45 protein-coding genes, 1 tRNA gene and 2 pseudogenes (2 of these 48 only partly in view) are annotated in these 57,671 nt (G+C 57.4%); 26 read left to right on the top strand and 22 right to left on the bottom strand.

Going from position 1 to position 57,671, the window contains the following annotated elements; translation table 11 throughout:
- Window positions 1-1,332: the 3' portion of an isopeptide-forming domain-containing fimbrial protein gene (locus tag OZX71_RS08295; RefSeq protein WP_277159982.1), read on the top strand. It extends 588 nt beyond the left edge of the window; the window shows 1,332 of its 1,920 coding nt (coding positions 589-1,920); its start codon lies off the left edge, out of view; the stop codon is at window positions 1,330-1,332.
- Window positions 1,333-1,617: 285 nt separating this feature from the next.
- Here the strand turns inward: OZX71_RS08295 and OZX71_RS08290 are convergent, their stop codons facing one another.
- Both OZX71_RS08290 and OZX71_RS08285 read right to left on the bottom strand, forming a co-directional pair.
- On the bottom strand, window positions 1,618-3,390 hold the full coding sequence (locus OZX71_RS08290; protein ID WP_277159981.1) for an MFS transporter: 1,773 nt from the start codon (window positions 3,388-3,390) through the stop codon (window positions 1,618-1,620).
- Window positions 3,391-3,525: 135 nt separating this feature from the next.
- Window positions 3,526-4,539 (bottom strand): hypothetical protein, encoded by a 1,014-nt coding sequence (locus OZX71_RS08285; RefSeq protein ID WP_277159980.1) that lies wholly within the window; start codon window positions 4,537-4,539, stop codon window positions 3,526-3,528.
- A 204-nt stretch (window positions 4,540-4,743) separates the two neighbouring features.
- On the opposite strand from OZX71_RS08285, the gene metG reads away from it, so the two are divergent.
- On the top strand, window positions 4,744-6,621 hold the full coding sequence (metG, locus tag OZX71_RS08280) for a methionine--tRNA ligase (RefSeq protein ID WP_277159979.1): 1,878 nt from the start codon (window positions 4,744-4,746) through the stop codon (window positions 6,619-6,621).
- A 512-nt stretch (window positions 6,622-7,133) separates the two neighbouring features.
- On the opposite strand, the gene OZX71_RS08275 is transcribed toward metG, so the two are convergent.
- The gene (locus tag OZX71_RS08275) at window positions 7,134-8,681 is read right to left on the bottom strand and encodes a C1 family peptidase (RefSeq protein WP_277160696.1); all 1,548 of its coding nucleotides are present in this window, start codon (window positions 8,679-8,681) and stop codon (window positions 7,134-7,136) included.
- Between the two features lie 339 nt (window positions 8,682-9,020).
- Between OZX71_RS08275 and OZX71_RS08270 the strand changes: the two genes are divergently transcribed.
- Together OZX71_RS08270 and OZX71_RS08265 are read left to right on the top strand one after the other, a co-directional pair.
- Window positions 9,021-9,959, top strand: a complete 939-nt coding sequence (locus OZX71_RS08270) for an aldo/keto reductase (RefSeq protein ID WP_277159978.1) — start codon at window positions 9,021-9,023, stop codon at window positions 9,957-9,959.
- 323 nt (window positions 9,960-10,282) lie between these two features.
- A complete protein-coding gene (locus OZX71_RS08265) occupies window positions 10,283-10,549 on the top strand; it encodes a hypothetical protein (protein WP_277159977.1) in 267 nt (88 codons plus the stop codon).
- Window positions 10,550-10,721: 172 nt separating this feature from the next.
- Here OZX71_RS08265 and OZX71_RS08260 read toward each other — a convergent pair whose 3' ends face one another.
- On the bottom strand, window positions 10,722-11,513 hold the full coding sequence (locus tag OZX71_RS08260) for a nitroreductase family protein (RefSeq protein ID WP_277159976.1): 792 nt from the start codon (window positions 11,511-11,513) through the stop codon (window positions 10,722-10,724).
- 80 nt (window positions 11,514-11,593) lie between these two features.
- Window positions 11,594-12,274, bottom strand: a complete 681-nt coding sequence (locus OZX71_RS08255) for a DUF4235 domain-containing protein (RefSeq protein ID WP_277159975.1) — start codon at window positions 12,272-12,274, stop codon at window positions 11,594-11,596.
- 110 nt (window positions 12,275-12,384) lie between these two features.
- Between OZX71_RS08255 and OZX71_RS08250 the strand changes: the two genes are divergently transcribed.
- Complete coding sequence (locus tag OZX71_RS08250; protein WP_277159974.1) at window positions 12,385-13,083, top strand: histidine phosphatase family protein; 699 nt, start codon at window positions 12,385-12,387, stop codon at window positions 13,081-13,083.
- 101 nt (window positions 13,084-13,184) lie between these two features.
- Here OZX71_RS08250 and OZX71_RS08245 read toward each other — a convergent pair whose 3' ends face one another.
- Window positions 13,185-14,960, bottom strand: a complete 1,776-nt coding sequence (locus OZX71_RS08245) for a glycoside hydrolase family 13 protein (RefSeq protein ID WP_277159973.1) — start codon at window positions 14,958-14,960, stop codon at window positions 13,185-13,187.
- Window positions 14,961-15,167: 207 nt separating this feature from the next.
- Window positions 15,168-16,367 (bottom strand): LacI family DNA-binding transcriptional regulator, encoded by a 1,200-nt coding sequence (locus OZX71_RS08240; RefSeq protein WP_277159972.1) that lies wholly within the window; start codon window positions 16,365-16,367, stop codon window positions 15,168-15,170.
- A 163-nt stretch (window positions 16,368-16,530) separates the two neighbouring features.
- On the opposite strand from OZX71_RS08240, the gene OZX71_RS08235 reads away from it, so the two are divergent.
- The 4 genes from OZX71_RS08235 (at window position 16,531) to OZX71_RS08220 (ending at window position 20,903) form a co-directional block, all read left to right on the top strand.
- A complete protein-coding gene (locus OZX71_RS08235) occupies window positions 16,531-17,823 on the top strand; it encodes an extracellular solute-binding protein (RefSeq protein ID WP_277146059.1) in 1,293 nt (430 codons plus the stop codon).
- 50 nt (window positions 17,824-17,873) lie between these two features.
- Window positions 17,874-18,755 (top strand): sugar ABC transporter permease, encoded by an 882-nt coding sequence (locus tag OZX71_RS08230; protein ID WP_277146060.1) that lies wholly within the window; start codon window positions 17,874-17,876, stop codon window positions 18,753-18,755.
- 101 nt (window positions 18,756-18,856) lie between these two features.
- Window positions 18,857-19,645, top strand: coding sequence for a carbohydrate ABC transporter permease (locus OZX71_RS08225; RefSeq protein WP_277146061.1), 789 nt, complete (start codon window positions 18,857-18,859; stop codon window positions 19,643-19,645).
- Between the two features lie 169 nt (window positions 19,646-19,814).
- Window positions 19,815-20,903, top strand: a complete 1,089-nt coding sequence (locus OZX71_RS08220; RefSeq protein ID WP_277159971.1) for a glycoside hydrolase family 172 protein — start codon at window positions 19,815-19,817, stop codon at window positions 20,901-20,903.
- Between the two features lie 62 nt (window positions 20,904-20,965).
- Here OZX71_RS08220 and OZX71_RS08215 read toward each other — a convergent pair whose 3' ends face one another.
- Window positions 20,966-21,985, bottom strand: a complete 1,020-nt coding sequence (locus OZX71_RS08215) for a LacI family DNA-binding transcriptional regulator (protein WP_277159970.1) — start codon at window positions 21,983-21,985, stop codon at window positions 20,966-20,968.
- Window positions 21,986-22,401: 416 nt separating this feature from the next.
- Between OZX71_RS08215 and OZX71_RS08210 the strand changes: the two genes are divergently transcribed.
- Both OZX71_RS08210 and OZX71_RS08205 read left to right on the top strand, forming a co-directional pair.
- On the top strand, window positions 22,402-23,439 hold the full coding sequence (locus OZX71_RS08210; protein ID WP_277159969.1) for an NAD(P)-dependent alcohol dehydrogenase: 1,038 nt from the start codon (window positions 22,402-22,404) through the stop codon (window positions 23,437-23,439).
- 53 nt (window positions 23,440-23,492) lie between these two features.
- Window positions 23,493-24,098: a YesL family protein gene (locus tag OZX71_RS08205; RefSeq protein ID WP_277146065.1), complete on the top strand. Its 606-nt coding sequence runs from the start codon at window positions 23,493-23,495 to the stop codon at window positions 24,096-24,098.
- Between the two features lie 109 nt (window positions 24,099-24,207).
- Here the strand turns inward: OZX71_RS08205 and OZX71_RS08200 are convergent, their stop codons facing one another.
- Window positions 24,208-25,044 (bottom strand): carbohydrate ABC transporter permease, encoded by an 837-nt coding sequence (locus tag OZX71_RS08200; RefSeq protein ID WP_277146066.1) that lies wholly within the window; start codon window positions 25,042-25,044, stop codon window positions 24,208-24,210.
- Window positions 25,041-25,895 (bottom strand): sugar ABC transporter permease, encoded by an 855-nt coding sequence (locus tag OZX71_RS08195; protein ID WP_277147515.1) that lies wholly within the window; start codon window positions 25,893-25,895, stop codon window positions 25,041-25,043. The genes OZX71_RS08200 and OZX71_RS08195 overlap by 4 nt, the downstream gene beginning before the upstream one ends.
- Before the next feature lie 445 nt (window positions 25,896-26,340).
- Between OZX71_RS08195 and OZX71_RS08190 the strand changes: the two genes are divergently transcribed.
- Window positions 26,341-27,963 (top strand): alpha-amylase family glycosyl hydrolase, encoded by a 1,623-nt coding sequence (locus tag OZX71_RS08190; RefSeq protein WP_277159968.1) that lies wholly within the window; start codon window positions 26,341-26,343, stop codon window positions 27,961-27,963.
- Between the two features lie 85 nt (window positions 27,964-28,048).
- Here the strand turns inward: OZX71_RS08190 and OZX71_RS08185 are convergent, their stop codons facing one another.
- Window positions 28,049-29,092, bottom strand: coding sequence for a LacI family DNA-binding transcriptional regulator (locus tag OZX71_RS08185; RefSeq protein WP_277146068.1), 1,044 nt, complete (start codon window positions 29,090-29,092; stop codon window positions 28,049-28,051).
- A 308-nt stretch (window positions 29,093-29,400) separates the two neighbouring features.
- On the opposite strand from OZX71_RS08185, the gene OZX71_RS08180 reads away from it, so the two are divergent.
- Complete coding sequence (locus OZX71_RS08180) at window positions 29,401-30,738, top strand: ABC transporter substrate-binding protein (protein ID WP_277146069.1); 1,338 nt, start codon at window positions 29,401-29,403, stop codon at window positions 30,736-30,738.
- Window positions 30,739-30,923: 185 nt separating this feature from the next.
- On the opposite strand, the gene OZX71_RS08175 is transcribed toward OZX71_RS08180, so the two are convergent.
- Complete coding sequence (locus tag OZX71_RS08175) at window positions 30,924-31,757, bottom strand: alpha/beta hydrolase (RefSeq protein ID WP_277146070.1); 834 nt, start codon at window positions 31,755-31,757, stop codon at window positions 30,924-30,926.
- Window positions 31,758-32,200: 443 nt separating this feature from the next.
- On the opposite strand from OZX71_RS08175, the gene OZX71_RS08170 reads away from it, so the two are divergent.
- The 3 genes from OZX71_RS08170 to OZX71_RS08160 all read left to right on the top strand — a co-directional run bounded on the left by OZX71_RS08170 (window position 32,201) and on the right by OZX71_RS08160 (window position 35,386).
- Window positions 32,201-33,070 (top strand): tyrosine-protein phosphatase, encoded by an 870-nt coding sequence (locus OZX71_RS08170; protein ID WP_277159967.1) that lies wholly within the window; start codon window positions 32,201-32,203, stop codon window positions 33,068-33,070.
- Window positions 33,071-33,367: 297 nt separating this feature from the next.
- Complete coding sequence (gene gndA, locus OZX71_RS08165) at window positions 33,368-34,828, top strand: NADP-dependent phosphogluconate dehydrogenase (RefSeq protein WP_277159966.1); 1,461 nt, start codon at window positions 33,368-33,370, stop codon at window positions 34,826-34,828.
- A gap of 99 nt (window positions 34,829-34,927) precedes the next feature.
- The gene (locus tag OZX71_RS08160) at window positions 34,928-35,386 is read left to right on the top strand and encodes a hypothetical protein (protein WP_277159965.1); all 459 of its coding nucleotides are present in this window, start codon (window positions 34,928-34,930) and stop codon (window positions 35,384-35,386) included.
- Here OZX71_RS08160 and OZX71_RS08155 read toward each other — a convergent pair.
- The 3 genes from OZX71_RS08155 to zwf all read right to left on the bottom strand — a co-directional run bounded on the left by OZX71_RS08155 (window position 35,355) and on the right by zwf (window position 39,194).
- Entirely contained in the window at window positions 35,355-36,359 is a 1,005-nt protein-coding gene (locus OZX71_RS08155) for a 6-phosphogluconolactonase (RefSeq protein ID WP_277159964.1), read from the bottom strand. The genes OZX71_RS08160 and OZX71_RS08155 overlap by 32 nt on opposite strands.
- Window positions 36,360-36,684: 325 nt before the next feature.
- Complete coding sequence (locus OZX71_RS08150; protein ID WP_277159963.1) at window positions 36,685-37,659, bottom strand: glucose-6-phosphate dehydrogenase assembly protein OpcA; 975 nt, start codon at window positions 37,657-37,659, stop codon at window positions 36,685-36,687.
- Window positions 37,656-39,194, bottom strand: coding sequence for a glucose-6-phosphate dehydrogenase (gene zwf / locus OZX71_RS08145; RefSeq protein WP_277146075.1), 1,539 nt, complete (start codon window positions 39,192-39,194; stop codon window positions 37,656-37,658). The genes OZX71_RS08150 and zwf overlap by 4 nt, the downstream gene beginning before the upstream one ends.
- A 637-nt stretch (window positions 39,195-39,831) precedes the next feature.
- Here zwf and OZX71_RS08140 point away from each other — a divergent pair.
- Both OZX71_RS08140 and OZX71_RS08135 read left to right on the top strand, forming a co-directional pair.
- Entirely contained in the window at window positions 39,832-40,323 is a 492-nt protein-coding gene (locus tag OZX71_RS08140; RefSeq protein WP_277146076.1) for a LytTR family DNA-binding domain-containing protein, read from the top strand.
- Between the two features lie 3 nt (window positions 40,324-40,326).
- Entirely contained in the window at window positions 40,327-40,929 is a 603-nt protein-coding gene (locus OZX71_RS08135) for a DUF3021 domain-containing protein (RefSeq protein WP_277146077.1), read from the top strand.
- Window positions 40,930-41,736: 807 nt separating this feature from the next.
- Here the strand turns inward: OZX71_RS08135 and OZX71_RS08130 are convergent.
- From OZX71_RS08130 to OZX71_RS08105, 6 genes are all read right to left on the bottom strand, one after another.
- Window positions 41,737-43,524 (bottom strand): leucine-rich repeat domain-containing protein, encoded by a 1,788-nt coding sequence (locus tag OZX71_RS08130; RefSeq protein ID WP_277159962.1) that lies wholly within the window; start codon window positions 43,522-43,524, stop codon window positions 41,737-41,739.
- Between the two features lie 402 nt (window positions 43,525-43,926).
- Window positions 43,927-45,129, bottom strand: a complete 1,203-nt coding sequence (locus OZX71_RS08125; RefSeq protein WP_277159961.1) for an ATP-binding protein — start codon at window positions 45,127-45,129, stop codon at window positions 43,927-43,929.
- Between the two features lie 350 nt (window positions 45,130-45,479).
- The gene (nrdF, locus tag OZX71_RS08120) at window positions 45,480-46,499 is read right to left on the bottom strand and encodes a class 1b ribonucleoside-diphosphate reductase subunit beta (protein ID WP_277160695.1); all 1,020 of its coding nucleotides are present in this window, start codon (window positions 46,497-46,499) and stop codon (window positions 45,480-45,482) included.
- A 531-nt stretch (window positions 46,500-47,030) separates the two neighbouring features.
- Complete coding sequence (locus OZX71_RS08115) at window positions 47,031-48,581, bottom strand: GH32 C-terminal domain-containing protein (RefSeq protein WP_277159960.1); 1,551 nt, start codon at window positions 48,579-48,581, stop codon at window positions 47,031-47,033.
- Window positions 48,582-48,808: 227 nt separating this feature from the next.
- Window positions 48,809-50,167 carry an MFS transporter gene (locus OZX71_RS08110; protein ID WP_277146081.1) on the bottom strand — a complete coding sequence of 453 codons (1,359 nt, stop codon included), beginning with the start codon at window positions 50,165-50,167 and terminating at the stop codon, window positions 48,809-48,811.
- Between the two features lie 229 nt (window positions 50,168-50,396).
- Window positions 50,397-51,458, bottom strand: coding sequence for a LacI family DNA-binding transcriptional regulator (locus tag OZX71_RS08105; RefSeq protein WP_277159959.1), 1,062 nt, complete (start codon window positions 51,456-51,458; stop codon window positions 50,397-50,399).
- A 181-nt stretch (window positions 51,459-51,639) separates the two neighbouring features.
- Here OZX71_RS08105 and OZX71_RS08100 point away from each other — a divergent pair.
- The 6 genes and pseudogenes from OZX71_RS08100 to OZX71_RS08075 form a co-directional block, all read left to right on the top strand.
- Window positions 51,640-52,284, top strand: a pseudogene (locus OZX71_RS08100) (HNH endonuclease family protein); the annotation flags it as partial.
- A gap of 319 nt (window positions 52,285-52,603) precedes the next feature.
- Window positions 52,604-53,653, top strand: a complete 1,050-nt coding sequence (locus OZX71_RS08095) for an NAD(P)-dependent alcohol dehydrogenase (protein ID WP_277159958.1) — start codon at window positions 52,604-52,606, stop codon at window positions 53,651-53,653.
- 243 nt (window positions 53,654-53,896) lie between these two features.
- Window positions 53,897-54,010: pseudogene (locus OZX71_RS08090) on the top strand (type II toxin-antitoxin system RelB/DinJ family antitoxin); the annotation flags it as partial.
- Window positions 54,011-54,156: 146 nt separating this feature from the next.
- Window positions 54,157-54,501: a DUF1516 family protein gene (locus OZX71_RS08085; RefSeq protein ID WP_277146085.1), complete on the top strand. Its 345-nt coding sequence runs from the start codon at window positions 54,157-54,159 to the stop codon at window positions 54,499-54,501.
- Window positions 54,502-54,721: 220 nt separating this feature from the next.
- Window positions 54,722-55,099: a DUF1516 family protein gene (locus OZX71_RS08080; protein ID WP_277159957.1), complete on the top strand. Its 378-nt coding sequence runs from the start codon at window positions 54,722-54,724 to the stop codon at window positions 55,097-55,099.
- Window positions 55,100-55,195: 96 nt separating this feature from the next.
- Window positions 55,196-55,268: transfer RNA gene (locus OZX71_RS08075), tRNA-Lys, on the top strand.
- A gap of 83 nt (window positions 55,269-55,351) precedes the next feature.
- Here the strand turns inward: OZX71_RS08075 and OZX71_RS08070 are convergent.
- The gene (locus OZX71_RS08070) at window positions 55,352-55,681 is read right to left on the bottom strand and encodes a metalloregulator ArsR/SmtB family transcription factor (protein ID WP_277159956.1); all 330 of its coding nucleotides are present in this window, start codon (window positions 55,679-55,681) and stop codon (window positions 55,352-55,354) included.
- Between the two features lie 77 nt (window positions 55,682-55,758).
- On the opposite strand from OZX71_RS08070, the gene OZX71_RS08065 reads away from it, so the two are divergent.
- Together OZX71_RS08065 and OZX71_RS08060 are read left to right on the top strand one after the other, a co-directional pair.
- Entirely contained in the window at window positions 55,759-56,106 is a 348-nt protein-coding gene (locus OZX71_RS08065) for a carboxymuconolactone decarboxylase family protein (RefSeq protein ID WP_277159955.1), read from the top strand.
- A gap of 141 nt (window positions 56,107-56,247) precedes the next feature.
- Window positions 56,248-57,671, top strand: partial view of a C69 family dipeptidase gene (locus tag OZX71_RS08060; RefSeq protein ID WP_277159954.1) — the 5' portion only. It continues 619 nt past the right edge of the window; only the first 1,424 of its 2,043 coding nucleotides appear in the window; it begins with the start codon at window positions 56,248-56,250; its stop codon lies off the right edge, out of view.

Raw genomic sequence — 57,671 nt, 5'->3', positions numbered from 1 at the left:
TACATCGTCGAGGACGTGACTTCCGACTTCTCGTCGGCAGCCGTCGGCAAGTCGCGCAAGGCTTCCATCCCGATGCTGGTGAGCACCGGGATTACCACCAAGAGCGGCAATGATACGACCGTTTACAACAAGCTGGGTTCAAAGCCTCTGAACGAAGTCAACATGAAGAGCGATACACCGACGGTCAAGAAGGAGCTTGTCGGCAACGACAACGATCCGTCAATCGGTGGTATTCTGCACTACCAGCTCACCAGCTCGGTGCCGCTGACCACCGGTTTCGACCACTATATCTTCACCATGATCGATCAGCCGGCGCAGACTGGCCTGACCTATCAGAACGACGCCAAGGTCACCGTCGGCGGCACACCTCTGATCAAGGATACGGACTACACGGTTGACGCCACGAAAACGTACCCCGACGGCAGCACCAAGTATGTGGTCTTCGATCTTTCCAAGTCCATTCTCAACCAGACGTATAAGGATGCTATCGTCATCACCTATACGATGAAGGTCAACGACCATGCGAACGGCGGCGCTCTGAAGAACGGCGTGACGCTCGGCTATTCCAACAACGTCAACAAGCAGCCTTCCGGCGACGGCGCGCAGACCGGGGAAAACGGCGACGGCAAGGGCGAGGTCACCGACTGCTCCACTTCCAGCGTTACTCCCTGCACCAACGGCTCCATCACCAACGAAGGCGGCGACACCAGCGACACCAGCGCCACCATCTACTTCCGCCACTTCGACCTGATCAACCTGAAGAAGGCCGACAGCACCGGCCTGGCGGGCGCGAAGTTCAAGGTGACCGACAAGTCCACCGGCAACGTCGTGAAGTTCAACAAGGTGGGCAACGGCTCTTATAAGAAGGCCGCCGACCAAAGCTCTACGAACGCGGTCTCCGAGCTTGAGGTCTTCGATGCCGCCGCTCCGGTCACCCACTCCGGCGACGAGCCGGCAAGTGATGGCCAGCTGCGCGTCGACGGTCTGAAGGAGGGCGACTACACCGTCACCGAGACGGCTGCGGCCCCCGGTTTCTCGGGCACGTTCCTGCCGTCCACGGATGTGACGCTGAAGGGCAACGCCACCACGCCGGCCACGGATGCCTACACCAACACCAAGGACGCCGTGTTCGGCCTGATCGACGCGCATGAGACGTTGACCGACGTGGCGATGAATACCACGGGCGGCGCGATTCTGGTCAAGAACGTGAACTCGGTCTCGCAACTGCCGTTGACCGGCGGTGCTGGCGTGGTGCTGGCGCTGCTCGTGGTCGTGGCGCTGGCCGGTGCGACCAGCCTGCTGATCGTGACCCGCCGCAAGTTGAGCGAGTGAGCGCGGCTCGCGCGTTGGCCATTGGTCGGCGTCGCGGTAGGTCGCCGGCCGGCGTCGCGGTAGGTCGTCGCCTTTTGCAAAAGGGGATTGACGGCCGGCCGTGATCGCCGGTTGAAGGCCGCGAATTCTGTGTGTGCCCGAGAGGCTTTATCGGCTTCTCGGGCACCTTTATATATGGACTATATATATGGACTATGTATGAACTACATATATGGACTCGCGTTTGTCTGTTTTGGTATGTTTTATACGTTATTGCACGTTTTATGCATTTTTATACGTATGGATTCAGCTTTGGCCGTCGCCGTCGGGCTTATCGTCGGATTGCTTTGAATCTGCTTCGGATTCTGTGTGAACGACCGGCTTGATGTTTTCCGGGCGCTGGGGGAGCGTCTGGCCGACCGGGATTTCGACGGTGATCATCGGCATCGGCATGGTCGAGGTGTCGATTTTCGGGTTCTGTTCCTGAGTGAGGACGAGTTCGCGCGCCTCTTCCTCGCTGCCAACCGTCGGCATGGAACCGGGCAGCGGCGAAGCCGACGTCTCGCGCATTACGATGCAGGCGATGCCGCTGAAAATCGCGAAGAACATGATATAGAAACCGGGCATATCGTGGTTGCCGGTGAGCGTAATCAGCGCCTGTGAGACCAACGGCGTGGTGCCGCCAAAGAGGGAGACCGCGAAATTGTAGGAAAGTCCCATGCCGGAGAAGCGCGATTCGGTGGGGAACAGCGCCGGCAGCGTGCTCGCGGAGACGCCGGCGTAGAAGGCCACGGGGATGGCGATCATCGCCAGCGCGCCCTGGATGGCCCAGAACGTGCCGTGGTGCAGCAGCTGGAAGGCCGGGTAGACCAGCACGAACGTGGAGATCACGGCGATGGCGTAGATGGGCTTGCGGCCGATGATATCGGAAAGATGGCCGATCAGCGGCAGGCACAGCGCCATGATGACGAGCACCGGCACGGTCGCGGCGGCGGCCATGGTCGGTGTGGTGCCGACTTCCTCGCGCAGATAGGTCGGCATGTAGCTGGTGAGCACGTAGCCGGCGGTGTTGGTGGCCGCGACGATGGCCACGGCAATGAGTAGACGGCGCCAGTGGCGCTTGATGACGTACAGCATCGTGCCCGGGCGGTCCCAGCGCGATTCCTGCCTCCACGCGGCTTCTCGGGCTTCGTGCGAAAGCTGGGCCTGTTCCGCTTCCTGACGCTCCTGATGCGCCGCGAACTGCGGGGTTTCGGGGATGTGGGTACGCAGGGCCATCGCGATGATGCCCAGCGGGATGGTGAGCAGATAGGGCACGCGCCAGCCGCCGTTGACCATGGCGTCCGCGCCCCAGCCGTGTTCGGCCACGACGGTGGTGATGGCCACCATACCCGCGCCGAACGCCGAGCCGATATAGGAGCCCATGTCGAGCCAGGCGCTGTAGAAACCGCGCTTGCGATCGGGCGAGAATTCGGAGATATAGGTGGTCGCCCCGGAATATTCGCCGCCGGTCGAGAAGCCCTGCACCATCTGCAGCGCGTAAAGCGGTACGATGGCCCAGGCCCCGATCTGATGGCTGGTAGGCAGGATGCCGATCAGCGCGGTGGAGACCACCATCATGCCCATCGTCAGGAACAGCACCTTCTGCCGGCCCACGCGGTCGCCGAGCGGTCCCAGGACGATGCCTCCGAGCGGCCGGACGAGGAAGCTCACCGCGAAGCCCAGCAGCATCACGATCAGGCTCATGCTCTTCGGCAGCCCGCTGGTGAAAACGCTCGCCATCGTCACCGCGAGATAGCCGTAGATGCCGAAATCGTACCATTCCATGAAGTTGCCGACCACGGTGCCGGCGATGGCCTGTTTCAGCGTCTTTTCCTCGACGACGGTGATGTCTTTGGTGCGCAGAAACTGACGGCGGATATGGATTTTCTGCATTTTCGGTTCACCGGTTTTGCCTCGTTGCGGGCCCGTGCCTATATGCATTACATGTTTGACGCTTTGAATCGGATGGACTCCGCGCGGGGCATGTCCCGCGCTCTCCGCACCGCGGTTCTGGTTCTGATTTCCCGATGGTGACATGCAAGTCCGTCCTCTCGATATGCGTTTCATCTCGCCTGATGAGCGCTAACGCCAATTACTCCATGATAACTCTCCTTCCTTTTTATTCTCTTGGTGGGCTTAATCGTTGATTTGTCCGCTGCCGATAAGTGCGTTCTAAAAGCAGTATTGGACGGCTTTGAAAAACTTACGGGCTTGGGGCATATTCGGCCAAAAGTGGTTCTTTTGCAGTATTTCGAGGCAAACGGACGGATCGATGTGATATTCCTGCATGAGCGCGCAGACCAGTTCCACACGGCGCTTGTCGGGTACGGCGGTGCCGCTCATCAGCGCGATGTCGCAGGCCGTTCTGGTCGGCGAGGTCACTTTCAATCCCGCGATAGTGCTCATTTGGCCTTCCGGGACGCAACGGTCGTATGTTTTGATCGGTCGGCCGTATGCCATCGAGCGGAAATGCGAGCCCGAGATGATGTCGATGACATCGGGGAAATTGCCGCCCATCCATACCCATAGGGCGCTGCGGCCGCAGGCGATCGATCGGCTCGGCACGACTTTGGTCATGATGGTGCCCCTGCCGAAAAGCGTGTCCGAGTATTCGGCGAGATAGGCGCTGATGTCATCTAGACGGTGCAGGGCGCCGAAACCATCGAGCCGGTTCATGCTTAAGGGTCCAGGCAGATCGCGGTTGCTCATGAGCATGGGCGTGGTGCGGTTGATGGGTGGTGGTGCGGTATTGGTGCTGAAGTTGCCGGGAGCCATCGGGGCGTCGCCGTGTCCGAGTGTCGGGGTGTTGCCGAGGCCAAGCGTCGGTGCGTTGGACTCGAAGCGTACGTTCAGACCGTTTTCGCTTTTGGGGCTTCCGGCTTTGCGGTTGCGTTGTTTCCTGCCGAGAATGCCGCGCCTGCCGGTATGGCCGTTTGCGTGGCTGCTGCTGTGGCTGCTGGTGTGATCGCTGTCGTGCCCCTTGGCGTGGCCGTCAGTATGCGCGCCAGCGTGTCCGGTGATATGTCCATTGGTATGCCCGTCAGTATGCCCGTAGTTTTGGTTCTGGTTCGCCGGCGGCGTTGCGTTCGGCGGTGGACGCCCGGTCCCTGCGTATTCGCGCGGACCGGCGGGTTTGCGAGAGTACAGGTTTGCTGTGTGCTGTGTGTCCATTGTTGTAGTGTTCATGCGTGCAATATAGCTATGTCATCGTGTGATTGGCAAATCCGAAAATGCAAAAAGTGGATATGTGCACAACTGGTGGCTGCATCGACGAAATTGTGGACGACACGGTCGATAAGTAGTCAAGTTCCGCTCATTGTCTTGCATTTGTCTGGCCTGCTTCGCGTGAAAGCCCTCCGCTGTCCCCGCTGGGCCCAATAATCGGTAGTTATGACTCATATTTTGGTGAACGTTGCATGGCCGTATGCGAACGGCCCGCGCCATATCGGCCACGTAGCCGGTTTCGGCGTGCCTTCCGACGTGTACGCGCGCTACGAACGTATGAAGGGCAACGATGTCCTGATGGTTTCCGGCACCGACGAACACGGCACCCCGATTCTGGTCGAGGCGGACAAGGAAGGGGTGAGCCCGCAGGAGCTGGCCAACCGCTACAATCGCGTCATCGCCAAGGACCTCTGCGATCTGGGCTTAAGCTACGACCTCTTCACCCGCACCACGACGGGCAACCACGAGCACGTCGTCCAGGAGCTGTTCAAGCAGTGCCTGAAAAACGGATACATATATAAAGGTACGCAGAAGGTCGCGATTTCGCCTTCCACCGGCCGCACCCTGCCCGACCGCTACATCGAGGGCACCTGCCCGATCTGCGGGGCCGACGGCGCTCGCGGCGACCAGTGCGACAACTGCGGCAACGAACTCGACCCGGACGAGCTGATCAACCCCGTCTCCAAGATCAACGGCGAGAAGCCGGAATTCAAGGAGACCGAACACTTCTTCCTCGACCTGCCGGCGCTCGCCGAGGCCAATCTCGCGTGGCTCAAGACCCGCAAGGGCTGGCGTACCAACGTCATCAACTTCTCGCTGGGCCTCTTCAAGGAGGTCAAGCCGCGTGCCATCACCCGCGACATCGACTGGGGCATCCCCGTGCCGGTCGACGGCTGGATCGACAACCCCAACAAGAAGCTCTACGTCTGGTTCGACGCGGTCATCGGCTACCTTTCGGCCTCGATCGAGTGGGCGCGGCGCAAAGGCGAGCCTGACGCGTGGAAGAAATGGTGGAACGATCCGCAGTCCCCGGCCTATTACTTCATGGGCAAAGACAACATCACCTTCCATTCACAGATCTGGCCTTCCGAAATGCTCGCCTACAACGGCGAGGGTTCCAAGGGCGGCGAACCGGGCGAATACGGCAGGCTCAACATGCCCGAGCAGGTCGTTGCCAGCGAGTTCATGACCATGGAGGGCAAGAAGTTCAGCTCCTCGCGTGGCATCGTCATCTATGTCAAGGACATTCTGGCGCGTTACCCCGTCGATGCCGTTAGGTATTACATTTCGATAGCTGGGCCGGAGACCTCCGACGCCGATTTCACATGGTCGGAGTTCGTGCGTCACAACAACGAGGAACTTGCCGCAAGTTGGGGCAACCTGGTCAATCGCGTTGCCAACCTCATGTTTAAGAACTTCGGCGAGATTCCGGAGCTCGACGAGGATTCCATGACGGCCGAAGACCGCGCGCTCTTGGAAGAGACGGCCACTGCCTTCGATACGGTCGGCGGGCTTATCGAGCATCACCACCAGAAGAACGCCCTGAACGAGGCGATGAAAGTCGTCGGCGACATCAACAAGTATATTTCCGCGGTCGAGCCTTGGAAGATCAAGGACGACCCCAAGCGCCTCGGCACCGTGCTGCACACGTGTGCACAGGCCGTTTCGGATGCGAACCATCTGCTCGCCCCGTTCCTGCCGCAGGCCGCGCAGAAGGTCTGGGAGGCGCTCGGCGGCGTCGGTACGTTCTCGCCGTTGCCGCATATCGAGGAAGTCGAGGATCTCGACAAGCCCGGTTTCACTTATCCGATCATCACCGGAGACTACGAGCTTGGCCGCACGGTGCATCCTTGGCGCAGTGAGCCGTTGATCGCGGGTACGACGGTGCCGAAGCCCTCGCCTATCTTCCAGAAGATTCCGAAAGAGGCCATCACCGAAGAGCTGGAACGCTTCGAGGCCGACTTGGAGGCCCGCAAGGAGGCCGAGGCCAAGCGCCTCGAAGAAGCCAAGGAAGAGCTCGCCGAGAACAAGAAATCTGAGTAGACGGCCTTCGCCTTGGTGACTCCGAATGTATGAGATCTCAAACCCCGCCGTGACGTGTGTCGTCGGCGGGGTTTGTGCTTTGAGCTGAGCTTTTGTGGCTAGGGATTTCGCTTGTGAGCCAACGCTCGGCTCTCATTTACTGTTTATGGATGGGGAATGTGTCTAGCGAAAGACAGATAAAAGTGTCGGCGGTCACATATTGAGACTTATTATTACAAAATCGTTACACTTTTCACAGACTTCTTTGAGTTCAGCGCATACTTTTTCCAAGGAGAATGCTGTTATATTAGAGATGTCAGCAGTTAAACCGCTGGCGAGATTCTTCTTTGAATCCCATAATTGAACCTTCTTCTCTCTTCTCTCGCCCGGCGGCTTTCTCTCCGCCGGGCATCTCTTTTTCTGCAGGTTCTGATTTGATGCTCTTCAACGATTAAGACCAACAAAAAAACGAGGCCCGCACATTCCGAAAGTGGAAGCGTGAGCCTCGTTCTAGATTTCCCGAACCTCTCGTCTCAGTCGCAACGGGCGCTGAGCGCCTCCCACGGCTCGAGAATCGTCGGTTCGGCGGCAGTGGCCTTGAGCGTTTTCTCGTCCAGGAACTCCTTGCGGATGATGACCTCGGTGACGAACTGGTCGAACCATTCGCCGTCGGCCACATAGTAGCCGTCGTCGCCGTTGTCCTTGCCCCAGCTGTTCTCGATCTTCCAGCGGTTGGGCTGGCCGTTTTCGTCCAAGTTCACGCCGGTGATGGTCATGGCGTGATTGCTCGGGTAATCGCCGTATTCAAGACCGTGCGCCTTGTCGATGCTGAAATCCATTCCGAACAGCTCGTCGACCCGTACCGCGTCTTTGCTGAAATAGCCGCTGTCGCGCAGACTGTATTGCATGCAATCGCAAGCGAACCAGATCGGGTGCCCTGCCTTCACCTGGTCGACGGCCGCCTTGCGCAGCACGTCGATGGGAACGTTGATGAAGTCGAGATTGCCGGTTTCGGCAACGTTGGTGGAGTACTTGAGCTGGAAATGCGTGTAGTACGGTCGGCTCGGCATCGGGTTGTTGCATACCGTCACGAAATCGTCCACGTCAACCGGGACGTACTTGCGGTAGAACTGCAAGGGCGTGATGCCGATTTCCACGATCTGCTTGCGTTCGTCGATGCCGGATTCGCCTTGGGTGCTCTTGGTTTTGGCGTCGGCCTTGGTTGCGGCTGTGGATTTGCCGTCATCCACCTTGGCCTCTTGGCTCTTGGACGCGCTAGCGTTCGCCGTTTCGGTCGCCTTGGTGTTTGCGTCGTAGGCCTTCTTCTTGCCGCCGTCCGAACCCTTGCCGCCGTCCGAATCCTTGTCGTCGTCGCCGTCCTTGACGCGCGCACGCCAATCGAATGTAGTCGGCGGCTCGCCCAGGGCGATGGCGCAGATGCGATAGATGTCCTCCATGTATTTCTTCTTGAACGCGCGCAGCTCGTCGATGCTGACGCCTTGCTCGTGATGTTCACGCAGTTCGATGGCGAATTGGTGCAGCTTGGTGGTCAGATATTGCGTGAACGCGTCGGAATCCTTGGAATTCGCGGATTCCGGGTAGGCGGACTTCGGCACTAGGCCATACTTGTCAACGAGGTTGACGAACATCTGCCACCAACCGCCATCGTCGACCGGATAGCTGTTGATTGCCTCGAAGGTGCGGCTGTCGGTCGGCTCGTCAAGCGTGGCGAGCACGTTTTCCAGATAGGTGTTCGCCTTCTCGAACTTATCCCAGAAGAACAGATAGGTCTCGGAGAACTCGAAGTTCTCGAGCTTGAAACGGTGCATCAGCTCGTAGCGCAGGGTGTTGAGCGCGGCGAACATCCAGCAGCGTCCGCTTTGGCGCTGGTTGGTGATGGTGCCCTGCTTCAGCTCGATCGAGAAATCGTGCGCAAGCTCGCGGGTGCCGACGTAGCTGGTCGCGGCCCTGAGCACGCCGTTGCTGACCGCGGCGTTCGCGGCGACGTGGTTGGCCCGTGCGGCTGGCTGCGTGTTGTACGCTTCGTGGTATTGACGTACGTCGTCGACGCTCATCGCCATTTGCTCGGCGCAAGCGCCGGAAGTACCGGGTTCTGCAGCTTCATCGTCTGTGGTCTGGTTCTCGCTCATCTTGCCTCCATTGCTATATGCTCATATCTTATCGTGGGACTTGTCTTCTGCGGGCTTGCGGTTCATGGGGTCGGCCGGGTGTCCGGGCTGGGGCGGATTGCGATATTGCGCTGAGGTGTTGGGCAAAAGCTGTGTTGCGGTGTTGGATCGCAGCGGGTGCGTTGCCGTTTGTGCGTTGCGCCCAGCGGCAAGCGAGCGTCCGGTGCTTCGGATACTTCGCGCTCTTGCCTTAGACTGGATGCGGATGTATCTAACCAAGGAAGGTCTTTTATGAAATATAGCGAATTAGGCACGTCGGGCGTAAAAGCTTCGCGCGTGGCTCTCGGAGCGATGCGTATTCGCAGCAAAAGCAGGGACGAGGCTCAGGAAATCGTGCGTACCGCGCTGGACGGCGGCATCAATTTCTTCGATACCGCGGATTGCTATGGCGATGGCGCCAGCAGCAGGGAGCTCGGCCAGGCGTTGCAGGATGTGAAGGCCGACCGCAGCAAGATCTATGTGCAGACCAAATTCGGCATTCACAGGGAACACGACCACGATGGCAGCAACCGTTATGATTTCACCAAGGATTATCTGGTCGGCGAACTCGACAAGGAACTGACGAACCTGCAAACCGATTATGTCGATTTCGTGCTGCTGCACCGCCCTGATCAGCTGATGGAGCTTGAAGAGGTCGCCGGAGCGTTCAACGAGCTGCAGAGCAGCGGCAAGGTGCGTCACTTCGGCGTCAGCAATTTCAGCCCGATGCAGGTCGAGCTGCTGCAGAGCGGGCTTGACCAGAAGCTCGAGGTCAACCAGCTGCAGTTCGGGCTCGGGCACACCGGCATGGTGCGTCAGGAGATGCACGTCAACATGACCGATGCGCCGAGCGTCGACCACGACGGCGGGCTCATCAGCTACTCGCGTCTGCGCCACATGACGATCCAGGCGTGGAGCCCCTTCCAGTTCGGCTTCTTCGAGGGCGTGTTCATCGACAACCCGAAGTTCCCGGAGCTCAACGAGACCATGCAGCGCGTGGCCGATGCGCACGGCGTCACCAAGAACGCGATCGCCGTGGCGTGGATCCTGCGCCATCCCGCGCACATGCAGGTGTTGCTCGGCTCGATGACGCCGAGCCGTCTGCGCGAGATGATGGCCGGAACCGACGTCGAGCTGAGTGCTCAGGAGTGGTACGACCTCTACTTCGCCGCCGGCAACGATCTGCCGTAAATCGCTGATTCAACATATTCATGCGGGTAAACTGCATCTGGTTTCGGCTCAGGTGCAGTTTACCCGCATTTTGTATCTATGCGCGTCGAGGATGCTGGTAGACGGTTTTGTCTCGCTGCTAGGTGCAGTTTCCCAGCACGAGTGAGTGTGAATAAGGGATTCTGTTATGGTGCTGCTGGTAAACGGCATTGGGCGATTGGTTATATGCAGGTTTCCAGCGGCAAAGGACTTATGCGGATTCGTAAGCTCGAACGATATGATTCTGCGGTGACTGGCCTGGGTGCTTTCAGGTTGCTGTAATCCGGCGTTGCTAGGGTAGGGGCGTGCACTACTTCACCCCGAAACGTTGCGCCAGCTCGCGCAAGATCATCTACCACGACAAGGCCCAGGCCGAGCGCGCCGCCCGGCAGGCCTTCATCGAGCGCGATGCCGAGCTGTGGGTGTACCGGTGCGAATATTGCGGTGGCTGGCATCTGACCCACCACGATCCGAAAGAGGAACAGTTCCTGCGCGGCATCAGTGCGCAATCTGCCGCGCGACGTAAGAAGCCTCATTCGCGCAAGCGCGGGTTCAAGCCGCGGCGGCGTTAATCCGCGATTGCGGACGATGATGTTGGCGAGGCCCACTGTCATCGGGCGATTCGACGTGCTGGAAGTCGGGAAGGGGATACGTCCACGCGAGGAAGTGGCCTTATATACGCTAATGCCTCCGAGGTGCTGGAATCTCGACGTCTCGGAGGCATTCGTCTGGTGCCGATACGGCTCAGCGGTCGAAGCGGAAGTGCTGGTCCTCGGCGACAGGCGTGACCGAGCGGCTGAAGACGCCGCGGTCGACCGAGTTGTTCGCGATTTGGTCGCTGAAGGCGTCGACGGGGCGTTCGGTGTTGCGCAGATCGTAATACTTATGGACGGTGTTGTCGAAAGCGTCGAGTCCGTGCAGCAATTGCGCGTCATCGGCCGGGTAGCGGTCGACGAAGAACTGGTCGTCGCGCTCCATGCGCGGCTTCAGCGCCGGCGACTGGTCGGGCTTGCCGATGGCGAGGCCGAGCACCGGGTAGGTGAATTCCGGCAGGTGCAGCAGCTCGATGAGCTTGCGCGGATTGTTCAACACGGAACCGAGAATCACACAGCCCAGGTCCAGCGAATAGGCGGCGGTCTCCATGGCGTGCAGCGCAAGAACCGCGTCGTTCTGCGCCTGGGTGAAGCGATAGCTGGAGTTCAGCGTGAATTCGTCGGAGTGGACGTCGACGCCTTTGCGTGTGGCGATGGCGGCGTTGCGGTGCTCGTCGGCCACGAAAATGTAGAGCAACGGGGCTTCGGCCACATAGGTCTGGTGGCAGATCTCGGCGATGGCGTCCTTGATGGCCTGATCCTCGACGCGGATGGCCGACCAATCCTGCAGGTATTGGCTTGAGGCCGCGTGCTGCGCGACGGTTTCGAGCGTGGCGACGGTCTCAACGTCGATGGCATCCGACTTGAACTTGCGGATCGAGCGGCGGTTGAGCAACGTCTCGATGGTTTCGTTGGTACGTAGATTATTTAGAGATTCAGTCATAGACATATTCTCGCAGAATCAAGGTGGAATACGCCAGTGATTTTTCGCTCTGAGTAAGACGACAGATGTGATATCGGTATCTATTTTCTACCGCGACGGTTCTGGCGACGGGTGACCAGCGCGTTCGAACCGCGCGTGCCGAGCGATGAAATGACGGAACCGAATGCTGCCGAGGCTGCGGCGAAGATGACGCTGGCGATAAAGCCTTGCTGCTGGGCGTCTTCGGCGGTGCCACCCGTGCCTGCTGACCGGCGCCTGCGCGTGATTTGGCTGTCCCAAACGGTTTTGAACACCTTGCCCGCCAACGCTCCCAAGACGGTGGGCAGGACGATTTTGACGATTTTGTCGCCCAATGTGTCTGGATCTTGTAAACGGTTCTGGCGCATGGTTTCTACTTTCTGGTCGACGCGGTGAAGGCTTTCGACGATGCGGTCGGCGGATGAAGATGTGGTTGAAGTGAATGAGGAGGGAGTTGCCGACGAAGCTGATGACGATTTTGGAGCTGGAGCTGGAGCTGAAGTCGAGGGGAAAGAGTCTTTGCCGCTATGTAATGCACTATTGTCGTCGTCTGTCTGAACCGCAGTTTCGCCTGAGCCGCCGGGTTCCGCCGAATGGTCTGAAGAACCGGCGCCCGCAGATGCGGAAGGCATGAAGGAATTCCATGCAGGCGATTGGTCCTGCACGGAAGCGGCGGCGAGTTCCTGACCGGCGGGTTTTCGATCGGCTTCTTTCACCGCGGTTTTGCTGTGACGTGCATGCATGATTCCATGATAGACGGCGCACTGTCCTCGGCTGTCTGCGGTGCCATCAGCAAAATGCCGCTCGCCGCATTTTCCGTGGCGACGTGCCCGGCCCGCGTTAAAGTGGCACTATGAGTGATTATCTTACTTCGGGCGAAGGCGCTTCGGAACCTGGTTACTTGGTGTTGTTGCGTCACGGTCAGACCGCGTGGAGTGTCAGCGGGCAATATACAGGGCGCACGGACGTGCCGTTGAACGCAGAGGGGCGGCGGCAGGCGATGGCCGGCGGAAAACGATTGCGTGAGGCGTTTCCGGACGGTTTCGGACGTGGACATATTTTTTCGAGCCCGTTGCATCGCGCCCGCGAGACCGCGCAATTGGCGGGTTATTCGGATTTCGAGACGCTTGACGATCTCGAAGAGTGGGATTACGGCCCCGCCGAGGGGCGTCGGCGTGAGGAAGTCAGCTCGGCGATCGGACACGATTGGTGCGTGTGGGACGAGGGGCCTGAGACATTGCCTGCACAATTGCAGGGTGATTGGGTCTGCACGCTGCCCGGCGGCGAGAAGATCGATGTCCACAGCGGAGCCGGCGAGACAGTGGATGAGGGCGCGGCCCGTGCCCGGCGCGTGATTGAACGGGTGATGCCGCTGATCCTTGCCGGCCACAACGTCCTGCTCGTCGCGCACGCCCATATCCTGCGTATCATCACCACCCAGTGGCTGCGTGTCGACCCGAGCGCTGGCCGACTTCTGCGTTTCGACACCGCCCACTACTCGCAGCTCGGCTACTACAAAAACGACCCCGTCATCGTCCGCTGGAACGTGTGAATCAATGCGGCACTGAGCCAATATGCCTTCAGAAAACAAAAGTGGTTGAACCTTTATGGATTTTGGATTCAGCCACTTCTTGTTGGTGTGATTTGTCGGATCTACTCGTCCAGCAGCAGCCAGGCGCTCGCGTCCTGCGGGAGCTTGCCGTCGGCGTCGAGCGGTGCCGAGGTCAGCAGGGTCTTGCCGCCGGGCAGCGCAACCGGGGCGGCGCCGAAGTTGGTGACGCTCACGAAACGCTGGCCGTCCGCGGTCTTGGCCGGGCGCGTGTAGGCGATGACGTCATGGCCCATGTCCAGCATCTTGATGGAATCGTGGTCGCCGGTTGCGGTGAGCAGTTGCGCACGCAGCTCCAGAATCTCGCGGTAGAAGCTCAACATACTCTGCGGGTCGGCCGCTTCCTTGTCGGCTGCGAAATCCTTATACCACAACGGCTGCGGAAGATGCGGCTCAGCGCTCGGGCTACCGTCGGCCTTGGTGGCCGGGGAGAAGCCGAATGAGGCACCTTCGCCGAAAGCCCCGTCCTCGCTCCAGCTGGCAGGTTTCGGCTCGTCGCCGGCGACCCAGGGCAGCGGCACGCGGCAACCGTCGCGGCCCTTGTCGCTGAAGTTGCGCGCGGTGCGGAACGGCGTCGGGTCCTCCAGGCGGTCCCACGGAATGTTCGGCACCTCGAAGAGGCCGAGTTCCTCGCCCTGGTAGATGTAGACGGATCCGGGCAGGCCGAACTCCATCATCGCTGCGGCGCGTGCGCGGCGTGTGCCGAGCTCGCGGTCCTCGATGTAGGTCTTGCCGTCGCGTAGCAGCCAATCGGTCGGAATCTGGTGCTGGCCGTTGGCTTTGACCTGCGGCAGACCGTAGCGGGAGGCGTTGCGCGGGATGTCGTGGTTGCTCATCACCCATGTCGAGGTGGAGCCGCCGCTCTGTGCCGCGGATTCGAGGCCTTCGGTGATGGCGGTGCGCATCTCGTCGACGTCCCAGTTGGCCTTGGCGAACTCGAAGTTGAAGACCTGGCCGAGCTCGTCGGGGGAGGCATAGAGATGCTGGTGCTCGGGGACGACCCAGGCCTCGCCGACGGCGAAACGCGGCGGGTTGTACTCGTTGAATACCTGACGCCACTCCTTGTAGATGTCGTGGACTTCCGGCCGGTCCCACATCGGGTTCTTGCCATCGTGGCTGACGTTGTTTTCCACGCTGTATTCGCGGCCGAGTTCTTCCAGCGATTTGCTGTCGAAGTCCTTGGCCAGGCCGTGGGCCACGTCGATGCGGAACCCGTCGACGCCGTGGTCACTCCAGAAGCGGAAAGTCTCTTTGAATTCCTCGTGGATGTCGGGGTTCTTCCAGTTGACGTCGGGCTGTTCGGCGGCGAAGATGTGGAAGTACCACTGGCCGTCGTCGACCTGCTTCCAGGCCGGGCCGCCGAAAAGCGACTGCCAGTCGTTCGGCGGCAGTTCACCGTTCTTGCCGCGTCCTTCACGGAAGATGTAGCGGTCGCGCTCGGCGCTGCCGCGTCCGGCCTTGAGCGCTTCTTTAAAGAACCGATGCTTGTCGGAGGTGTGGTTCGGCACGATGTCGACGATCACCTTGATCCCGGAACCGTGCGCCGTGGCGACCATCTTGTCGAAATCGTCCATCGTGCCGAGCCGCGGGTCGACGTTTCGGTAGTCGATGACGTCATAGCCGCCGTCGGCGAGCTCGGAAGGATAGAACGGCGAAAGCCAGATCGCGTCCACGCCCAGCGCCTTCAGATAGTCCATCTTCTCGGTGACGCCGGCGATGTCGCCCAATCCGTCACCGTTGACGTCCTTGAAGCTGCGTGGATAGACCTGATAGACGACGGCCTGCTTCCACCAGTCGTCGCGTGTGTTGTTGGCGGTCATTGGTTTCCTTTCGTTACGGCTGTTGGCAATAGGCGGGTTCTCGCCGTGCCCTTACCTGGCCTTTATTTTGACAACGTTATCATATTGATGATTACTGCAATCAAAAAGCTAAGAGACTAAAATAATTATATCATTGATTACGTTTCCAGTATCTAAAGTGCGTAATTTCGTTTCGATGATTGTGATTGTATCGGAATCTGCATCTCCTCACGATTTGCCGCGATATGCTGCGATGGGCATGTAGGCGTAAGAGGAGGTTTTCGTCATATCGCGTGAAACAGGATGCAACGGCTTGTATTGCATGTCGCGTATCTCGGATTGTTCCGTTGCTGACGTGTCCGCCGGCATGGGTGGGGCCGTGGTGTTCCGCAGCATCAATGGAACTTCGAAAACGACGTACTGATCGTCGCTCTTGTCAGCGGTTCCGTCTTTGCCGATTTCACTGCCGTCTGCAATGTCTTCGGTATCGCTGGCCTTGCCGCTCATGGCTTCCAGAGTTTTGCGGGCCGCAACGGTGCCGAGCTTGTAGGGATCCTGATGCATGGTGGTCAGGCCGATTTCCCCGGACAGCTCGATGTCGTCGAAACCGATGATCGACAGGTCGCGTGGTACTTCGCGTCCGAATTGCCGCAGCCGGTAAGCAATGGGCAATGCGACTTCGTCTTTGATAATACAGACGGCGGTAAGTTGCGGTTTTGCGGTCAAAATGGCGTTGATCGTGTGGTCGGCGAAATGAGCGTCGTCATCAAATAACAATTCCTGCGGGCGAATGTCAGGGTGTGTCGCGCACGCTTCGCGAAACCCTTCCAGGCGTGATTCCGCGCTGTAACGGAGTTGACGGTGATTGGTCTGCCCGATATACCCGATATCGCGATGGCCAAGTGCGGCCAGATGGTCGACCGCCGTGTGCATGGCGCCTTTGTCGTCGATGCCAACCGTCGCGTCAAAACCGGCGGAAGACGGCACATTGATGCCTATAACTGGGACATGCATGCTTTTCAGACGTGTGACTTCCTGCGGGTCGATGTCGAAAGAATCGACGATGACTGCGTCCACATTGCGGCGCACCGGAAGATTCATGAAGAAATCGCGGCGTTCGGTCGTTGTTGTCATCTGGTACACCGAGATGTCATATCCGGCCGGGTGAAGGACCGAATCAAGCCCGGAGAAAACGTGTGCGTCGAACCAGGTCGACACCCCGTCGCTGGTGAGCAACGCGACGCGCATAGTCTGTCCGCTTTTGAGGGCCGCCGCAGAGCGCGAAATATGGAAATCAAGTTTTTCGGCTATTTTGAGGACTTTCTCGCGGGTTTGTGACGAGACCAGATCTGGTTTGGTGAATGTGCGGGAGACTGTCGAGATTGAAACTCCCGCGGTCTTGGCGACCTGTTTGATGTCTGTTGTCATTTCTCGCCTTCGTGAAGCAATTAGAAAGTCCTACCTATTGATAGTACCGGTAAGTTCAGGATGAATATACTTCCGGAATCGCGGTTTTTTCAAATTGACAGCTTTACAGTTATCAGCTAGTATTCAAAATACCTAAGCGATTAGGTAAATTCAAGGAGGATAGATGAGAAAGTCACTGAAGACGGTTCTTGCTGTCGTAACCAGCATCGCTGCTCTTGTGTCAGTTGCCGGTTGCGGGCGCTCTGACAGTACGGCGAACAAAGACAGTTCAGCTGTATCCGAGATGGATTCCTCAAAGGCCAAAGGAAACATTTCCGTTTGGGCGATGGGGAACGAAGGCGAGAAAATGCGCAACTTTGTCAAGGGTTTTGAAAAGGAAAACCCCGATGCAAAGGTTACGGTAACCTCGATTCCATGGACCAGCTACAAGGAGAAATTCCAGACTGCAATCGCGGCCGGTACCGGTCCCGATCTGGTTATGATTGGTAATACAGATATGGCAACGTATGGTAGCGCGTTGTCTGAGGTGCCAAAGAACTTTAACCTAAGCGATTTGGATAAAGGCCTGAAAAAGAGTGCTTTTGTCAAGAACAAGCAGATCGGCGTGCCTTGGTATGTGGATACTCGTGTCGTGTTTTATCGTACGGATATCGCAAAGCAGGCCGGATGGGATCATGCCCCGACCACTTGGGACGAACTGAAGGAAATGGCTACGGCCATGAAGAAGGTGCCCGGGGTCGACTATGGCATTTTCATCCCCGTCGGAGGTTTCGACAGCTTCCAGGCCATGATGCCGTTCGGTTTCACCAATGGTGCCGATTTGGTATCCAAAGATAATAAGAAGTACACGTTTGATACCCCTGAACTCAAGGGGGCCATGAATTATGTGGCCGGTTACTTCAAAGATGGTTTGGCCGATCCCAGCCCGGAAGTAACGCCTGGCTATGATATGGCCCAGTTCGCGTCGGGCAAGGCTCCGATGATGATCGGAGGCCCGACCACGATCGGTCAGGTCAGCGATTTGGGTGGTTCCGGCTTTGGCGACAAGTTCGCTACGGCCGTGTTGCCCGCGAAGAGCAAGGGAGGAAAGTCGACTTCTTATGTAGGCGGCTGCAACTTCAGCGTGTTCAAGACCTCGAAGAACAAGCAGTCTGCTTGGAAGTTCATCAAGTGGTTCACTTCCCCGAAGACCGAAGTGGCTTGGTACAAGGCCACCACGGATTTGCCCGCGTCCTCGAAGGCCTGGCAAGACCAGACCCTCGCGACCGATACCAAACTCACCGCGTTCCACAAGCAGTTGAGCAGCACGCATTCCATGCCTGTCACCACTACCTGGGGCCAGATGGGCTCGGCGGCCGACAAGGTTTATGAGAAGATCTGCAAGGGTCAAGTCAGTGTTGATGATGGTTTGAAGCAAATGCAGCAGCAGGCGGATTCCATCGGAACAGGAATGTGAAATTGAAGGATAAGCGTCTTACTAGGCGCGCCGGACGGCGTCGTGGAAACATGGGTGTTCTGCGGCGCCGTCGCACGGCAATTGCGTGGGGTTTTGCGCTGCCCTTTGTTATTGTGTTTGCGGCTTTTATGCTGATTCCGTTGTTGTCATCCCTGGCGATGTCGTTTACCGATATCACTGTGCAGGACGTCAGAACGCCGTTCAACGTAAATTTCATCGGCTTGCAGAATTACGTTAAGCTGTTCCAGGATCCACGTTACACAAAGTCCCTTGTCACAACGGGCATTTTCGTGGTTATCGGCCTTCCTCTGACCATGATTATCGCTTTGGCGTTCGCGGTTTCTCTGAATAAGGGTCTGCAGCACGTCAATACGTTTTTCCGTGCATTGTTCTATGCGCCAGTGGTGGCGAGTACGGTCGCCGTCTCCGTGGTATGGCGCTATATTCTGCAAAAGGACGGTTTGCTGAATACCGTTTTGGCGGTGTTCGGCATTCAGGGGCCTAACTGGTTGCATGACACTCACACTGCTCTGTTCGCTTTGATGGTGATGACCATTTGGCGCAATATGGGCACTTTGATGATCATCTTCCTAGCCGGGCTTCAGTCGATTCCGGAGGATGTGATGGAGGCGGCCGCCATCGACGGGGCATCGGAATGGAGAAAATTCCGATCGATTACTCTGCCTCTGATGAAACCGACGCTTCTGCTCGGCATGGTGCTGCAGTCGGTGACATACCTGCAGTTCTTCGAAGAATCGTTCGTCATGACCCAAGGCGGGCCTTTGGATTCGACGTTGTCCGCTTCCTACTACATTTACGAAAAGTTCGGATTCGGACAATATGGCGTATCCTCGGCGGCAAGCTATGTCCTGTTCTTCATCATCGCGGTTGTCAGTGTCCTGCAATTCAGGCTTATGAGGACTAAGGATTAGGGGAGAAAATGAGTACTGTAACAATGTCTCCTACTTCTATCCCACACGAGAACAAGCAATCTCTGTGGACAAGATTTAGAAAAGCGCACGGGATCACCTATGTGATTTTGGCTTTTATCGCGTTTGTCTGGATTTTCCCCTTCTTCTGGATGATTCTGGGTTCGTTGAAGACGCAACGTGAAATCATGGCCATTCCTCCGACGTTGTGGCCGAAACACGCAACGCTGTCGAATTTCATGAAGTGGTTCACCCAGCTTGATTTCGGCAATTATTTCATCAACAGCATGGTTGTCGCGATCATTGTGATGCTGGGCAATATGGTGTTCTGCTCCATGGTGGGCTATGCTTTGGCGAAAATCGACTTTGCAGGCAAGAATGTCCTGTTCGGTATGGTCATGGTCACCTTGATGGTTCCCGGAGTAGCCACGTTCGTTCCCCTTTTCGTCGAAATCACGAATCTGCATCTGTTGAATTCCTATGCTTCGCTGATTCTGCCGTTCCTGGCTCAGCCAATCGGCGTCTTCCTGATGCGTCAGTTCATGGCAGGCATACCTGATGCCCTTCTTGAAGCCGGACGCATCGACGGAGCCGGGGAGCTGAGGATTTTCTTCCAGATTGTTCTGCCTGAATGCAAGCCTCCTCTGGCGACGCTTGCCGTCCTTACATTCCTCTCGAGCTGGAACAACTTCCTCTGGCCGCTTGTCGCGGCTCAGTCCAACAAGATGTATACGTTGCCTGTGGCGTTGTCGCTATATTCGACAGGTCAGAACGCCACGGACTACAGTGTCTTGCTGGCAGGTGCGGTACTGGTCATCACTCCTATCCTTCTGTTGTTCATCTTCTTGCAGAAGTACTTCATCCAGGGTGTTGCCATGACCGGCATCAAGTAATAAAAACAGAATGCAGTGTTTGCAGCGCTCGGCGGGTTTTATGGTTGAAGCCGCTGGGGTTGCAATGCGGTTGAGGGTTTAAACCAGTGGAGTCAACAAGGTTTAAGCCCTCAAACTCTGTAATGTTGAATAGTAATAAATTTTATTTTAGAGAAAGAACTAATCAAAGATGGAATCACTGACTCGGACTATGCCGTTTGTGAGCAGGTCGATCACGGCTGAGAACCCCGATGGAGCAAAGGGCAAAGGGGGAAGGGCCAGCAGTGAATTGGGGCCTTCAAGAAAAGGAGCCCCATGCCTGAAGAATATAGCGAGCGGCGCTTCGGTGAACTTGGCCGATATTTCCGGGCCCGGCTGCATCACCCATCTCTGGTTCACTGTCAACAGCAAAACCGATTCGGCTCATCATTTTGTTTTAAGAGATCTGTTGTTGCGTTTCTATTGGGATGACGAAGCCACCCCGTCGGTAGAGTGTCCATTGGGGGATTTCTTCTGCAACGGTTTTGGCGCTACGTGTGCGTTTTCTTCATTCCCCGTCGTCGTTGCCCCTAACCGCGGGCTGAACTGCTACTGGCGTATGCCTTTTGCCAGGCACGCGCGTATCGAACTTGTCAACCAACACGAAAATCCGATTCCTGATTTCTTCTATCAGGTGGACTATGTGCTTTACGACGATCCGTTGCCGGCCGACACCGTTTATTTCCACGCGCAATGGCGCCGTCAGGCGATTACCGAGAAACAGTCGGACTATGTCATTCTAGACAATGTGAACGGCTCCGGGCATTATGTCGGCACTTATCTTGCGCTGGCATCGTTGGAACGAGGATGGTGGGGAGAAGGCGAGATGAAGTTCTATATCGACGATGACGGCGAGTACCCGACGATTTGCGGCACCGGTACCGAAGACTATTTTGGAGGTGCCTGGAGCTTCATGGACCAGGACAGAAAGGAGACGTTTGAACGCAATTACACCGCTCCATTCATCGGTTACCCATACTATTCCCGTCATGACCCGTTGGAACCCAGCCTTTACCATAATGATGACATGAACCCGGAGCGCGGTATGTATCGTTGGCACATCCCTGACCCGATTGTGTTCCGCAAAAACCTGCGTGTGACGCTGCAGCAGATCGGCAGCAGGGAAGGCGGTAATTTTGAACGGCAGGATGACATTTCAAGCGTAGCCTATTGGTACCAGTGTGAGCCGCATACGGTCTTTCCGCCTATGGTATCCGCCGATGAACGCAGGCCAAGGTAGGCAGCAAAACTATAGGTAGGATTTACGGGCGAACCCTCCTCGGTTTTCGGACTGAATGTGGGCTAGGCCAAAGGTGCGCGGCCGGTAGTGTTTCGCGGAACTATTGGAGCCGGAATCAGGGTATGCGGTTCGCTCAAGTCCTGTCCATTGAGAAGCGTCAGCAGCTTTTGGGCGGCGATTTGGCCGATTTTCCTTAAGGGCTGCGACACAGAAGAGATGCCGGTCAGTTCGGAGACATTTGAAGAATCGAAGCCGATGACTGAAACCTGTTGAGGTATGCTGATCCCGTTGTGTATCAGTTCGGTACAGGTCGCCAATGCGCAATCGTCGGATAGGGTGCATATTGCAGTCGGAGGATTCTCCATTGACAGAAGCCTTGCGATAATTTGACGGGCAGGGCGCTCGCCGTTTTTGGGCATTACGAAGATTCCGCAATCGGTGAGATGCCTTTCGGCGATGGCATCTTGATAGCCCAGGATTCGCTTATCGGAACTCCATTCATAATCGGGCAGTAAATTCTCTTGATCAATGAAACAGAAGCGTTTATGGCCTAATCCGGCAAGATAACCTACCACATCTTTCAACGCCTGACGGTCGTCTATTTTTACAGAGCCTTGGCAACAGGTGTCACTATCCGAATTGACTGAAATAATCGGCATCCCCATGGTGGTGAGCGCGTTGCTTTCCTCACTGTTCAATGTGAAGGATGCGATGAGCCCGTCGGCGTTACGGTTTGCAGGGAGGTTTGCGAAGTATTTTTTCCGTTCATCATCGTTTCCCGCACGATAGACCAGCAAATCATAACCTTTAGGGCTTAGTACGTCGTAAACGCCGTCTTGCAGATTCCCGTTGGACCAGCCTGTCAGCTGATCGCCGAGAAGAAGGGCGATACGGTCTGTTTTCCCGCTTGCAAGAGCGGCGGCCGCCTTCGACGCCGTGTAGTTGAGGCTTTTGGCTGCTTCGATGACACGTTGCTGGGTCGCGGCTGCCACATTCGGCTTGTTCTGGAGTGCCCGCGATGCGGTAAAAGTGGATACGTTCGCCAGCTTGGCAACGTCGGCTATGGTCGCCTTCTTTTTCATTTGGTGCCGCTCCTAATCGCTTATGCTCCCTATAATACTCAGAGGCGTGATTGTTTTGTCTCGTTCATTTTTGAAGGGATACAGCAGGCACCAATCGGTGCGGATACGGTCCATGACCTCGATGATTCGCAGGGTGTCGGCGTGGCGCTACATTTAGAATCCCGATGGCAGCCGGTCTCCTCGCGGTAATTTCGTATGTCAAGTTTCAGTATAATCACTGAATTCAAGCCCAATCGGGCATACAATGACAGAGATGTCAGACAGTGCTGATGCCCGGCTGCCGGTGAGGGCAGAACGCCGGTGGTTGAAAAATGTGTAATAAGTAATATACTAAAATATGGTAAGCGTTTACATTTGCGTGATTCCAGTGTTTTAAAGGTTAAATAATAGTTTTTACCGTAATTCAAGGAGGAAGTATGAAAGCGGTTGTTCTCGAGAAAAAAGGCGTGATCAATGTTCGTCAGGTGCCTGATGTTGAGTCTCCCGGGCCCGGTGAATTGCGAATCGCTCCCCATACAGTCGGCATATGCGGGTCGGATCTGCATTATTACACGCATGGACGCGTTGGAAAATATGTAGTCGAAAGTCCGATGATACTCGGGCACGAGGCCTCGGGCACCGTTCTTGAAGTAGGGCCGGGGGTGACGGGGTTCAAGGTAGGCGATCGCGTCGCGTTGGAGCCCGGCATCCCCGACATGTATTCGAGAGCCGCCAAACTCGGGCTTTACAACATTGATCCCAGCGTGCGTTTCTTTGCCACCCCGCCTGTCGACGGTTGCCTTTCCGAAGAGGTCATTCACCCTGCGGCGTTTACCTATAAGCTGTCGGACAATATGAGCTTTGGCGAAGGTGCCCTGCTTGAGCCGCTTTCTGTCGGCATGTGGGCAGCGACGAAAGCCGCGATCAAACCCGGAGATATCGGGGTGGTGACGGGAGCGGGAACGGTTGGTTTGATGACCGCGGCCTCCGCTTTGGCGGGCGGTTGCTCCAAGGTGCTCATTTCAGACACGTCGAAAGAGAAGCTTGATATCGCCCGGACGATTGATGGTGTGGTCCCGGTCGATATCACCAAGGAGGATCTCATCGCGCGTGTCAATGAGGAAACAGACGGCTGGGGCGCTGACAGGGTCTTCGAGGCATCAGGCAATCTGAAGTCCTACGACAATCTCTGGAAATTGGGCGCCCCGGGTAACACCACTGTCATTATCGGCATCCCACCGTCCGGCGATGTCCCTATGGATATCACCGAAGTACAGGCGCGTGAGACGAGAATCGAGAACGTCTTCCGGTATGCCAACGTCTATCAGAAGGCCATCGATCTCGTTTCGTCCGGTAAGATTAAAATCGGCTCTTTCATTTCCAAGGTCTTTGACATGGACGACGCGAAGCAGGCTTTTGACCGGGTCGCCGAAGCTCATCCGGAAGACGTCAAGATTCAGATTGAAGTGGATTAGTTTGTCTTTCGTATTACAGTGAGCAATGCGTGCTTGTCGGGAATGGAGTGGGGATGGGTTGGCTTTCACCTGATTCTAAATTCATGCGAGGGTTGTCGGATCTGACGGATGCGATCTGGGTCAATATCCTGATGCTGCTTATTTCCATTCCATTCATCACAATCGGTGCGGCGCTCACGGCGGGTCATGATGCCCTTCGCCGCACGTTAAGCGGTGAAGGGCATGTCACCAAAAATTTCTTTCATTCTTTTGTCTCGAATTTCCGGCAGGCGACGTTGCTCTGGCTGGTGTTCGGGCTGACGGGTTTGGCGCTTGCGTACAGTTGGATCGTCCTCCAGATCACGCCATTGCTTATACCAAAATTCGCTCTCACCATTGTCTGGATCATCGGTTTCGAGTGGGTGTGGGCGCTTCAGGCGAGGTTTGAAAATACCGTTTGGTCGACATTGAAGAATGCTTTTATATTCGGTGTCTCCTACATAGGTTCGACATTGGCTCTCGCTTTTGCGGACTTGTTGTTTCTGGGCCTTATAGCAGCTTCCTGGTTCTATCTGCCGCAAGGGGAGTTTCTTTTGATAGTGCTTGGGTACGGGTCGATTCTTCTGGTGCACATACCGATCCTCGAGCACGTTTTTGGACAATATATCAACAACGTATAAATCTGGCCGGAGCGGGTCAATAATGGTCTCGCCTCGTAACGCAAGCGGGCGGAGCCACTTACCTTGGTGGCTCCGCCCGCTTTACGTTAACGGCTTCGAGAGGCTGTGCTCAGCCTTTCACCGCTCCTGTCAACACACCTTTGATGATGTATTTCTGGCAAAGCAGATAGAAGAGGATGACGGGAATGATTGCCAGCACGAGGCAGGCCATCAGTGCTCCCATATCAACCGCCCCATATCCGCTTTTGAGGTATTGCACGGCGATCGGCATGGTTTTGAAGTTCGACAGATCCAAGGTCAGGTAAGGGAGCAGGAAGTCGTTCCAGATCCACATGGTCTCCAGAATCGCCACCGATATGATCGAGGGGCGCATAATCGGCACGACGATCCTGAAGAAGATGCCGGGCACGGAAGCCCCGTCGATCATCGCGGATTCCTCCAGCTCCTGCGGGATGCCTTTGACGACACCGGTGAAAATGAATACCGCGAGGCCTGCGCCGAAGCCCAGGTAGATGAGCCACAGACCCCAAGGCGTGTTGAAGCCGAGCATATCGGTGAACTTCGAAAGCGTGAACATCACCATCTGGAACGGTACGATCATGTTGAACAGGAAGAGGGAGTAGAGCGCCTTCGCCGCCCAGTTATTGACACGTACGATCCACCATGCGCACATCGAGGTGCAGACCAGAATGAGCAGCACGGAGCCGACTGTGGTCACGACGGTCCAGCCGATACTGGCGATGAAGTCCGTGCGTTCGATGCCGACTTCGAAATTCTTGAATCCGACAAACGCGTCTCCGCGTGGTATCGAGAATGTGTTGAGCGCGATGTATGTCTGGTCTTTGAACGCGTTGATGAAGACCAGCACGATGGGGAAGACCCAAATCAGGCATACAACGGTAAAGAAGGTCGTCCATAGGCCCGGGTGTTTGACTTTGTCGCTCATGCTTCAACCTCTCTGCTGGTAGTGAGCCTGTTCTGGATGAGCGCGAGCACGGCCACGATGATGAAGAATATCACCGCTTTTGCCTGCCCGACGCCTTCGAAACCTGCACGTCCGTAAAATGTTCGATAGATGTTCAGCGCCATTCCTTCAGAAGTATTTGCCGGGGCGCCGTTGGTCAGCGCAAGGTTCTGGTCGAACATCTTGAACCCGTTGGTCATGGTCAGGAAGGTGCATACCGTGATCGACGGCATCATCAGCGGGATCGTGACGTGGAACAGCACTTGGCGGCTATTGGCGCCGTCGACGGCCGCCGCCTCCATGACGTCGCTCGGCAATGACTGCATGCCGGCGATGTAGATGATCATCATGTAGCCTATTTGCTGCCATGAATACAGGGCGACCAGTCCCCAGAAACCGTATACGCCCGAGAACGAAAGCGATCTGCCCCAGTGTGCGAGGATGCCGTTGAGCAGCAGCATCCAGATATAGCCCAGGACGATGCCGCCGATCAGGTTGGGCATGAAGAAGACGGACCGGAAGATGGTCACGCCTCGGAACGTTTTGGTCAGCATGTAAGCGATTGCGAAAGAGACGATGTTGACGAAGATCACGATGATGACGGTGAACGCCGTGCTGAAGCGCAGCGCGTGCCAGAAATCAGGATCCTTCAACGCCTCTACGTAGTTGGCCAAACCTATGAACTTGGAATCTGTGACGGTGGTGAACCGACAGAAGCTCAGATAGATGCCCGTTATGAATGGTACTAAAAACCCTATTATAAACGCAACAAAAGTGGGTAAGGAAAAGAGTGCCCACCATTTGCGAATTGCTTTGCCTGCCATAGATATCATGGTCATGCTCGCTTTCTGCTCTTGAGCAGCTCGTCAATGATTGTATTGGCGAGACCTGCCATGTTTGAGGTCAACATCATTGATCGGTACCTCTCTATACCTCGTTCAAAAATGTGCCATCTAGCAAACGCTTACAATAGCAGGAAAAAGCAAATAAGTCAATCTTAGAGGTGGAAACGGGGATTTCTTTATTGATTTTGAAGGGAAAACGCGATGTTATATTGAAAACGTATACATTTTGTGTTTTAATAGAAGGGCGATGAGGCGGAAGCACCGTATCGTGAGCGGTTCCGTGAGCCATGATTGCCAGCATTCATGGAGAGGATGCGCGGACAAGTCAGCGCGATTTGGTCTGATGCGAGTCGATGCATCAGCGGCTTGCGTCGGCGCTTTGCCTCGGATACGGCGTTCTGTCATGTCAGGCAGCTTAAGAAAGGACAGTATAATGGGGGTTTTCCCATCACCGGAATGGCTGAAGTCAGCCGTGTTCTACGAAATCTACCCGCAAAGTTTCCGTGATTCAAACGCAGACGGCATCGGGGACCTCAACGGTATCATCGAAAAACTTGACTATATCAAGGGCCTGGGGTGCAACGCCCTGTGGATCAATCCTTGCTTTGAATCACCGTTCAAGGATGCCGGTTATGATGTCAGCGACTACTGCAAGATCGCTCCACGCTATGGCACGAATGACGACATGATTCGTCTCTTCCGTCAAGCGCACGCAAAAGGGATGCGCGTGCTGCTTGATTTGGTGCCTGGCCATACCAGCGAAGAGCACGAATGGTTCCGGCAGAGCACGAAAGTCGAACGCAATGAGTATTCCGACCGTTTCATCTGGACCGATGGCGCGTTCAGCGGCTACGCCTTGCCGTTCATCGGCGGAGAGAGCAAGCGCGATGCCGCCTATATCCTCAACTTCTTCAAGTGCCAGCCTGCGCTGAACTATGGTTTTGCCAAGATCGACAGGCCGTGGCAGATGAGCACGGACTCTCCCGCAGCCCGTGCGACGAAACAGGCAATGGTAGATGTAATGCGTTATTGGCTTTCGCGAGGTTGCGATGGCTTCCGCGTCGATATGGCACGGTCCCTCGTCAAGAATGACGATGCTCATCATCACGCGACCATCGAGGCGTGGAAGGAAATGCTTTCCCCGGTGAAGCAGGAGTTCCCGGAATCCGCGTTTGTCTCCGAATGGGCAGCGCCTCAGGATGCGCTGAGCGCCGGCTTTGACATGGACTTTTACCTCAACCACGAGAAGACAGCGGTGCGAGAGGCGAACGGCTACAATCTGCTGGCCCGCCGTTTTGTGAAAGATGGAGAGCAGGAAAAAGACCTGAGTTATTTCACCGCGGATAGCGGCACAAGTATCAAGGCATTCCTGGCGGACTACCTGCCGGAATACGAGGCGACGAAAGACAGGGGATACTTCTGCTTCCTGACGTGCAATCACGATACCGTGCGTCTGGCCCCCCGACTTTCGGATCTGGAGATCAAGATTGCCTACGGTATGCTGTTGACGATGCCGGGTGTGCCGTTCGTCTACTATGGCGACGAAATCGCAATGCGATATTATGCCCTTCCGACCAAGGAGGGTGGCTACTTCCGTACGGGAAGTCGAACACCGATGCAGTGGGGTGCTGGCGCCAACCTTGGCTTCTCGCAAGGCGCGAAAGAGGATCTGTATCTTCCTGTCGACCCGAGCCAGGATGCTCCGACGGTCGAAAAGCAGGAGAAGGATCCGGACTCGATGCTGCATTGGACAAAGTTGCTGCTTGGGTTGCGCCCGGGGCACCGGGCCCTGCGCGCCGATGGCGGCTTTGAGGTTGTGGCGGCCCCCGAGAACGGCCGGTCATTCGCTTATCTTCGGTCGGGCGATGACGGTGAGCGTCTGCTGATTGCTCTCAATCCCGGTCTGGAGGATGAACGCGTGGCATTGCCTGACGGGCTGAATCCCGCCGAATCTGAGGATTGCCTGGCTGCAATAGGACAGGTGCGGCCTGAATCCGGTGAAGAGGGCAACGCGTTGAGTCTTGGGGCGCAGAGCTTTGCTGTGCTGCGCTGCTGAATGATTCAGCAACAATGATTCAGCAACAATGATTCAGCAACAATGATTCAGCAACAATGATTCAGCAACGGTGTGCCGTGCCGTTTTACCGCTGTTGCATGGCCGGTGCGGCGGCACGGTAAGGTCTTGTTGAATTTCGAAATACTATCTGTGTGGGCAGGATCTGGTGCTTGACATCGACTTCCTGCCCCTCGAGCATGGCAAGGAGGCGTGTGGCTATGGTCTGCGCCATTTCGGTCGGATCCTGGCGGATTTCGGTAAGCCCCATTTCCCGGGCGAAGTCAGAATCGTCGACGCTGATGATTGAGATGTCGTCCGGTACGCGGTAGCCGAACTGTTCGAGCCTGGGCACCAAAGGCACGACCAGCGAATCCTGTTGGCAGCAGATGGCCGTAGGCGTCGGTTGTAGCTGGAAAAGGCTCGTCAAAACGTTGTCGATGACGTTTTCCCCTCGGCGCACATTGATGATGGTCGGTTTGATTCCGGCTTCTTCGCAGGCGTCCTTGAAACCCTGGATACGGAAGTTGGTGGTAAAGTTCAACGTTCCGATGTCCTCTTGCCCGTACTGGTACGCAATAAAAGCGATGTTCCTGTGCCCTATGGAGATCAGGTGCTGTGTGGCCAGACGCATCGACTGTCTGTCGTCAATGCGGATCGAAAGGTTAAAAGCGTCTTCCGGCACGGCGTTGATGCCGACAATGGGAACTTTCATGCTGTGAAGTCGGGCGGAGTCGTTCTCGCTGATGTTGATTGAGGCTACGATCACTGCGTCGACATTGCGGCGAATGGGCAAGGTTTCGAAGAATTTATGCCTGTCGTCACTCGAGACGATTCGTTGGAGCGTGATGTCGTATCCTGCCGGCTGGAGGACCGCATTCAGACCTTCGTAGATATGGGCATTGAACCATGTCGAAGGTCGCTCGTTGAATAGGAGCGCGATGCGGTAGGTTTTGCCTGCCTGAAGGATCATTGCCGAGCGTGAGATTGAAAAATCGAGGTCTTTTGCCACGGACTTGATTTTCTTGCGTGTTTTTTCGGCGACGAGTTCCGGATGCTTAAATGTTCTGGAAACGGTTGCAATAGATACGCCAGATAGCTTGGCCACGTCCTCGATGGTTGCTTCTTGCATGGTTCCTCCGATGATGGTGTGTTTCCTTACATCCAATATGATTATATGATACGGCTAGGCATCTTCTGTCTGTCAACGCTAAGGGGTTCTTGCATTGCGCGGCTTTCATTGCGCCAATCTGTCGCTCGTTTTTGATTCTGTAGTGACTTTATTGTGATATCGTTTTCGTTTGAAGAGAGTATTTGACAAATAAAAATAACGTAGATATACTCATACAAGCGTTTTCATAAGAACGACAAAGTTCTGCGATTGTGGGAACGTAATCGGCTGCTTTTTTATTGCCGGGTTTGATTCAGAGAGGAACAATTATGAAACGTATTAATTCATTGATAGCGGCAGGGGTGGCGGTGACGATTTGCGCCAGCCTGGCCGGCTGCGGGTCTTCTGGCAGCAAGGGTGCGTCGTCAGACGGTGTGTACTATCTGAACAACAAAAGCGAGATCGTGGATTCCATTCAGGTCTTGGGCAAGAAGTTCACGAAAGAGACCGGAGTGCCTTTCAATGCGCGAAGCGCGACATCCGGCACCTATGTGCAGACGCTGAAGTCTGAACTGGCCAAGAGCAAGCCTCCCACCGTTTTCCGCGTTCTCGGTCAGGTCGGCCTCGACCAATACAAGGATTACGCCGCTCCGATTGAAGATACCGAGGCTTACAAGCAGCTTGAGGATAAGTCCGTAGCGCTGCGTTCCGACGACGGCAAGCACGTCTTGGCCGTGCCGATGGTCAACGAGACCTATGGGTTGATCTATCGCAAGGATCTGCTGCAGAAGTACTTCGATATGCCCGGAGCCAGCATCAAGAACGTCAAAGACATCAAAGACTTCAAGAGCCTGAAGACCGTAGCGGATGAGATTCAGGCGAACAAGGACAAGCTCGGCCTCGAAGGAGCGTTCTCCTCGATGGGCTTCGACGCCTCGTCCTACTTCAGGTGGTACGTGCACCTTTCCAACATGCCGATTGCCTATGAGTTCGAAAAGGACCATATCACCAAGCAGCCTGCAACGATTAAGGGAACGTTCCTTCCTCAGTTCAAGAACATCACCGATCTTTACATGAACGATTCGACGGTGCCGAAGAACACCCTGGGCAGCAAGACCCTGAACGATTCGCTCGCCGAATTCAACACCGGCAAGGCGGTCTTCTTCCACAACGGTTCATGGGCTTGGCCTAACATCCGCGACGGCAAGGTGAGCGCCAGCAACGTCGGGGCCATCCCGATTTACATCGGAGCTCCGGGAGAGAGCAACTACGGCATGGCCACCGGTTCAGAAACGTACTGGATGGTGAACAAGAAGGCGTCGCCCAAGGCCATCAAGGCCACCAAGGACTTCCTGAAGTGGTTGGTCACCTCTGACACCGGGCGTGACGAATGGGCGAACACCATGGGCTTCAGCACGCCGTTCAAGACCTTCACCGGCAAGTATGCCACCAAGAACCCGATCATGCAGGCTGCCAACGAGTACAAGAAGGAAGGCAAGAAGGATGTGCCGTGGGACTTCCTCTACATTCCTTCCGAACAGTGGAAGTCCGACCTCACGAATGCCCTGCTGGGATATGCTCAAGGCACTAATGGTTGGGACAAGGTGAGCAAGGTGTTCGTCGACGAGTGGGCGAGTGAGTACAAGATCGCCCATCAATCAAAATAAAGTAGGGCTGTAGGCTGGCGGGGCTTTTCTGCCAACCGATGGCGGCTTTCTTACCACAAATGGAATGCTGCGGAAACCTGGACAGGCAGTGTCAGGTTTCCGCAGCATTCCATTATTCGTATCGGGATGATGCTACGGGACGCGTTTTTTTACGGGATCGAGGAACGCGCCGTCGGCTGTTCGGTTCAGCGTGCGTCGCCGAAATTGCGGTCGAGCCAGGCGATGAACAGCGGCATCCACTGCTGCACGCCTTCGTCGACGCCGTGTGGGTCATCGGCCCCTGCCACATCGGCGTTGGCCAGCGAGAGGCCGTGATGGCCGGTGGGGAAGAAGTGGGCCTCGACCGGGACCTTGGCGCACACGCACGCGTCGAATGTCATCTCCGCGCCCTCAACGGGTACCGTCTCGTCGGTGACGGTGTGCCAGATGAAAGTCGGCGGGGTCTTGGCGTCGATGTGCCTTTCGATTGAGACCTCCTCGAGCAATTTCTCGTCGTTCTTGCCCTTTGGCCCGAGCAGCTTGTCGAAGCTGTCGCGATGGGCGTATCTGCCGGAGGTGGTGACGGCGTAGCCGAGCATCAGTCCGTTCGGCCGCACGGCGTCCGGGTCGTAGCCGTGGGCTCGCATGGTCTCGTCGCCTGCGGTGGTGGCGAGGTTGCCGGCAAGATGCCCGCCCGCTGAGAATCCCGCGGCAACGATGGCATCCGGCTTGATGTGCCAGGCCTCGGCGTTTTCTCGCAGCAGTTTCATGGCTTCCGCGGCTTCGAGCAAAGCGGTGGGGTAAACGGACGGAGCGCAGGAATATCGCAGTATGGCCGCGTTGTAACCCGCCCCCAGAATTTTGAGCGCGATGGGTTCGGCCTCGCGGTCGCTGGTGAAGACATAGCCTCCGCCGGGAATGACGAGCACGGTGGGCCGCCGGCGCTGTGGGTCGATTTCCTTGCTGTTGTCGATGGAATAGACGCTGAAATCAGCTTTGGTGCCGTCAATACCGTCGATGGTCGTGTTGATGTACTGCATTGTTCTCAACCTTCTGTCGTGTCGCGTTACTCATAATCGGCTCGTTCGTCGCAAATCCGCGTCGGAGCGGGAGCGTCTTCTCATTGATGATTATGGCTCTATCGCCCGACCGTTCTGCCGTTGTCGGGGATTTCGTCGTAAATGGGAAATTCGGCCGGCCGGCAACTAATGCTATACGTCTGTTTCAGATTGCCGAAGAAACGCAAAGTTCGAGTACCGCAAATCGAATTGTGATAAGTAATATAGGAAGAGAAACCGGCGATATGGCTTGGCTGTAAGGTTTTAGGAACGTTGATGACGCGGTTAATCGGTTGCCCGCCAATCGCGCCGCCGACACTTCGTATTATGGCGATATTCAGGTAACGCTGAGGTTTGCGGATAGACTTGTTTCATCGTAATAATGACAGATCGGTTCATTTCCGACTGATGAAAGCAGGAGCAGTATGACAAATCTCAACGCGGATGATACCGGCGACATTACCGGCGATATCAAAGGCGACATTGCCGGCGTCGTTTCCAACGGTGCTGCAGGCGACACGGCCTACCTTGACTATCGTCCGAACGGCGACGGGGCCGGGGTCGTTATCGACGGCGTCCCGAACTCCCGCGGAATCGGCGGCTACCCGACGCAGGACGGCCACAAATTGCGCGACGGCCTCTTCTTCCGGACGGCAGGCCTGAATTTCCTGGGCGAGCATGGCCTCGACGACCTGCACCGTCTCAATGTCAAGGAGGTGGTGGACCTGCGCGACCCGCTCGAAGTGGAGCAATGGCCGTACATCCTTCCCGACGATATCCATGTCGATCGCGTTCCGCTCTTAAAGACCACCATGACCGAGCAGGGCGGCATGAAGGAGATGTCCAAAGGCATCGACATGGCCGAAATGTATCACGATATCGTCTTTGGCTCGGCCGAACAGATCGTGCTCATCCTGCGCAAGCTGCTGAAAGACGACGGCCATCCGATGCTTATCCATTGCACCGCCGGCAAGGACCGCACCGGCATCACCTCGGGCATCCTGATGAGCCTGCTCGGCGTGAGCGACGACATGGTGGTCTCCTGCTATGCCCAGTCCGGCGCGAACCTCGGCGACGCCTTCAAGAAAGCCGTGCTGAAAGGCCTGAACAGCGATGAAAAGGGCGTCGGCCAGATCACCGCGGCCCAGACCGCGATGCTCGCCTCGCCGCCGGAACTGATGCGTGGCGTGCTCGCCGGCATCAAGAGCGAATACGGAAGTGCCGAGCAGTATTGCCTGCAAAACGGCATGAGTGCGGATGAGGTTGCCGGCTTGCGCGCGCTGTTGGTCGAGTAAGTCCCCGTGGCAAAACGTTTCTTGGCCCTGTCGTTGCGTTGGTGACGGCGGGGCCAAGTTTTGAAAGAGCCCGCGCAACGTCATGTTGCCACGGTTTGCTGCCTATGACATATTGCAATGTGGTATATTCCACTTTCCGGGAACGCGTAAAGGCTCGGATGGCGATAGACTAGGGGAGTATGTTTCGGGTTCGGCAAAGTCCGGAAACATTAAAAACTTAGGCAGGTTGCAGGGCAAGCCGGGAAACGGTTCCGGTCGTCCGCGCCGCCGAAGAAATGTCAAATTGAAAGGCTAACAATGACGGAAGCTGTAGCAAATATTGGAGTCGTCGGTCTGGCGGCAATGGGTTCGAACCTCGCGCGTAACCTCGCGCATCACGGCAACACCGTGGCGCTTTACAACCGCCATTATGAGCGCACCGAAAAGCTCATGGCCGATCACGGCACCGAGGGCAAGTTCGTGCCTGCCAAAACCATCGACGAGTTCGTCGCCTCCCTCACCAAGCCGCGCACGGCCATCATCATGGTCAAGGCCGGTGCGCCGACCGACGCGATGATCGAGGCGCTCGCCGATGCCATGGATCCCGGCGATATCATCGTCGACGGCGGCAATTCCTACTTCAAAGACACCATCCGTCGCGAGAAGGAAATTCGCTCCCGCGGCCTGCACTTCGTCGGCTGTGGCGTTTCCGGCGGCGAGGAAGGCGCGCTGAACGGCCCGTCCATGATGCCCGGCGGCACCGATGAGTCCTGGAAGACTCTCGGCCCGATCCTCAAGTCCATCGCCGCGAAGGCGGAGGGCGAGCCCTGCGTCACCCATATCGGCGAGAACGGTGCCGGCCACTTCGTCAAGATGGTCCACAACGGCATCGAATATGCCGACATGCAGCTCATCGCCGAAAGCTACGATCTGATGCGCCGTGGAATGGGCATGACCCCCGACGAGATCGGCGACGTGTTCGAGGCTTGGGACAAGACCGAGCTCAATTCGTATCTGATCGAGATCACCGCCGACCTGCTGCATCAGAAAGACAAGAAGACCGGCAAGCCGCTGGTTGACGTCATCGTCGATCAGGCCGGCATGAAGGGCACCGGCACCTGGACGGTTCAGACCGCCCTCGAGCTCGGCACCCCCGTTACCGCCATCGCCGAAGGCGTGTTCGCGCGTGGACTTTCCGACCAGGTCGAGCTGCGTGAAGGCGCCGCCAAGCAGAATCTCGCCGGCCCTGATGGCAAGCTCGAGTTCGCGAACGACGACGAGCGCAGGGCTTTCATCGAAGACATTCGTCAAGCGCTCTACGCCTCCAAGATCGTCGCCTACGCGCAGGGCTTCAACGAGATCAACGACGGCGCCAAGCAGTACGACTGGAAGATCGATCTGGCCGCTGTGGCGCGCATCTGGCGCGGCGGCTGCATCATCCGTGCCCAGTTCCTCAACGTCGTCTCCGACGCGTTCGAGTCCGGCGAGGCCGACATCTCGCTGCTCTTCGCGCCCTACTTCAAGAGCGCCATCGACAAGGCGCAGGCTTCCTGGCGTCGTGTGGTCGGCAAGGCCGCGAGCTGCGGCATCCCCGCACCGGTCTTCTCGACCTCGCTTTCCTACTACGACGGTCTGCGTTCCAAGCGTCTGCCGGCCACCATCATCCAGGCCCAGCGCGATCTCTTCGGCGCGCACACCTACGGCCGCGTCGACGAGCCCGGCGCCTTCCACACCCTGTGGGCCGAGAAGGACCGTCCGGAAGAAAAGATGAGCGATTGATCGGTTGAACTGATTAGTTGATTGCCGACGCTTAATCGCCTGATTTTCGCAGCCGAATAAGTATTTGGTCGGTTGCGAGAATCTGAATTATTCCGTCCTTTGTCGAATACCGATAGTTTCGGTATCTGGCGGAGGACGGTTTTGTATCTGTTTTGTATCGGAGGGGCATGTCTGTTTTGTATCGGGCGCAACCGTGCAAATACAGCGGTTAGTGCTGGTAAACGGACTTTGGTGATTCGTAATGTGCGGTTTGCCAGCATTGAAAGCAGTGGGAATCTTGGCCGTGCTGGTAAACGGACTGTGGCGAATGGTTATGTGCGGTTTGCCGGCATTGGAGGCAGTGGGAATCTTGGTGGTGCTGGTAAACGGGCTTTGGTGATTGGTAGCGTGCGGTTTGCCAGCACCAAAATCGTGAGAACCTTGATAAAACCGACGAAAACTCTGAAATTGTTGAAATATCGTTCGTCAACAACAATGATGTGGTCGGTTTCAGAGATTATTTTGAAACCGACCACGTTGGTGAATACTAAAGTCTCGCAACCGCGTCTGGCGTGGTGAACCACGCGAACTCTTCGGTGCCGGCGGCAAAGCTGGCAGGATACGCGGGATTGTTGGCGCTCGCGAAAACGGCGGCGGTGGCATCGGCCTTGCCGGCCCCGCACGTGAGCATCCAGGTGCGGCGGGTTCGGGCGAGCATCGGCGCGGTCATGGAAATGCGCAGCGGCGGCATCTTGGGGGAGTGGGTCACGCCGGCGGCAAGTGGATATGTTGATGAGTCTGTTCCTGTGACCTCGGCGGAGGTATCTGTTCTCGTGTCGATTTCGGCGGAAACCCTGGCTTCGGTATTTGCGCCGGCGGAAGGGTTAAGGTTACTGCTGACACAAGCAGCTGTTCCGGTGCTGGTTTCATTGGAACCGTTGACGTTGGCTGTGTGAGGCGCAGAGGTGCCGATCTTGATCTCGCCGTGGCCGGGGAACAGCGAGGCGAAATGGCCGTCCGGCCCCATGCCGAGGATCAGCAGGTCCATTGCCGGTTCGCCGCCGAGCTCGCGCTTGAGGGCGGAGTCGTAATCGGCCGCGGCTTTGGCGACCAGAGCCGCGTTCTCCTCGTCGCTGGCGGCTGCGACCTGTTCGGGCGTGCGGGTGTCGGTGGCCATCTCGTGGATGTTGGCCTCGGGCAGGCGTCCGTCGGCGACCAGCTTGTCGAGGAAGCGTTGCCGGGCCTGCCACGAGCTGCGGTCCTCATCGGTTGCGGCCACGAAGCGGTCGTCGCCCCACCAGAAGTGAACGCGCGTCCAGTCGATGGCGTCGACCAGCGGGTTCGAGGCCATGTAGGTCAGCGCGCGCAGGATGTCGGAGCCGCCGGTCAGCGCCACGTCGTAGCGGCTGCGAATCGGTTTCGCGCCAGCGTCGCCCTTGCCGGACTTGTCACATTCGCTCAGCCCGTCCAGAATGGCGAGCAACGTGCGTTGCGCCGCCGCCAAAGCCACGGTTTCCGCGTTCTTATATACTTCCAGTTTTCGATCAGCCATATGCAATATGCTCCTTGTCCATTTACTTCATCCGGACATTTGATTGAATACCACAAGTGTAGATGACTGCCGGTTTGCGCCACTGGCATCGGTATTTCTAGCGTGTGCACATTGTGTTTCGAGCGACGGACCAGGCTTGAAGTGCAAAAAGTGCCATTTAGTATCGCTAAAACGCACTTTTCGCACTGTGCTGTGTAAAAAGTGCCATTTAGTATCGCTAAAACGCACTTTCTGCACTGTGCTGCGTAAAAAGTGCGCTTTAACATAGCTAAAACGCACTTTTCGCACGGCACTCCCTTGGCAGAGGCATCAACAATGCCCGGGCTCAGCCCTGAACCATGCCCCAGCCCTTGGCGATGACGTCGGCGTAGACCTCGTCCGGGTCGATGCGGCGCAGTTCCTCGCTCAGGCAGTCCTCGAGCGTACGCAGTGGCATGGCGACCTTTTGCGGCGTCTGCCCCGGCTGGCTGATGACGGCTTCGCGCGAATCCGGGCGCTCCAGCGCAATCGTGCCGTCGGAGCGGTTCAGATAGACGCCGGTGATGGCTTCGGCGCCGGTGACGTAGCCGAGCTCGACCGGCACGTTGAGTTTCAGCGCGAGCCATGCGGCGAGCAGTTTTAGCGGCAGATAATCGGGCTGTCCGATCACCTTGACGGACTCGATCGGCAGGTGCGGCGGCTGGTCGATGGTGGTGGCCAGCATCGCGCGCCAGATGGTCAGACGCGTCCAGGAGAAGTCGACGTCCTTGGGCTCCCAGTTGGCACGAAGCGTGTCAAAGGTCTTGTCGGGGTCGTCCGAACGCAAGGCGTCGGTGATGCGGCTTCCGGCCATCGCTCCCAGCGGGTCCTTAGAAGGGTTCGCCGGCGGATTGGTCGGCCACCAGGTGACGACCGGTGTATCGGGCACCAGCAGCGGCATAACCAAGGTATCGGTATGCTGGCACAGCCCGCCGCGCGGACGCAGGATGATGACCTCGCCCGCACCGGCGTCGGCACCGAAGCGAACCTGCGCGTCGAGGTCGGTCTCGACGTCGCCGGAATCGGTGACATAGCAGTCCGGTTCCTTGTCGACGTCGCAGAACGGCACTTCCTTGCTGTTCGGCACGATGGCGATGACGCGGCAGGGGTGCTCGCGGCCTGCGAAATTGGCGATTTTCAGCGCGTTTTCGAGCTCGCTCTCAACGGTCGAGATGATGAGCGTCAAAACGCGGTCGTTGCCGGCCTCGCCGCGCTTTTGATGGAGTTCCTCGATTTTGCGCGCAACGGCGTCGGTCTGGGTATTCGGCATTTTGATGATCATGGCATCCTCCAATGACGTCCATCGCGTGCGAGCATTTCGTCGGCAACCTTGGGTCCCCAAGTGCCGGCGCGGTACGGCTGCGGCTGGCCGAGTGTGGACCAATATTCTTCGATCGGGTCGAGGATCTTCCAGCTCAGATCGACCTCGGCCGTGGTCGGGAAGAGCGGCGGATCGCCGAGCAAGACGTCCAAAATCAAGCGTTCGTAAGCTTCCGGCGAGTTCTCGGTGAACGAACGACCGTAGCTGAAGTCCATCGACACATCGCGGACCTCCATGGCGGTGGCTCCCGGCACCTTCGCGCCGAAACGCATGGTGACGCCTTCATTGGGCTGCACGCGGATGACGATGGCGTTGTTGCCGAGCTCGCGTACGGCGGTCTGCTCGAAGGGCAGATGCGGGGCGCGTTTGAAGACCACGGCGATCTCGGTGACGCGCTTGCCCAGGCGCTTGCCGGTACGCAGGTAGAACGGCACCCCGGCCCAACGGCGCGTGTCGACGCCGAGCGTGATGGCGGCGTAGGTCTCGGTGGTGCTGGACTTGTCGATGCCTTTTTCGTCGAGGTAGCCGCAGACTTCCTGCGAACCCTGCCATCCCGCGGAATACTGGCCGCGGGCGGTGTAGGCGCCGAGGTCGTGCGGCAGACGGACGGCGGAAAGCACCTTCGTCTTTTCGGCCGTGAGGTCACTGGCGGCGAAGCTCACCGGCTCCTCCATCGCGGTCAGCGCCATCAGCTGCAAGAGATGATTTTGTATTACGTCTCGCGCGGCGCCGATGCCATCGTAGTAGCCGGCGCGGCCGCCGATGCCGATGTCCTCGGCCATGGTGATCTGCACGTGGTCGACGTAATTGGAGTTCCAGATCGGCTCGAACATGGAGTTGGCGAAACGCAGCGCCAGCATGTTCTGCACGGTCTCCTTACCGAGGTAGTGGTCGATACGGAAGACCGAGCTCGGGTCGAAGACCTCGGAGACCACGCGGTCGAGCTCCTTCGCGCTTTTCAGGTCGTGGCCGAACGGTTTCTCGATGATGACCCTGCGCCATGCGTCGTCGTTGGAGCGCGCGAGCCCGGAATCGGCCAGTTGCTGGGAGACGATGGGGAAGGCGCTCGGCGGCACGGACATGTAGAAGGCGTGGTTGCCGCGCGTGCCGCGGTCGCGGTCGAGTTCCTTGACCGTCTGGCTCAGGCGCTCGAAGGCCGCCTTGTCGTCGAACGTGCCGGTGACGAAGCGCATGCCCTTGGCGAGGTTCGTCCAGGTCGATTCGCGGAACGGCGTGCGGCAGCGAGCCTTCACGCATTCTTCCACGAAGTTGGCGAACTCCTCGTTGCTCCATTCGCGGCGGCCGAATCCGATCAGCCCGAAGCTCGGCGGCAGCAGCCCGCGGTTGGCCAGATCGTAGATGGCCGGCAGCAGTTTCTTTTTCGCCAGGTCGCCGGTGACGCCGAAAATCACCAGGCTGCAGGGTCCGGCAATGCGTGGCAGCCGCAGGTCTCGCGGATCGCGCAGAGGGTTCACCCAAGTTTGTTGTTCACTCATAGATAGCAATCGTAGTCGTACTGGCATGTTTGCGCACGGGGAATGCGTGTAATGAACCGAGGTGTAGCGGGTTTCACACTTACGGCGTCAGCCTTTCGTCGGGGAAGGAACGGACAAGGCGCGGTTTGGAAAGATGGTGCGAACGATGTGTGCCGAGCCGACAGTCAAGGAGCGTGCTTGAGCGCCTTCCTTGTTGGTCGTAGCGATTCGTGCTGTGCTGGTCGTTTCGTGGCGGAGTCGCTGATGCAATACGGCTGCGTTGTGACACCTCTTGGAGCGCATTTTCTGCCGCTTGGCCGATATCTCCGTGTGTCGCGAAGTCGTGCGATACAACAATAAACGGTAAATAATTAATGCAGGTACGGACGCATCTATTGTCTGGTTTCGGTAGAGGCGGTGTAGAGAGGGAAGGAAACTGATGGCGTTACGGTGGAAAGGCGGTAAGCCCAGTCTCTCTATTGCCGCAGTATGTGTCATAGCAGCATAGTTGATTTTCAGAGATTGACTGTATTATAAAGGAGGGAGATTTACGTAGCTGAAAGCACCGGTAAGTTGAGGCGCGAAAGTGAGTCGTCAGCGGTATTGCAGCCGGTTGCTCGTGCTGCGTTTACGAAAAAGAGAAGTGGTGTGAACGGGTATGGATGTTACGTTTCAGGCTAATTCGGCCTTGCCGCAAGGGCAGGTGAACGTCATCGTTGAGGCATCGGAGTTCAGCAACAACGCGGAGCAAGCACTGAAGAGTATCCAGGCTTTGGGTAATCGGCGGGTTTCCGCCATTCCTGTCACCACGCAAACTGGACTGCAGTTGGTGCGCGAGTCAGATATCGTCGCTTTGGAGGTGCAGGGCAGCTTGGTGCTGATCCGCATCCTCGCTCCGGCCGGGGCCGTTGGCGCCGCCGAAGATGAGGGTGTGCAGGTCGTTGCGACCGCAGATACATTGGTGCATGTGTTGAGCCTGTTGCCTGCGACTTGCATCAGGGTTTCCAAGCAAGCCGCCATCAACATCAATCAACTGCAGTCGTTGGAAGGAAGTTATTCCGGCAATATGACCGCCCATCTTACCGGTGGGATAGATGAGACGGTGAGCCGTCGTTACGTTGACGCTCTACGCAGAGCGATAGGAGCATGAATCGTGTTAGAGGAAAATGACAAGGTCGGTAATTCTGTGTCTGGGGATCGCAGTGAACGTTCGTTGCAATCGGGAGAAACGGAACGTCGCGAAGCGAAGGATGGCAATATGCGCAATGGTCGTTCACACACGCCGGGGAAGAGCAACCTTCGGGTGTCCCATCATGGGCAGCAAGGTATTTTGCACGATCCGCTTTCGCAGATTCTTTATCATCTTTTCGCCGCCATTGCCGTAGGCACGGTGATGTTGGTTGTTTTCGAGCTCATCGTCCCGAACTGGATTCCCATCAATAGAATGAGCATAATAACGTTGCTTGGCCCGGAGATCGTGGTCGGTCTGCTCGACTATCTGCTGTTCCACGTGGAAGTCTCGCTGTCCATCGCCATTCCGGTTCACTGCGTGTGCACGTTCGCCGCCTTCAGTGCGTGGGTGTTCGTCAACGGGTGGACGATTGTGTTCCGTGAGCAGCTTGTATATTTCATTCTTTCCTTCGTCGTGATCTATGCGTTGGTCTGGCTGGGTCTGATAGTGTATTACAAGTTCGTTGCCTGGGAAATCAACCGCAGCGTTGCCGAGCGTTTCAACCGCAGGCAGGGCCGGCAGTAGACGGATTGTCTGCCCAATAGCTGCTTGTGGTTACCCGTCTCTACGAGAACCGGAGTCAATGTATTGTGCTCGATTTGATAGAGCAGGAGCCAATCAGACTCGATGTGCGCCTCGCGAAAAGTGTGAACGTTCCTTGTAAGGGCATGGACGTCGTATTGATGAATTAAAGCAGCGCTGTCTTGCCGCATCAGCAAGTCGATAGCATAATTGAGTTTATTGAGATCAAAATGCTTTCGCTTGAGTTTTTGACGTCTTTGAGGAACATTCCGGTTCGTTTGGTGGGGCTAAGCATTTCTTAATTCCTACATCAGTCCGTCAACGTTGTCAAAGGTTTGCATCCCGCTGTTCATAACACTGGTCATGTCCAAGGCATGGAGTTGATGCCAGCTTCGCTCAATGGGTGACTCACCTTGATGTGAGTGGTTTTGACACCAGCGAGGCAAAGACTATGTCGGGAATGTTCGATAGTCCTAATAAGCATTGGCCGGTGACGGATCGGATCAGACCGAAGCCGTCACCGGCCAATGTCGTATAGATACTTTGCGAATAAACACTGTCGTTCAAAGGGCGAAGTACGTATTTTCGAGTCTTAGAGTTCCGGCTCGATCATGATCTTGACCTGCTCCTTGTCTTCGGCCAGCGCCTTGATGCCGTCGATGCCGTCGTCCAGGCTGACGCGCTTGGCGATGACCGGCTTGGAAAGCGCGACGAGCTGGAGCTTGCCGGTACGCTGACGCTCAACGCGTGTCGAACGTGGCCTGCGCGCCGGCGCATTCGAACGCGATGTCGCGCAGGCTTGTGGTCCCTTTATTCCTTGTGCTTCCTGGCGTATGCGACGATGGTGATCGCAGCTCCTGCCGCCAGGAGGACTGCCGCTGCCGCGATGACGGGAATCACAGCGCTGCCGGTGGTCACGAGCTGCTGCTTGGGGGCGGCCTGCGGCTTCTGTTCGGGCTTGGGCTTGGACGGAGCCTTCGGGGCCGGCTGCTGTGGCGTCGGAGTGGGCGTCGGTGTGGGCGTTGGTGTCGGCGTCGGCGTGGGTGTGGGTGTGGGCGTTGGATCGGGCGTTGGATCGGGCGTTGGTGAGGGAGGTACTAGCCTGCGCTCGATGGTGCCGCTGAACTGAACGAGAGTGAGGGAACGGGTCGAGCTTGCCGGGGTGCTGAAAGTAAGGGTGGCATATTTGTTGTATTGCAATGTGCCCTTGTTCCAGGTGGCGGTCCCCATCGTGGGATTGTACGAACCCGTCGTGGGATCCAACGTGGGTGTGATGTAGGAACCGTTGAGGTCTTTGGCCGTGGTGATGTTTAACGGCAGGGAGCTGGTAGCTGGAAGTGTTATGTATTGATCCCAGGCTTTTAGTGTAGCGTTTGGAAGGTCTTTGAGCGGACTGATGTCGCTGATTCTGTCGTGGCTGATGTCAAGGTCGGTGAGGTTGGTGAGGTTTTTCAGTGGTGTGATGTCGCTGATGGGGTTGATAGACGAATCAAGGTCGGTGAGGTTGGTGAGGTTCCCGAGCGGTGTGACGTCGTCGATTTTGGTGCAACTTATATTAAGGTGGGTGAGGGAGGTGAGATAGCTAAGTGGCGCGATGTCTTTGAGCCACAAATTATCTGCCAGCATAAGAGTGGTGAGGTTGACCAGTCCCTTTAGCGGTGTGACGTCTGTGACATTATTAAGAGAAATGTCGAGGTCGGTGAGGTTGGTGAGGTTTTTCAGCGGTGTGATGTCGCTGATCTCGTTGCGAGCAATGTCGAGGTCGGTGAGGTTGGTGAGTCCTCCCAGCGGTGTGATGTCGCTGATTGCGTTCACTTCGAGGACGAGGTTGGTGAGGTTGGTGAGGTTTTTCAGCGGCGTGATGTCGCTGATGTTGTTTTCTAAAGCCTTGAGGTTGGTGAGGTTGGTGAGTTCTTTCAGCGGCGTGACATCGGTGATTTGGTTGCCGGAGATGATTAGCGATGTGAGGTTGGTGAGTCCTTTCAGCGGCGTGACATCGGTGATTTGGTTGCAAGAGATGTCCAGCGATGTGAGGTTGGTGAGGTATTCGATTCCAGTGAGATCAGTGACTTGATATTCTTCCGGTTTTTGGCCACCCACGCCGACCTGTGTTGTGGCATTGATTTGCGCTTGTGTGAATGTCGCTTCAATATTCACACCGTTGACGTAGGCCACGGCTTGCGCAAGATTATGGTCGGGGAAGCACTGGGCGATGGTGCTGGTGCCGACGATGCAGCCGCTTTGCGGGCTTGGGGCCGGCTTCGCGAGGCCTCGCGTGGCGGGTACCAATTGCCGCGTGGGCTGTTGCTGCAGGTTTTGGCGCTTGGGCATGGAAGTCCGCTTTTGTGTGCCCGTGTTCGACGCTTTCGCGGCTCCGGAAACCGTCTGGCCTTCTGCGTTCTTTGCTTCTTGGCCTGCTTTCGTCTGGCCGTCGGCCGACGCGCTCTGTGCTGGAACGTTCGCATTGTCGGCGGGTTCCGGGCTGGCCATGGCGCCGGCGGTCGGGATGAGCATGGCCAGTCCTGCCAGGGCCGCGATTGATGCGGCGGCGAACCGGTGGGTCCGTGGGTTGTTTTGGGTGTGTTTGCCGCTCGTCATGCTGCTTCTATTTCCGTGTCGACGCCAGTATCGCAACGATGGATGCGGGTTGTGGCCGCGATTCATCCAATGAATTCCACTGTAGCCGTCGCGGAACGGGACAGATGCGGATAAAGCGTAGCAGGCCGAATACAGCGGGTGAAACGTTTGATATGGCGGGTGAAGTGCGGGAAAGCGAAACGGAGCCCGGCCCTGGTTCGTTTCCGCAGGCCGAGATGCCGTCAAACGATATTGGGCCGGAGGCGGGCGAAAGGCCGTGGAGGATAAGGCCGCTTCGGCTTGGAGGCGTGTCCGGGCTTCGGTGTGAGTGCGGATGCCGGATGTCCCCGTGTTCCACGGGACCCGGCTTCCGCGTTTTCCGGGCGATTCCGTACAGGGGTATTGGTTCGGCCTAGTGCATCGCTACTTGGTTGTGGGCCGGGTGCCGGGCAGGGTTGCGTCGGGGTAGTCGAACCTGAGGTAGTCGGTGGCGTTGATGACGGCGTACTGATTGAGCTGCATCGGCCCGGTCCCGCGGTAGACGATGGCGCACCGTTCGCGAGGCACACCCAGCAGCCCGCCGAGCTTGGCGAGTGTCCTGCCCTGCCTGTCGTGGTAGGTTTTCGATGATTTGATCTCCAGCAGTTTCGGCGCCGCGGATTCGTACATGTCGATCAAGTCCACTTCCTGCTTGTCGGCGTCGCGGTAGAAATACAGTTCCGGCTTTTTGCCTTCGTTGTAATAGTGTTTCGCCGTCTCCGCAACGATGAGATTCTCAAATACAGCGCCGAACATTTCGTGGTTGAGCAGCTGTTCCATGCTATGAATGCCCAAGAGGTTGCACAGCAGGCCGGTGTCGTAGAAGTAGAGTTTCGGTGTCTTGACAACGCGTTTGCCGGCGCTTTTGAAGTACGGGGGCAGAGTGAACAGGATGTAGCTCGATTCGAGGATCGACAGCCATGATTTCACCGTGCGGAAGCTCACCCCGAGGTCGTTGGCGAGGTTCGTGTAGTTGGTCAGGTTGCCGGCGTTCAAGGCGCAAAGTCTCAGGAAGCGGCGGAAGTCGTCGATGTTGCGGACGTCTAGGTAATCTTTGACGTCACGTTCGATATAGCTGCTGATATACGCGTCGAAATAAGCGTCGAGATCGATGTCGACGTCGTACGGGCGCGGGTAGCCGCCGCGCAGCATGAACTCGTCCGCGGAAGGCTTCTGCGCGGAGCCTTGAGCTTCCATATAGGAAAGCGGCAAAAGGCGCGCGATGCCGGCCCTCCCAGCAAGTGATTGCCTGACGTTCTTCAACATCAGGAAATTCTGGGAGCCGGAGAGGATGTATTGGCCGGGGGTGCCTCGCCTGTCCGATTCCGTCTGAATCATCGAAAACAGGTCGGGCGCATATTGCGCCTCGTCGATAATGAGCTTGTCCGAGCGGTTCTCGATGAAACTGACCGGATCGTTCAGCGCGTTGGCACGTACGTCCGGCCTCTCCAGGTTGATGTACTCGTAGTCGCTGAACACGCTCTGGATGAGCGTGGACTTGCCGCTTTGGCGGGGCCCGGTGATCGACACCACCGGGAACCACGTCGCGAGTTTCTTGACGTATGTGCTCAAGGTTCGCTCGATCATATTCGCCGCCGTCCGTTCTGTGTTGTTCCGTCCCGTTTCGCGTTAAAGGTTGCTGCGAATTATCGGCTAATTCTGACGTAGGATTTCCGATAATCATGATCTAGGCTATCGGATAATCCTGACATAGAGTTTCTGGCAATCCTGATATGGGATTTCGGGAGATTATGACGTAGGATTTCCGATAATTATGACATAGAGTTTCTGACGATCCTGACATAGGAGGCCTGGCGATCCTGATGTGGACGGGCAGATAGCGCAAAGGTCGGCAGATACGAAATCAAGAATGGCGGATTTCCGCCAATTCCTGATTTGTGTCTGTCGACCTTTGTGCGCTATGCGTGCTGTGAAGACTAAAAGTCCCAGTCCTCGTCGTCGGTGGCCTCGGCGTTGCCGATGACGTAGGAGGAGCCTGAGCCGGAGAAGAAGTCGTGGTTCTCGTCGGCCGAGGGGCTGAGCGCGGCGATGATCTCGGGGCTCACCTTGGTCTCGGCGGCGGAGAACTTGGCCTCGTAGCCGAGATTCATCAGCGTCTTGTTGGCGTTGTAGCGCACGAATGCCTGCACGTCGTCGATGAAGTCGAAGCCGGCGTAGACCTGGTCGGAGTACTTGACCTCGAGCTCGTAAAGCTGGTTCAAGAGATCGTCAGTGTACTTCTTGAGCATTTCCTGGTCGGCCGCGGTGCGGTGCTCGAGGTGGCGCTGGTACTTGTAGCCGGAATAATAGCCGTGGATGGCCTTGTCGCGCAGGATGAGGCGGATCATGTCCGCGGTGTTCATCAGCTTGGCGCGGCTGGAGAAGTAGAGCGGCAGGTAGAAGCCCGCGTACAGCAGCAGCGAGGAGAGCATGACCGCCGCGACCTTGCGCTTGAGCGGGTCCTCGGACTGGTACTGCTCCATGACGATGCGCACGCGCTCCTGCACGAGGTCGTTGCCCACGGCCCAACGGTAGGCTTCGTCGATCTGCTCGGAGGAGCAAAGGGTGGAGAAAATGGAGGAATAGGAGCGGGCGTGCACCGACTGCATGAAGGCGATATTGGTGTAGATGGCCTGCTCGTGCTCCGTGAGCGCGTCCGGAATCTGGACAAGCTCGCCGACGGTGGCCTGCTCGGTGTCGAGCGTGGTCAGCCCGGCGAAGACGCGGACCGTGGTGGTGCGCTCGTGCTCGGTCATGGAGCGCCAGGTCGGGATGTCGTTCGACAGTGGCACCTTCTCGGGCAGCCAGAAGTTGGCGATGAGGCGGTTCCACACCTCGAGGTCCTTGTCGTCCTGGATGTTGTTCCAGTTGACCGGGCGGATGCGCATGGACTTGGGGTCCGCACCCTTGGCGAAGGCCGTCGACCACTGCGGAGGCGTCAGCGAATCGGCCATCATCTTGTCATCGGCGAGTTTGACCTCGTATGTCATGAGTGTTCCTTCTTTTCGTGCCGTTCTGTATTGTTAAAGTTTCGCGGTATTCGCCTTGCGCCTGGGGCCGCCGCTCGCGAATACGTCTGGGAGGGTTCATTCTCCCGTATTCCGTTGACATTGAGCGGTCGGTTCCCGGCAGTGCAACACTACATCTAGTGGTTGGGCAATGCGATACCTCTATATATAGTAATCGGTCGCCCGTAGCTTCGCCCTACGGCACGCGGGCCAAAGCTGTGATGTAGCTAACAGAGACGAGCGTCGGTTGTCGGTTTTATGCCGGTTCAATGTCGATCCAATAATAAGGGCCGGCGAAAATCCTTAGGTAGCATTGGTGAAAATCGTAAGGTAGGATTTTGAAAAGTCGTTTGATGACGCTTTTTATAGTCGTCAAATGGAGCCGAAGAAACCGTCTGAACCGATACATTGAGCCTGTCGTCAACGTGAGTTGTTGATGACAGGCTCAATATTATATGGGATTTTGGCTATCGGTGCCGATTACTCGAGGCCGATGCTTTTGAGGTCGTGGACGGTGAGCCGGTCGACGGCGAGGACGCCGGATTCGGCGGAGAGCAAGACCCCCCGCTTGCCTTCGGACGGGTAGCTGTAGGAGCTGAGCACGTGCAGGCCGTCGTTGACGTAGACCTCGACCGAGCCGCGGTCGACGTAGACCCGCAGCTTCAGCCCGTCGGCGTTGAGTTCGGCGTCGGTGAGCTTGGCGGCGCGGTAGCCGCGGTCGCCGCGGGCCGCGGCCTGGCGGTCGACGACCACGGTGCCGGCCTGCGCGTCGTAGGCGACGTAGGTGTAGGAGCCGTCGGGGGTGGCGTGGACCTTGAGGCCCGCGCGCTCGGCGGTGGTGTCGTTGAGGTCGATGTCCAGCTCGATCTCCACGGCTTCGGCGTCCTCGTCGACCAGGGCCTCCTCGTTGGCCTCGATGGGGCGGGCGACGTGCTCGAAGGTGTTGATGCGCAGCTTGTCGATCTCGGGCACCGGTACGGTGTGCAGGTCGCCGTCGGCGCCGAGATAGCATTCGCGTGGCAGGGTCATCTGGCCGCACCAGCCGTCGGACTGCATCGGCGCACTTTCGCTGAACGGGCTCATCCAGCCGTACATGATGCGCCGGCCGTTCGCCTCGAACGACTGTGGCGCATAGTAATTCGCACCGGCGTCGAGCAGGCGGAACTCGGTCTCGGGCTTGAACGCCTCGCCGGGTGTCCAGGTGCCAATCATGTAGCCGGCGTTGTTCTCATTGCGATTCATGTAGCCGCGCGCCTTCGAGCCCATGGCGGAGAAGACGATGACCCACTTGGTGTTGCCGTCCTTGTCCTTCAGGGGGAAGAAGTCGGGGCACTCGAGCATGAAGACGTCCGGGTCCGGGTCATCGTAGAGCACGTTCTGGAAGGTCCAGTTGATCATGTCATCGCTGGTATAGGCCCAGATCTGGCCGCGGTGGTCGGCGGTGGAGACGCCGTGGATCAGGTGCCAGACGCCGTCCTGCTTCCAGACTTTCGGGTCGCGGAAGTGGGAATCGACGCGTTCGCGCGGGCAATCGATGACCATGCCGAGCTTGTTGAGTTTGGTGGCCTCGTCGTCCTCGGCTTCGGCGAGCATCTGGACCTGCCACTGGCCGTCGGCGTCGTCGCGCCCGTTGGTCCAGCGGTGGCCGGTGTAATAGAACTTGAGTTTGCCGTCGTCATCGATCACGGCTGAGCCGGAGAAGACGCCGTCCTTCTCCTGCTCGAGGCTGGGGGCCATCGCGATCGGCTCGCGACGCCAGGCGGCCATGTCGGCGCTGGAGACGTGGCCCCAGTGCATCGGCCCCCACTGGGTGCCGTAAGGGTGCAGCTGGTAATAGACGTGCCAACGGCCCTTGTAGTAGCACAGGCCGTTCGGGTCGTTGATCCAGCCGCCGTTCGAGGCGATGTGGTACTTCGGGTACCAGCGGTCCTCGCGCTCAAGAGCGAGCGTTTCGACGCCGGCCTCGGCTTTGGCGAGTTCCTCGCCGTGGTCGCGGATTGGGGTGTAAACAGGATATTCGGTAGTCATCATTGATGCCTTTCTTGTTGGTGTAGATGAAGTGTAACCGCGGATTTACGACATTGCCTACTCATGCAACGAGCAAATGCCGTGTTAGGTTGTATTGTATTGCAAATGTGACGCTACTTGGCTGGTCTGCGTCGCATCTGCAATGTTGGGTTGTGTCATATTGCGTTTGTGGCGCTGATCAGGTCGGTAGCGTCACAAACGCAATGAACAGCAGGGTTGGTGACGAAACGTCAGGCCGGGAGCTGGTCGCTGGCGGCCTCGGCCTGGATGGCCTCGCCTTGCGCCTCGGCGGCCTTGCGGTCCTTGATACGGATGAACGGATCGCCGCCCACCTGCTGGTCATCCTTCTTGATCACGAAGTACCCGTAGATCAAAGCGAGAAGGACGATGCCGGAGATGATGAAGAAGGTCGGGCGTGCGCCAACGCGGTCGCGCAGCAGGCCGAGCGGGTTGGACATGATGACCTGGCCCAGCTGAGAGGCGATCTGGAAGCCGACCATGTAAAGCGTCGCGGAAAGCTTCGTATCGTAATGCAAGGTGAAGTAACGGAAGGCGGGAAGGCTGAAGAGCGGGGTTTCGATGGCGTGGAACATCTTGACCACCGAGATCATCACCGGGTCGTGGAAGACGCCGCACAGGCCGATACGCAGGCACATCACCACAGCGCCGAGCAACAGCGAGTTGCGCACGCCGATGTGGTCCATGATCACTGGGACGATGCCCATCATCGCGGACTCGCAGAATACCTCGGCCGCGTTGAGCACGGAGTACCAATTGTTGCCCTGAGCCGTGGTGGCGAAGAGGCTGGTGTAGTAGTTCGGGAACATCTGCTGGTCGAAGACCGTGTAGAAGGTGTTGGTGAAGAACATGAAGATGATCAGCGCCCAGAGCGAGCCCATGCCGAGCACGGAGACCATTTCCTTGACGGTCGGGTTGGTCCGCGGTGCGTTCGGGTCGGCTTCCTTCCGCAGTTCCTCTTTCTGTTCCGCCGGGCGCCAGAAGGCGTAGACGCAGATCATGCCGAGGCCGAAGAGCGAGCCGAGCCAGAAGTTCAGGCGCATGTCGACGTTGAACAGCGGGCCGGCGATCAGCGCGACGACCGCGTAGCCGAAGGAACCCCAGGCGCGGGACTGGCCGTATTCGAAGCCGAAGTGACGGCTGTAGCGTTCGGTGAGTGCCTCGAAAAGCGAGCAGCCGGCCATGAAGCCAGCGGAGAGAACGATGGAACCGAGGAGCACGCCGATGTAGCGGGTGGTGCCGCCGGCTTTGAGCATCGGGGTGTACACGAACTGGGCGAACGGGCCGACGCAGGCCGCGATGCAGGAGACCACGACGACCAGGCGGCGCTTGATGCCGAGGTTGTCTTGCAGAACGCCGTAGACGAACATGATCACGAGCGTCACCGCGGAGTTGATGGAGTAGATGGTGCCCTGTTGCTGGGCGGTCATCCCGAGGCCCTTGGTCGGGTCGGTAAGCCACCGGGAGAAGAAGGACCACCAGATGCCCCACGAGCAGAAGAACATGAAGATACCGGTGGAACTCTCGAGATACGAGGGGTTCCGGTACGTTTTGGCGCCTTTGATTGCCATTTCGTCACCTTTCTTTTCGACATCGCTGCCGCGTGATGTCTTGTTTACTTCCGTCCTTGCCGAATTCTGCGGCATTGCCTTAGGCAAGAAACTGGTAAAAATATACGACGAGAAACGATTTACGTCAAATTGTAAATCGTTTCCGGCGTTTTCAACTAAATAGAAACCGTATATATGGATTATTTATAGATATCTGTCTAAATTGTTGCGCCGATGGGCGATTCGGCAGTTACGGCCGGGCGGTCCCGCGATTGATCACCGAACCACGTTCGAGCAGCGTGCAGCGGATGCGTACCGGGTTCGGTGCGTCGAGCGCCGGGATCGCGGCGACGGTTTTCCTGTTGCTGGTCGGATCCAAATCACGGCCTTCGATCATCGAGATCAGTTTGCGGGCGCCCCAATAGCCCATTTCGTAATGCGGCAATGCGATGGTGGTCGGCTGCGGCTCGAAGGTCTCCTTGATAATGCGGTTGTTGTCGATGCCGACCACGGAAATGTCGTGGCCGACTTCGAGTCCGTGCCCAGCGGCGCACTGGTATACGTACCAGGTGCGGGCGTCGTTGAAGCAGAAGAAGGCATCTGGGCGTTCGCGCTCGAACAGCTCGGAGACGGCCTTGAGCGCAACGCCGTTATTGCCTACGCTGATGCTGAGTTTGGGGTCGACGGCCAACCCGGCTTCTCTGAGGGCTTTTCTGTAGCCTTTCAGGCGCAGCGGTTCGGCGAGGAGATTTTCGTTGCAACCTATATAGGCTATGCGTTTGGCGCCGGATTTGATGAGGTATGTGGTGGCGTCGTAGCCCATGGCGACTTCGTCGGGAACGATGTACGGTACGCTTCCGTCCGATGACGTCGCGTCGATGAGGACGGTGTGTTCGTGTGAAAGCGATTTGGGAACGGCTGACACTCTGTCATACATTTTGGCATACAGATAGCCGTCCACACCGTAGCGTTTGAGCGCGGCTATTTCACTGGTTTCGCTGGCCTCGCCGTCCGTATTGACCAGAAGCATCATGTATCCCAGCTCGCTTGCGGCGTCCTGCGCTCCCAGAATCATCTCGCCGGCGTACGGGGTGGTGGCGATTTCCTCGCTGATGAAACCGATGGTGTGGGTGCGGCTGGTGCGTAGGGAGCGGGCGAGGGGATTGGGGCGATAGCCCATTTTCTTCGCCGTTTTGCGGATATGTTCGGCAAGCTCCTTCTTGACGTGTCCGTTTTCGCGGTGGTTCAGTGCCATCGAGACGGCGGTCACCGACGCTCCGGCCTCTTTGGCTACCTCTTTGATCGTGGTCATGATTTGTATAATAACGGTCGCCCATGATGCCGGAACGGTTGCGCAAAGTTCTGTATATTCGTGGTGAATATTAAATAGATATAGAATGACGGAAATGAATCGGCGGGAAATGAAGAAAGTAAATCAGGTATATAAAACGAATAAATCAGCGAAGGCCGTTTGGGGCGATTTGCTTGCGGTGATGGTGACGCTCGCGCTCGCGGTGAGCGTCGCTCCCGGCTCGGCGCTCGCCGATACGGTCTCGACTGCGGACGGGCAGCTGGCTACGGCGGTGCTCGATACGTTGCCGGTCAAGGGGCGCGCGCCGAAAACCGGATACAAGCGTACGCAATTCGGGCGTGCCTGGGCCGACGTGGACCGCAACGGCTGCGACACCCGCAACGACATTCTGGGGCGCGACCTTACCGGCAAGAAATTCAAGGCAGGGACCCGCGATTGCAAGGTGATGTCGGGCACGCTCGCCGACCCGTACACCGGCAAGACCATCTATTTCAAGCAGGGCAGGAAGACCTCGGCCAGGGTGCAGATCGACCACGTCGTCGCGCTTTCCAACGCTTGGCAGACCGGGGCGCAGAAGATCGGCGCCGGGCAGCGCAGGCAGATGGCCAACGACCCGTACAACCTGCTGGCCGTCGACGGGCCGAGCAACCAGCAGAAAAGCGACGGCGACGCGGCGACTTGGCTGCCGAAGAAAAAGTCGTACCGTTGCTCGTACGTTTCGCGGCAGATTGGCGTGAAGCACAAGTATGGCCTGTGGGTCACCAAGGCCGAAAAGGCCGCGATGCAGCGCGTGCTTGCCACCTGTCCGACGCAGACGGTGCCGACTGACAGCGGTCCGTTTGCGCGTGCCGCTGCGGCGTCAAAGGTTTTACCGTGATTATTGATACACTTACTATGCTTTTGTATGGATAGTGCGGTTTTCGGCGTGATGTGAGATTGTATACATCTTGACAAACGTTGATATTCCAACGATTTGACGTTTGCTAAACGTATGTCGGGAATGTATAATTCTATACATCGATTCAGCTCCGATGAAGGGGCAGGAACGATATGATAGCGATGTTTAAACGATTCCGGTTCAATGCTTTTGCAAAGCCGCTGGTCGTTTATTCTTGCGTCATCTCACCGATATGAAAGGAACAGCTATGAAAGCCGTTGTGTTTAAAGCGTATAAGACATTCCCGTCGCTCGAGGAAGTCGAAAAGCCGACCCCAGGGCCGGGCGAGGTGCTGCTGAAGGTCGCCGGCGCTGGCTGCTGCCATTCCGACGTTTCCGTCTTCCGTGACTATGACGAGGTCACCGGTGCGCAGACCAAGCCGTCGTTCATCCTCGGCCATGAGACCTCCGGCTGGGTCGAAGAGGTCGGCACCGGCGTCACCGGCTTCAACAAGGGCGATGCCTACCTGGTCTACGGCCCCACCGGCTGCGGCCACTGCAAGCGCTGCGTTGCCGGCGAAGAGAACTACTGCGAGAACATGGCCACCAACAAGTCGCTGGCCATCGGTCTCGGACGCGACGGCGGCATGGCCGAATACATGGTCGTTCCCGCGCGCAACCTCGTGCCGCTGGGCGACGCCGACCCGATCGCCGCGGCTCCGCTCGCCGACGCCGCGCTGACTCCGTACCACGCCATCAAGGCTGCGCTGCCTCACCTGCAGGGCGGCGGCAAGTACGCGCTGGTCATCGGCCTCGGCGGCCTGGGCCAGATCACCATCCAGATTCTGAAGGCCATCACCGGCGCCACCATCATCGCCACCGACATGAAGCCGGAAGCCATGGCCAAGGCCGAGGAGAAGGGCGCCATCACCGTCAAGGGCGATGAGCATGAGGTCGAGAACATCCGCAAGATCACCGGAGGCCGTGGTGTTGACGCCGCCTTCGATTTCGTGGGCATCGCGCCGACCATCGCTGCTGCGCAGGCCGCTTCCGCCATCGATTCTCGCGTGACCATCGTGGGCATCGCCGGCGGCAAGGCTTCCTACGATTGGTACAGCAACCCGTGGCAGCAGGAACTCACCAGCGTCTACTGGGGCTCCATGCCCGAGCTGCACGAGGTCGCCGCGCTCTATCGCGAGGGCCTGATCACCCCCGAGGTCGAGACCTACTCGATGGACAACGCGCTCGACGCCTACCACAAGCTGGTCGACGGCAAGCTCTCCAAGCGTGCCGTCGTGGTGCCTCACATGGGTGAGTGAGCGACAGCGAAAGCAAATATTGTGAGTTAATCGGTCCTGACTGGATTTGATTGAGCGGGTGACGATGCGTTTGTACGAATGTATCGCCACCCGTTTTCGTAGTGTATGCGCGAAACGTAAAAAATGATTAATCGTAAAGCGAGATGTGCTTTTACAGAACTGTTAATATCCGGTAAAGGGGCCACTATGGAAATGAACACCGAAATACAGGTTGAGACTGACCGGTAGCTCAGGGATGAGGCTTCGGAAATTCTGGAATCCATGGGACTTGATTTGGCTACAGCCGTCAATATGTTGCTTAAGCAGATTGTCAATACCCGAAGCCTTCCTTTTAAGCTCAAAGCACCTGAAATGTGATACCAAAGTCTGGCATAGATTCATTTGTTAAGCGGAATGCGCCGGTGGCGAGCGATGTTGATAGTGCGGGTGATAGCTTATATATTGGGTGTAGCGGTACTGATGATTTTTCTTAAAAGTTGGGGGCAGACATGCTTTGGTCTTGGATGCATTTGGTTGTGGGCGTTGTACTGATCGTCGCGGTGGCCGTGGGGCTGCTGGGGCCGGCTAGGATGACGAAGATTTGGGCGATGATCGCTCGCGTCTGCTATATCCTCATTATTCTGAGCGGAGTCTTTCTGATTGTGCACGCCTGGCCGCATATCACCGTGCTGCTGGTGGTCAAGATCATCCTTGCGGTCGCGCTGATCGCGCTGGCGGAAATCGGGTTTGCGAAGAAAAGCAAGGATACGGCATCGGCTGTGGCCATCTGGGTGCCGATTGCGCTGGTCGTTGTGGTCATGGTGGTCGGCCTCATCGTCTCCCACGGTTTCCCGCTGGTTATGCTGTAAAGAGCGTGTGCGGTTTTTCTTGTGATTAAGGCGGGGCTCCATCAGTTGGGGTCTCGCCTTTGTGCGTCTAGTTGCCATTCTGTTTTTGAGACAGATTTAGTGAAAATGTATCGAAAAACTTGATAATGAACGGGCTTGGGGAATAATCTCGTCTATGTGACACGTTGCGTAACGGCAGCAGCGTGGGCGGTAAGAGACGAGAGACGGAAGCGGGTTCATCATGGTTGTTTGGCATTGGATGCATATTGTCGCTGGCGTATTGGTGCTGCTCGCGCTGGTGGTCGGTGTGCTTGGGCCGGTTGGCATGGTCGAGGGCTGGGCGACGGTGGCGCGGGTTTGCTACGTCGTGCTGATGGTGAGTGCCGTGCCGACGCTCGTGCACGCGTGGCGAGCCAACTGGCCGATGACCATCGTCAAGATCGTCGCGGCGATCGGGCTCATCGGAATGTGCGAGGTCGCTTTCGCGCATCGGCTTCGTGGCGCTGCGCCGCTGCAGACGCTGTGGATGCCGCTGGTATTCGGCGTGCTGGTATTCGTGCTTGGCCTGTGGCTCGCGCGTGGCAAGCATCGCGGCACCGGTAAGCCGTCACGTCGCTAGCTGTTGCCGATTTATGGCGCAATCGGCTAGCCCGTATTTGCGACACGCAAAATATGATACGCAAATCGAGAAGTGACTGTATAATGAAGTTTTGTTGCCCCTCTGGCTCAATGGTTAGAGCAGCGTCCTTTTAAGTCGTGGGTTGTGGGTTCGAGTCCCACGGGGGGCACGAGCAAGGTATCGTCGTAAAGGCGGTGCCTTTTTTGTTTTAGCGTCGCGAGATTTTAGCCGCTGACTCGCTTTCCGGAGTGGTCAAGCGCTGTGTTTGTTGAAATTGCCGAGCACGGCGTCGAGCAGTCCGGGGAAGGCCGTGTCGAATTCCGGGCGACGGAGACGGGCGCTCTGTTGGACGCCGTGATGGTCGCGCCAGACCAGGCCGGATTCGCGGAGCACCTTGAAATGGTGGGAGGCTGCTGTTTTGGTGATGCCCAGCGCGCGGTAGATATCGCCGCAATGCATCTCGCCGTTGGTGTCGAGCAGCGCGACGATGCGCAGCCGAAGCGGGTCGCTCAGGGCGAACATCGCCTGCGGTAGGGTGACGTCTTTCGGGTCGGTATGCAGCTGGTCTTTCATGATTTCCATGATACGATAATCATATTGGTTCAATAAACGTTGAACTAAATGAATGATGAATGTTTTGCAGATTAAAGAGGTCAGCAATGATTGATAAAGCCATCAACCAGGAAACGGATCGTTTTGTCGCCGCACGCGACGCGTATAAGGAGGCGAGCCCGCAGGTGGTCGGCGACTTCCTCGCCATGAAAAGCGACGCGTTGAAACCGGGCGCGCTTGACGGCAAGACCAAGGCGCTGATCGCCGTGCTGATGGGTGTGGCGCGTGGCAGCGAACGATGCATCATGACGCACGTACGTGCCGCAGCCGATGCGGGCGTGACTCGTGATGAACTTATCGAAGGGCTCAATATGGCCATCGTTTTCGGTGGCGCCCCTCAATACGGCTATGCCAGCTATGCTCTGAGTGCGTATGACACGTATGTAGCTCGGTGAACTGGCAGATAGAGATTCCGGAAGTTGGCGCGGTGAAGCGACAAATGCGTTTTGTGCAGATGGGGGGGCTACGCTGTTGCTCCTTCACGTTATGTATGACAATCAATAGGGCTCATAGCAACCGGGTCGTAGACTGGGGCCATGCCTTGCACAACGTTACTTGTAGGAAAAAATGCCAGTTACGACGGATCCACGCTCATTGCGCGCAATGACGACAGCGGCGGCGGGCGTTACGACCCGAAGCGGTTCGTAGCCGTGGCTCCGGCCGACCAGCCACGCCATTACCGCAGCGTGCTCAGCCACGTCGAAATCGACCTGCCCGACGATCCGTGCGCTTACGTCATGGCACCCAACGCCTTGCGTAACCGAGGCATCCTCGCCGAAGCAGGTGTGAGCGAGCGCAACGTGGCGATGAGCGCCACCGAGACCATCGCCGTCAACGAACGCGTGCTTGGCGCCGATCCGATGGTCGAGTTGCACACGGTTCCTGCCGATGGTGGCGGTGTGGCTTCCGAAGGTTCCGACGACGGTTCTGGGGCAAACCCTCACGGTGTTAGTGGGACTGAATCCGCGCCTTCCGTCGACGCGTTGTGGGCATCGCTCGGTGAGCCCGAGCCTTATGATTCCAAGCTTGCCGATGACATCGCCAACCAAGGTCTGGACCTGTATCTTGACCACGGCGGCAAGAGTCGGTTGCGGCACGACGGGTTTGCCGAAAGTGAGAGCGTGGGCGGGAAACTTGCTGAACGTCGGTCTGCCGACGGCAAGTCCGTAGATGCGGGACAGGCCGTGGTCGGTAAAGATGACAATGCCCATCGAACTGGTGCTGTCAGTGTCTCTGCGTCTGCTTCGACGTCGCCCATCGCCTCGGCTCGCAGCGTGGCATCTTCGTCTCATATCGCTGAAGCCGTTGCCGGAGCCCGCCGTGAGATTCCCGGCGGTATCGGCGAGGAAGACATCATCACGTTGGTGCTGCCCTACGTCCGTTCCGCACGCGAAGGTGTCAAACGTTTGGGCGGGTTGCTCGAACGTTACGGCACCTACGAGGCCAACGGCGTGAGTATTTCCGACGGCGACGAGGTGTGGTACCTCGAATCCATCGGCGGCCACCATTGGATTGCCCGTCGCGTGCCCGACGATTGCTATGCCGCCATCCCCAACCAGCTCGGCCTCGACCATTTCGACCTCGTGGAAGCGCTCGCCGAACCGAAGCCGGGCGAGGCGGATACCCGCGATTATCTCTGCTCGGCCGACCTGCGTGAGTTCATCGAGGCCAACCACCTCGACCGCAGCATGGACAGCTCCGAGGAGCATTGGCACCATCTTAACCCGCGCAAGCTTTTCGGCACCTCGACGTTCCGCGACCACATCTACAACACCCCGCGCGCCTGGTACATGCAGCGTTGCCTCAACCCCAGCGAGGACTGGGATTCGCCAGCCGCCCGCTATACGCCGATTTCCGACGACATCCCGTGGGCGCGCCGACCGGAAAGCAAGATCAGCATCGAGGACGTGAGCGTCGTGCTGAGTTCGCATTATCAGGACACCCCGTACGATCCGTATGG

This window comes from Bifidobacterium sp. ESL0764 (assembly GCF_029395515.1).
In the GTDB taxonomy this organism is placed as follows: Bacteria; Actinomycetota; Actinomycetes; order Actinomycetales; family Bifidobacteriaceae; genus Bifidobacterium.
The sequence above is the reverse complement of the archived record's forward strand: the minus strand, read 5'-3'. Positions and strand labels throughout refer to the sequence as shown.

Coding starts and splice junctions, on each gene's coding strand:
- OZX71_RS08290 (WP_277159981.1), bottom strand. CDS start 3,390: ATGTCACCATCGGGAAATCAGAACCAGAACCGCGGTGCGGAGAGCGCG.
- OZX71_RS08285 (WP_277159980.1), bottom strand. CDS start 4,539: ATGAACACTACAACAATGGACACACAGCACACAGCAAACCTGTACTCT.
- metG (WP_277159979.1), top strand. CDS start 4,744: ATGACTCATATTTTGGTGAACGTTGCATGGCCGTATGCGAACGGCCCG.
- OZX71_RS08275 (WP_277160696.1), bottom strand. CDS start 8,681: ATGGCGATGAGCGTCGACGACGTACGTCAATACCACGAAGCGTACAAC.
- OZX71_RS08270 (WP_277159978.1), top strand. CDS start 9,021: ATGAAATATAGCGAATTAGGCACGTCGGGCGTAAAAGCTTCGCGCGTG.
- OZX71_RS08260 (WP_277159976.1), bottom strand. CDS start 11,513: ATGACTGAATCTCTAAATAATCTACGTACCAACGAAACCATCGAGACG.
- OZX71_RS08255 (WP_277159975.1), bottom strand. CDS start 12,274: ATGCATGCACGTCACAGCAAAACCGCGGTGAAAGAAGCCGATCGAAAA.
- OZX71_RS08250 (WP_277159974.1), top strand. CDS start 12,385: ATGAGTGATTATCTTACTTCGGGCGAAGGCGCTTCGGAACCTGGTTAC.
- OZX71_RS08245 (WP_277159973.1), bottom strand. CDS start 14,960: ATGACCGCCAACAACACACGCGACGACTGGTGGAAGCAGGCCGTCGTC.
- OZX71_RS08240 (WP_277159972.1), bottom strand. CDS start 16,367: ATGACAACAGACATCAAACAGGTCGCCAAGACCGCGGGAGTTTCAATC.
- OZX71_RS08235 (WP_277146059.1), top strand. CDS start 16,531: ATGAGAAAGTCACTGAAGACGGTTCTTGCTGTCGTAACCAGCATCGCT.
- OZX71_RS08230 (WP_277146060.1), top strand. CDS start 17,874: ATGGGTGTTCTGCGGCGCCGTCGCACGGCAATTGCGTGGGGTTTTGCG.
- OZX71_RS08220 (WP_277159971.1), top strand. CDS start 19,815: ATGGAATCACTGACTCGGACTATGCCGTTTGTGAGCAGGTCGATCACG.
- OZX71_RS08215 (WP_277159970.1), bottom strand. CDS start 21,985: ATGAAAAAGAAGGCGACCATAGCCGACGTTGCCAAGCTGGCGAACGTA.
- OZX71_RS08210 (WP_277159969.1), top strand. CDS start 22,402: ATGAAAGCGGTTGTTCTCGAGAAAAAAGGCGTGATCAATGTTCGTCAG.
- OZX71_RS08205 (WP_277146065.1), top strand. CDS start 23,493: ATGGGTTGGCTTTCACCTGATTCTAAATTCATGCGAGGGTTGTCGGAT.
- OZX71_RS08200 (WP_277146066.1), bottom strand. CDS start 25,044: ATGAGCGACAAAGTCAAACACCCGGGCCTATGGACGACCTTCTTTACC.
- OZX71_RS08195 (WP_277147515.1), bottom strand. CDS start 25,895: ATGATATCTATGGCAGGCAAAGCAATTCGCAAATGGTGGGCACTCTTT.
- OZX71_RS08190 (WP_277159968.1), top strand. CDS start 26,341: ATGGGGGTTTTCCCATCACCGGAATGGCTGAAGTCAGCCGTGTTCTAC.
- OZX71_RS08185 (WP_277146068.1), bottom strand. CDS start 29,092: ATGCAAGAAGCAACCATCGAGGACGTGGCCAAGCTATCTGGCGTATCT.
- OZX71_RS08180 (WP_277146069.1), top strand. CDS start 29,401: ATGAAACGTATTAATTCATTGATAGCGGCAGGGGTGGCGGTGACGATT.
- OZX71_RS08175 (WP_277146070.1), bottom strand. CDS start 31,757: ATGCAGTACATCAACACGACCATCGACGGTATTGACGGCACCAAAGCT.
- OZX71_RS08170 (WP_277159967.1), top strand. CDS start 32,201: ATGACAAATCTCAACGCGGATGATACCGGCGACATTACCGGCGATATC.
- gndA (WP_277159966.1), top strand. CDS start 33,368: ATGACGGAAGCTGTAGCAAATATTGGAGTCGTCGGTCTGGCGGCAATG.
- OZX71_RS08155 (WP_277159964.1), bottom strand. CDS start 36,359: ATGGCTGATCGAAAACTGGAAGTATATAAGAACGCGGAAACCGTGGCT.
- OZX71_RS08150 (WP_277159963.1), bottom strand. CDS start 37,659: ATGATCATCAAAATGCCGAATACCCAGACCGACGCCGTTGCGCGCAAA.
- zwf (WP_277146075.1), bottom strand. CDS start 39,194: ATGAGTGAACAACAAACTTGGGTGAACCCTCTGCGCGATCCGCGAGAC.
- OZX71_RS08140 (WP_277146076.1), top strand. CDS start 39,832: ATGGATGTTACGTTTCAGGCTAATTCGGCCTTGCCGCAAGGGCAGGTG.
- OZX71_RS08130 (WP_277159962.1), bottom strand. CDS start 43,524: ATGACGAGCGGCAAACACACCCAAAACAACCCACGGACCCACCGGTTC.
- OZX71_RS08125 (WP_277159961.1), bottom strand. CDS start 45,129: ATGATCGAGCGAACCTTGAGCACATACGTCAAGAAACTCGCGACGTGG.
- nrdF (WP_277160695.1), bottom strand. CDS start 46,499: ATGATGGCCGATTCGCTGACGCCTCCGCAGTGGTCGACGGCCTTCGCC.
- OZX71_RS08115 (WP_277159960.1), bottom strand. CDS start 48,581: ATGATGACTACCGAATATCCTGTTTACACCCCAATCCGCGACCACGGC.
- OZX71_RS08110 (WP_277146081.1), bottom strand. CDS start 50,167: ATGGCAATCAAAGGCGCCAAAACGTACCGGAACCCCTCGTATCTCGAG.
- OZX71_RS08105 (WP_277159959.1), bottom strand. CDS start 51,458: ATGACCACGATCAAAGAGGTAGCCAAAGAGGCCGGAGCGTCGGTGACC.
- OZX71_RS08095 (WP_277159958.1), top strand. CDS start 52,604: ATGAAAGCCGTTGTGTTTAAAGCGTATAAGACATTCCCGTCGCTCGAG.
- OZX71_RS08085 (WP_277146085.1), top strand. CDS start 54,157: ATGCATTTGGTTGTGGGCGTTGTACTGATCGTCGCGGTGGCCGTGGGG.
- OZX71_RS08080 (WP_277159957.1), top strand. CDS start 54,722: ATGGTTGTTTGGCATTGGATGCATATTGTCGCTGGCGTATTGGTGCTG.
- OZX71_RS08070 (WP_277159956.1), bottom strand. CDS start 55,681: ATGGAAATCATGAAAGACCAGCTGCATACCGACCCGAAAGACGTCACC.
- OZX71_RS08065 (WP_277159955.1), top strand. CDS start 55,759: ATGATTGATAAAGCCATCAACCAGGAAACGGATCGTTTTGTCGCCGCA.